At 60.7% G+C, this 57018-nt stretch carries 51 protein-coding genes (2 of these 51 only partly in view); 22 read left to right on the top strand and 29 right to left on the bottom strand.

Features of this window, described 5'->3' with window-relative positions:
- From JZX88_RS12045 to JZX88_RS12015, 7 genes are all read right to left on the bottom strand, one after another.
- On the bottom strand, positions 1-595 hold the 5' portion of the coding sequence (locus JZX88_RS12045) for an FGGY-family carbohydrate kinase (RefSeq protein WP_206913731.1). 788 nt of this gene lie to the left of the window's left edge; only the first 595 of its 1383 coding nucleotides appear in the window; it begins with the start codon at positions 593-595; its stop codon lies off the left edge, out of view.
- Entirely contained in the window at positions 592-915 is a 324-nt protein-coding gene (gene rhaM / locus JZX88_RS12040) for an L-rhamnose mutarotase (protein WP_065118072.1), read from the bottom strand. The genes JZX88_RS12045 and rhaM overlap by 4 nt, the downstream gene beginning before the upstream one ends.
- A 3-nt stretch (positions 916-918) precedes the next feature.
- The gene (locus JZX88_RS12035) at positions 919-1923 is read right to left on the bottom strand and encodes an ABC transporter permease (protein ID WP_206913730.1); all 1005 of its coding nucleotides are present in this window, start codon (positions 1921-1923) and stop codon (positions 919-921) included.
- Positions 1920-2921 carry an ABC transporter permease gene (locus JZX88_RS12030; protein WP_080820961.1) on the bottom strand — a complete coding sequence of 334 codons (1002 nt, stop codon included), beginning with the start codon at positions 2919-2921 and terminating at the stop codon, positions 1920-1922. The genes JZX88_RS12035 and JZX88_RS12030 overlap by 4 nt, the downstream gene beginning before the upstream one ends.
- A 13-nt stretch (positions 2922-2934) precedes the next feature.
- Positions 2935-4470 (bottom strand): sugar ABC transporter ATP-binding protein, encoded by a 1536-nt coding sequence (locus tag JZX88_RS12025; RefSeq protein WP_206913728.1) that lies wholly within the window; start codon positions 4468-4470, stop codon positions 2935-2937.
- Between the two features lie 210 nt (positions 4471-4680).
- A complete protein-coding gene (gene rhaS / locus JZX88_RS12020) occupies positions 4681-5691 on the bottom strand; it encodes a rhamnose ABC transporter substrate-binding protein (protein ID WP_065118075.1) in 1011 nt (336 codons plus the stop codon).
- Positions 5692-5738: 47 nt separating this feature from the next.
- On the bottom strand, positions 5739-6569 hold the full coding sequence (locus tag JZX88_RS12015) for a DeoR/GlpR family DNA-binding transcription regulator (protein ID WP_065118076.1): 831 nt from the start codon (positions 6567-6569) through the stop codon (positions 5739-5741).
- Positions 6570-6769: 200 nt separating this feature from the next.
- Here JZX88_RS12015 and JZX88_RS12010 point away from each other — a divergent pair, with 200 nt between their 5' ends.
- Together JZX88_RS12010 and rhaI are read left to right on the top strand one after the other, a co-directional pair.
- Entirely contained in the window at positions 6770-8866 is a 2097-nt protein-coding gene (locus JZX88_RS12010; protein WP_206913727.1) for a bifunctional rhamnulose-1-phosphate aldolase/short-chain dehydrogenase, read from the top strand.
- A 233-nt stretch (positions 8867-9099) separates the two neighbouring features.
- Positions 9100-10392, top strand: coding sequence for an L-rhamnose catabolism isomerase (rhaI, locus tag JZX88_RS12005; protein ID WP_206913726.1), 1293 nt, complete (start codon positions 9100-9102; stop codon positions 10390-10392).
- Positions 10393-10551: 159 nt separating this feature from the next.
- Here rhaI and panB read toward each other — a convergent pair whose 3' ends face one another.
- The 8 genes from panB to JZX88_RS11965 form a co-directional block, all read right to left on the bottom strand.
- Positions 10552-11391, bottom strand: coding sequence for a 3-methyl-2-oxobutanoate hydroxymethyltransferase (gene panB, locus JZX88_RS12000; RefSeq protein ID WP_206913725.1), 840 nt, complete (start codon positions 11389-11391; stop codon positions 10552-10554).
- Complete coding sequence (gene panC / locus JZX88_RS11995) at positions 11388-12266, bottom strand: pantoate--beta-alanine ligase (protein ID WP_206913724.1); 879 nt, start codon at positions 12264-12266, stop codon at positions 11388-11390. The genes panB and panC overlap by 4 nt, the downstream gene beginning before the upstream one ends.
- A 141-nt stretch (positions 12267-12407) precedes the next feature.
- Positions 12408-13184, bottom strand: a complete 777-nt coding sequence (locus tag JZX88_RS11990) for an enoyl-CoA hydratase-related protein (protein WP_206913723.1) — start codon at positions 13182-13184, stop codon at positions 12408-12410.
- Complete coding sequence (locus JZX88_RS11985; protein ID WP_206913722.1) at positions 13174-14100, bottom strand: hydroxymethylglutaryl-CoA lyase; 927 nt, start codon at positions 14098-14100, stop codon at positions 13174-13176. Before JZX88_RS11985 ends, JZX88_RS11990 begins: the two co-directional genes overlap by 11 nt.
- Position 14101: 1 nt before the next feature.
- Positions 14102-16099: an acetyl/propionyl/methylcrotonyl-CoA carboxylase subunit alpha gene (locus JZX88_RS11980; protein ID WP_206913721.1), complete on the bottom strand. Its 1998-nt coding sequence runs from the start codon at positions 16097-16099 to the stop codon at positions 14102-14104.
- Positions 16100-16106: 7 nt separating this feature from the next.
- Positions 16107-17708, bottom strand: coding sequence for a carboxyl transferase domain-containing protein (locus JZX88_RS11975; RefSeq protein ID WP_174033904.1), 1602 nt, complete (start codon positions 17706-17708; stop codon positions 16107-16109).
- Between the two features lie 7 nt (positions 17709-17715).
- On the bottom strand, positions 17716-18888 hold the full coding sequence (locus tag JZX88_RS11970; RefSeq protein WP_206913720.1) for an isovaleryl-CoA dehydrogenase: 1173 nt from the start codon (positions 18886-18888) through the stop codon (positions 17716-17718).
- 75 nt (positions 18889-18963) lie between these two features.
- Positions 18964-19437, bottom strand: coding sequence for an Lrp/AsnC family transcriptional regulator (locus JZX88_RS11965; protein ID WP_065118085.1), 474 nt, complete (start codon positions 19435-19437; stop codon positions 18964-18966).
- 183 nt (positions 19438-19620) lie between these two features.
- On the opposite strand from JZX88_RS11965, the gene JZX88_RS11960 reads away from it, so the two are divergent.
- The 6 genes from JZX88_RS11960 to gpmI all read left to right on the top strand — a co-directional run bounded on the left by JZX88_RS11960 (position 19621) and on the right by gpmI (position 27366).
- A complete protein-coding gene (locus JZX88_RS11960) occupies positions 19621-20784 on the top strand; it encodes an acetyl-CoA C-acyltransferase (protein ID WP_206913719.1) in 1164 nt (387 codons plus the stop codon).
- Between the two features lie 12 nt (positions 20785-20796).
- On the top strand, positions 20797-21924 hold the full coding sequence (locus JZX88_RS11955; protein ID WP_206913717.1) for an acyl-CoA dehydrogenase family protein: 1128 nt from the start codon (positions 20797-20799) through the stop codon (positions 21922-21924).
- A gap of 44 nt (positions 21925-21968) precedes the next feature.
- Complete coding sequence (locus JZX88_RS11950; protein ID WP_206913716.1) at positions 21969-23207, top strand: 3-methyl-2-oxobutanoate dehydrogenase (2-methylpropanoyl-transferring) subunit alpha; 1239 nt, start codon at positions 21969-21971, stop codon at positions 23205-23207.
- A 3-nt stretch (positions 23208-23210) separates the two neighbouring features.
- Positions 23211-24224: an alpha-ketoacid dehydrogenase subunit beta gene (locus JZX88_RS11945; protein WP_080829562.1), complete on the top strand. Its 1014-nt coding sequence runs from the start codon at positions 23211-23213 to the stop codon at positions 24222-24224.
- Between the two features lie 2 nt (positions 24225-24226).
- Positions 24227-25498 carry a dihydrolipoamide acetyltransferase family protein gene (locus JZX88_RS11940; protein WP_206913715.1) on the top strand — a complete coding sequence of 424 codons (1272 nt, stop codon included), beginning with the start codon at positions 24227-24229 and terminating at the stop codon, positions 25496-25498.
- 350 nt (positions 25499-25848) lie between these two features.
- Positions 25849-27366 (top strand): 2,3-bisphosphoglycerate-independent phosphoglycerate mutase, encoded by a 1518-nt coding sequence (gpmI, locus tag JZX88_RS11935; RefSeq protein ID WP_206913714.1) that lies wholly within the window; start codon positions 25849-25851, stop codon positions 27364-27366.
- A 75-nt stretch (positions 27367-27441) separates the two neighbouring features.
- Here the strand turns inward: gpmI and JZX88_RS11930 are convergent, their stop codons facing one another.
- The 4 genes from JZX88_RS11930 to blh are packed head-to-tail and all read right to left on the bottom strand — an operon-like array spanning position 27442 to position 29922.
- The gene (locus JZX88_RS11930) at positions 27442-27879 is read right to left on the bottom strand and encodes a YeeE/YedE family protein (protein ID WP_206913713.1); all 438 of its coding nucleotides are present in this window, start codon (positions 27877-27879) and stop codon (positions 27442-27444) included.
- On the bottom strand, positions 27876-28283 hold the full coding sequence (locus JZX88_RS11925; RefSeq protein ID WP_110757811.1) for a YeeE/YedE family protein: 408 nt from the start codon (positions 28281-28283) through the stop codon (positions 27876-27878). Before JZX88_RS11925 ends, JZX88_RS11930 begins: the two co-directional genes overlap by 4 nt.
- Positions 28280-28633: a sulfite-sensing transcriptional repressor BigR gene (gene bigR / locus JZX88_RS11920; protein WP_110757813.1), complete on the bottom strand. Its 354-nt coding sequence runs from the start codon at positions 28631-28633 to the stop codon at positions 28280-28282. Before bigR ends, JZX88_RS11925 begins: the two co-directional genes overlap by 4 nt.
- Entirely contained in the window at positions 28627-29922 is a 1296-nt protein-coding gene (gene blh / locus JZX88_RS11915) for a bifunctional sulfur transferase/dioxygenase Blh (protein ID WP_206913712.1), read from the bottom strand. The genes bigR and blh overlap by 7 nt, the downstream gene beginning before the upstream one ends.
- A 253-nt stretch (positions 29923-30175) precedes the next feature.
- On the opposite strand from blh, the gene JZX88_RS11910 reads away from it, so the two are divergent.
- The gene (locus JZX88_RS11910; protein ID WP_065118095.1) at positions 30176-30907 is read left to right on the top strand and encodes a FadR/GntR family transcriptional regulator; all 732 of its coding nucleotides are present in this window, start codon (positions 30176-30178) and stop codon (positions 30905-30907) included.
- 27 nt (positions 30908-30934) lie between these two features.
- On the opposite strand, the gene JZX88_RS11905 is transcribed toward JZX88_RS11910, so the two are convergent.
- Positions 30935-31570: a LysE family translocator gene (locus JZX88_RS11905; RefSeq protein WP_110757814.1), complete on the bottom strand. Its 636-nt coding sequence runs from the start codon at positions 31568-31570 to the stop codon at positions 30935-30937.
- 306 nt (positions 31571-31876) lie between these two features.
- On the opposite strand from JZX88_RS11905, the gene JZX88_RS11900 reads away from it, so the two are divergent.
- From JZX88_RS11900 to JZX88_RS11885, 4 genes are read left to right on the top strand one after another with little or no spacing between them, the layout of a single operon-like run.
- Positions 31877-32899, top strand: a complete 1023-nt coding sequence (locus JZX88_RS11900; RefSeq protein ID WP_006315059.1) for an ABC transporter permease — start codon at positions 31877-31879, stop codon at positions 32897-32899.
- Positions 32899-33786 carry an ABC transporter permease gene (locus JZX88_RS11895; protein ID WP_065118097.1) on the top strand — a complete coding sequence of 296 codons (888 nt, stop codon included), beginning with the start codon at positions 32899-32901 and terminating at the stop codon, positions 33784-33786. Before JZX88_RS11900 ends, JZX88_RS11895 begins: the two co-directional genes overlap by 1 nt.
- Before the next feature lie 4 nt (positions 33787-33790).
- Positions 33791-34627, top strand: coding sequence for an ABC transporter ATP-binding protein (locus JZX88_RS11890; protein WP_065118098.1), 837 nt, complete (start codon positions 33791-33793; stop codon positions 34625-34627).
- A complete protein-coding gene (locus tag JZX88_RS11885; RefSeq protein ID WP_206913710.1) occupies positions 34627-35385 on the top strand; it encodes an ABC transporter ATP-binding protein in 759 nt (252 codons plus the stop codon). Before JZX88_RS11890 ends, JZX88_RS11885 begins: the two co-directional genes overlap by 1 nt.
- Before the next feature lie 379 nt (positions 35386-35764).
- On the opposite strand, the gene JZX88_RS11880 is transcribed toward JZX88_RS11885, so the two are convergent.
- The 3 genes from JZX88_RS11880 to JZX88_RS11870 form a co-directional block, all read right to left on the bottom strand.
- Positions 35765-37363, bottom strand: a complete 1599-nt coding sequence (locus tag JZX88_RS11880; protein ID WP_206913708.1) for an ABC transporter substrate-binding protein — start codon at positions 37361-37363, stop codon at positions 35765-35767.
- Between the two features lie 81 nt (positions 37364-37444).
- On the bottom strand, positions 37445-38074 hold the full coding sequence (locus JZX88_RS11875) for an SGNH/GDSL hydrolase family protein (RefSeq protein WP_206913706.1): 630 nt from the start codon (positions 38072-38074) through the stop codon (positions 37445-37447).
- A gap of 6 nt (positions 38075-38080) precedes the next feature.
- Positions 38081-39229, bottom strand: a complete 1149-nt coding sequence (locus tag JZX88_RS11870; protein WP_206913704.1) for a mandelate racemase family protein — start codon at positions 39227-39229, stop codon at positions 38081-38083.
- A 420-nt stretch (positions 39230-39649) separates the two neighbouring features.
- On the opposite strand from JZX88_RS11870, the gene JZX88_RS11865 reads away from it, so the two are divergent.
- Positions 39650-40678, top strand: coding sequence for an LLM class flavin-dependent oxidoreductase (locus tag JZX88_RS11865; RefSeq protein ID WP_206913703.1), 1029 nt, complete (start codon positions 39650-39652; stop codon positions 40676-40678).
- 79 nt (positions 40679-40757) lie between these two features.
- Here JZX88_RS11865 and JZX88_RS11860 read toward each other — a convergent pair whose 3' ends face one another.
- Positions 40758-42065 (bottom strand): NtaA/DmoA family FMN-dependent monooxygenase, encoded by a 1308-nt coding sequence (locus JZX88_RS11860; protein WP_206913702.1) that lies wholly within the window; start codon positions 42063-42065, stop codon positions 40758-40760.
- A 354-nt stretch (positions 42066-42419) separates the two neighbouring features.
- Between JZX88_RS11860 and JZX88_RS11855 the strand changes: the two genes are divergently transcribed.
- The 8 genes from JZX88_RS11855 to JZX88_RS11820 all read left to right on the top strand — a co-directional run bounded on the left by JZX88_RS11855 (position 42420) and on the right by JZX88_RS11820 (position 52307).
- Positions 42420-43487: an ABC transporter substrate-binding protein gene (locus JZX88_RS11855; RefSeq protein ID WP_206913701.1), complete on the top strand. Its 1068-nt coding sequence runs from the start codon at positions 42420-42422 to the stop codon at positions 43485-43487.
- Positions 43488-43494: 7 nt separating this feature from the next.
- Positions 43495-44391: an NmrA family NAD(P)-binding protein gene (locus JZX88_RS11850; protein ID WP_206913700.1), complete on the top strand. Its 897-nt coding sequence runs from the start codon at positions 43495-43497 to the stop codon at positions 44389-44391.
- Positions 44382-45566: an LLM class flavin-dependent oxidoreductase gene (locus JZX88_RS11845; RefSeq protein ID WP_206913699.1), complete on the top strand. Its 1185-nt coding sequence runs from the start codon at positions 44382-44384 to the stop codon at positions 45564-45566. The genes JZX88_RS11850 and JZX88_RS11845 overlap by 10 nt, the downstream gene beginning before the upstream one ends.
- A gap of 93 nt (positions 45567-45659) precedes the next feature.
- Positions 45660-46859 (top strand): amidohydrolase, encoded by a 1200-nt coding sequence (locus JZX88_RS11840; protein ID WP_206913698.1) that lies wholly within the window; start codon positions 45660-45662, stop codon positions 46857-46859.
- Between the two features lie 34 nt (positions 46860-46893).
- Positions 46894-48483 carry an ABC transporter substrate-binding protein gene (locus JZX88_RS11835; RefSeq protein ID WP_206913697.1) on the top strand — a complete coding sequence of 530 codons (1590 nt, stop codon included), beginning with the start codon at positions 46894-46896 and terminating at the stop codon, positions 48481-48483.
- Between the two features lie 437 nt (positions 48484-48920).
- Positions 48921-49271 (top strand): DUF3088 domain-containing protein, encoded by a 351-nt coding sequence (locus tag JZX88_RS11830; RefSeq protein WP_206913696.1) that lies wholly within the window; start codon positions 48921-48923, stop codon positions 49269-49271.
- 39 nt (positions 49272-49310) lie between these two features.
- Positions 49311-50906, top strand: a complete 1596-nt coding sequence (locus tag JZX88_RS11825) for an ABC transporter substrate-binding protein (RefSeq protein ID WP_206913695.1) — start codon at positions 49311-49313, stop codon at positions 50904-50906.
- Between the two features lie 48 nt (positions 50907-50954).
- On the top strand, positions 50955-52307 hold the full coding sequence (locus tag JZX88_RS11820) for an LLM class flavin-dependent oxidoreductase (protein ID WP_206913694.1): 1353 nt from the start codon (positions 50955-50957) through the stop codon (positions 52305-52307).
- Between the two features lie 114 nt (positions 52308-52421).
- Here the strand turns inward: JZX88_RS11820 and JZX88_RS11815 are convergent, their stop codons facing one another.
- The 5 genes from JZX88_RS11815 to JZX88_RS11795 form a co-directional block, all read right to left on the bottom strand.
- A complete protein-coding gene (locus JZX88_RS11815; RefSeq protein ID WP_206913693.1) occupies positions 52422-53393 on the bottom strand; it encodes a LysR substrate-binding domain-containing protein in 972 nt (323 codons plus the stop codon).
- Positions 53394-53430: 37 nt separating this feature from the next.
- A complete protein-coding gene (locus JZX88_RS11810; protein ID WP_206913692.1) occupies positions 53431-54669 on the bottom strand; it encodes an acyl-CoA dehydrogenase family protein in 1239 nt (412 codons plus the stop codon).
- A 70-nt stretch (positions 54670-54739) separates the two neighbouring features.
- The gene (locus JZX88_RS11805; RefSeq protein ID WP_206913691.1) at positions 54740-55795 is read right to left on the bottom strand and encodes an aldo/keto reductase; all 1056 of its coding nucleotides are present in this window, start codon (positions 55793-55795) and stop codon (positions 54740-54742) included.
- A gap of 18 nt (positions 55796-55813) precedes the next feature.
- A complete protein-coding gene (locus JZX88_RS11800; RefSeq protein WP_065117475.1) occupies positions 55814-56749 on the bottom strand; it encodes an ABC transporter ATP-binding protein in 936 nt (311 codons plus the stop codon).
- Positions 56727-57018 carry the end of an ABC transporter ATP-binding protein gene (locus tag JZX88_RS11795; protein WP_065117476.1) on the bottom strand. The gene runs 707 nt beyond the window's last position, so the window shows 292 of its 999 coding nt (coding positions 708-999); its start codon lies beyond the right edge, outside the window; the stop codon is at positions 56727-56729. Before JZX88_RS11795 ends, JZX88_RS11800 begins: the two co-directional genes overlap by 23 nt.

The following is a 57018-nucleotide window of genomic DNA, read 5'->3' as shown; positions in this document are numbered from 1 at the left end:
CAAGGCGCTTGACCAGCGAGGAGAAGCCCTTCCGGCGCGGGTTCCACAGATCCGTATGGCACCCGAGCGAGGTTGTTTCCGTGGCCAAAACGCCGGTCAGCCGCCCCGCCCAATATTGCGGATAGGTGACGATGCTGCGCACTCTGGAGAAATCGTCCGGAAAGGCCTCTTTCTGGAAATGGATTTGCGCGCCAAGGTTCAGTCCGGCGGGAAGCTGCGGCGAGCCGGTCTCGGCGAAATCGGGCCTGATGCCGCGATAGGCCTCCTGAACTGGTTCGGGGTAGATATGCTCGTAATCGAGCACGGGCAAGGCAAGGTCGCCGTTTTCATCCAGAAGCGCCGCTGACGCGCCGTGGGTGGTGATGGAAATCGCATCGAAACCCGGCTTCTGGCCAAACCTCCAAAGCGCGGAAAGAATGAAGTCCCAGAGCATCTCCACATCGTAATGCGGGTAGGGGCCATTGCGAAGAACGGGGTTTGTCCGTTTCTCGCCGGCAATTTCCTCGCCGCTGCCGGTGTCGATGACGACGACCTTGGCGTTGGTTTTGCCGATATCGATGACCGCGACGCGGCCCGGTTTGATGCTCTCGCTCATGGCAGATGGAACACCGTCACCAGGTCTTTCGCGACGGGCGAGTTATCGGGATTGCTCTCCATGATATCGGCCATATGCGCCCACCATTTCTTCATCACGGGATGGTCGGGCAAGGCCGCCATGCCGTGGTTCTTCGGTCGCGTCAGCACGCCGAACAGGATGTTGGTTTCCGGGTCGAGATGAATGGAATAATCGCTCACACCCGCCTCGTGCAGCAGCGCCACCAGTTCCGGCCATATCTCGTCATGGCGTTTTTTATATTCCGCCTCTTTCCCGGGAAAGAGTTTCATCTTGAAGGCGTGTTTTTCAAGTTCAGGCATGGCTTAACTTCTCATGGCCCGAAGGCGGCGGACGACGATGGGGATGGCGATGGTGACGATCAAAAGCAGGCCGACGAAAATCGACATGACGATGCCGGGCACGTTCAGAAGACCGAGCCCGAAGGTGACAAGGCCCATGACGAAGGCGGCGATGACAACGCCTGCGATGGTGCCGGAGCCGCCGAGAATGGAAACGCCGCCCAGCACCACCATGGTCACCACCTCAAGCTCCCAGCCCTGAGCGATCGACGGGCGGGTGGAGCCGAGGCGCGAGGTGAGGCAGACGGCGGCAATGCCGCTCATCAGGCCGGTGAGCAGGAAGAGGATGAACTTCACCCGCTCGACGGGAATGCCGGAGAAGCGGGCGGCGAAGGGATTGGTGCCGATGACATAGACCTGCCGGCCGAAATTGGTGGCGTGCAGCAGAATGGCGAAGAGGACGGCCATGACGATGAACAGCACGAATTCGAAGGATATGACGGAGATCACGTAACCCTGGCCGAAATAGGCGAAATCTTCAGGATATTTGCCATAGGCCTGATCGCCCAGCACCATATAGGAGATGCCGCGAAACAGGCTCATCGTGCCGATGGTGACGACGATGGACGGCAGTTTCAGCCCGGCGACCAGAAAGCCGTTGAAAGCTCCGCATAAAAGCCCGGTGCCGATGCCGATGGCGACGAGGCCGGGTGTGCCGACGCCCATCTGCACTGCCGCGCCCATGGCGGTGGAGGCAAGCGCAATGATGGCGGCGACGGACAGATCGATTTCGCCGGCAATGATCAGCAGCGCCATGGCGAAGGCGATGATCGCCTTTTCGGTGAAGTTGAAGGTTGCGTCGGAGAGGTTCCAGGCATTGAGGAAATAGGGCGAGGCGAGCGAGTTGGCGATGAAGATCAGGATCGCAACGCCCAGCAGCAGCACTTCCCAGCTGGCCATGACACGGCGCAGCGGCGTACCGAGCTTGTCGGGGATGATGCGGTGTGTCTGTGTCGGTTGCGAGGTCATGCTGCGGCCTCCTTGGCCTGATCGGCTGCCGCCCGGTCGCGCAGGATGATGCGGCCTTTTCGCGCTTCGGCGCGGGCGTTGAAGACGACGGCAAGCACGATCACCACGCCTGATATCGCCATCTGCGCGAAGGGCGAGATGCCGATGACGGGCAGCGCGTTCTTGATGACGCCGAGGAACAGCGCGCCAAGCACGGCACCGGCCACTGAGCCGATGCCACCCGCAATCGAGATCCCACCGATTACGTTGGCCGCCACACTGTCCAGTTCGAAACCGGCGGCGATATCGACATAGGCAACGGCGTAACGCGAGACCCAGAGATAGCTGGCGAGACCGGCCAGAGCGCCTGACAGCACGAAGGCGAAGAAGCGCGTGCGGCCGACATCGATGCCCGCATAAACGGCTGCACTCGGATTACCGCCCGATGCATAGGCCGAACGGCCGAAGGAGGTGCGGCTGAGCACCAGCCAGGCCCCGGCGATGATGAGGATCGCCACCCATGAAAGAACCGGCATGCCGAGGATTACGGTGCGCGGTACATTGAGGAAGGTCGGCGAAAGCTGGTGCGCGTTCACCCAGCCACCGCCCGACAGCACGAAGGCCATGCCGCGATAGATGGTGAGCGTGCCGAGCGTGACAACGATGGGCGGAATGCCGAGCCACCAGACCAGTACGCCATTGAGCGAGCCGAGAAACGCACCGATGCCGACCGCCATGGCGATGAGAAGCGGCAGGGGAATACCCGGAAAGGCGGCGTTGGTCATCGCCACCGCCATGCCGGTAAAGGCGAGGTTGGCGGCGACGGAGAGATCAATGGATTTGGTGAGAATGACCGCCATCTGGCCAAGCGCCAGAATGATGAGGATGGAGGTATCGTTGAAGATATTGACGAGATTGCCGGGCCGGCTGAAACCGGGCGCGCGCAGCGCAAAACCGGCGATCATGACGATGATGATGCCCGCCAGCAGCCATTCGCGATTTTTGAGTAGACGTTGCATGTGGTTGCCCCTCTCAGGCATTGCCGGTGGCGGCGCGCACCAGCTTTTCCGGAGAAAAATCGGCGCGTTCGAACTGGCCCGCCATCAGGCCTTCGCGCATGACGATGGCGCGGTCGGACATGCCGAGGATTTCGGGAAGTTCGGATGAAATCATGATGATGGAAAGCCCTTCCGCCGCAAGCTCGCTGATGAAGCCATGCACGGCGGCCTTGGAGCCGATATCGATGCCTTTGGTCGGCTCGTCGAGAATGATGACCTTGGGCTGGGTGGCGAGCCACTTGCCGATTACCACCTTCTGCTGGTTGCCGCCCGAAAGCGTGCCAACAGGCACGGAGAGTGCAGCCGCACGTAGATCGAGACGGGACGCATATTTGCGCGCCAGCGCAAATTCATTGGCGGCGGCGAGAAACCCTTTGCGCGATGTACGCGTGAGAGAGGGCAGCGACATGTTCTGATAGATCGGCATTTCGAGCGCGAGCCCATGGCGGCCGCGCTCTTCCGGCACATAAACGATGCCGGCACGGATCGCGTCTTCCGGCGAACGAATGGTGAGCCGCTGGCCGTTCAGTGTCACCTCACCAGAGGCCGGCCGGGTGATGCCGAACAGCGACTGGCAAAGTTCGGAACGCCCGGCGCCGATCAGCCCGTAAAGGCCGAGAATCTCGCCTTTGCGCAGCTCGAGCGAAATATCGCGGAATTCCGTCTGGTGCGAGTAATCGCGAACCGACAACACCGTTGGCCCCAGCGTGACGGCCTGCTTGGGGAAGGCGTTCGTCACGTCGCGACCGACCATCAGGCGCACGATCTCATCCTGTGGCGTGGTGGCGAGTGTGCCGGCTCCGACCATTTTCCCGTCGCGGAACACGGCGTAATTCTCGGCGATTTCATAGACTTCATCGAACTTGTGGCTGATGAAGAGGATCGCCTTGCCCTGCCGTTTGAGGTTCCCGACGATGCGGAAGAGATCATCGATCTCCTTGCGGGAAAGCGCAGCCGTCGGTTCGTCCATGATCACGATGCGCGCCTCGACTGACAACGCACGGGCGATGGCCACCAGATGGCGCTGGGCAATCGACAGGTCTTTCAACCGGATGGTAGGATCGATGGTGCTTTCGAGCTGTTCCAGCAGAATTCTGGCTCGCTCATTGATGGTCTTCCAGTCGATCAGGCCGAAACGGCCTTTTGGCGCATGGCCGAGGAAGATGTTTTCACCGACCGAAAGTTCGTCGAACAGCACGGTTTCCTGATGAATGGCGGTGACGCCGGCATCGATGGCATCTTGCGCACCATGAAAGGTCACAGCCTTGCCATCCAGCAGGATTTCGCCCTCGTTCGGGCGGTAGATGCCGGTGAGGATTTTGACGAGCGTGGATTTGCCCGCGCCGTTCTCACCGATCAGCGCGGTGACCTTGCCGGGATAAAGCGCGATATCGACGCCATCCAGCGCTTTGACGCCGGGGAATATCTGGCTGATGCCGCGCATTTCGAGAATGGGCGTGGCGCTGGAAGTCGCTGGGATGTCTATGGTTTGGGTTTCAGCACGCATCATTCCGTCTTACCGGTCGGTTTTGAGTGGAGCGGCGAGGGGCACCCCCCTCTGTCCTGCCGGACATCTCCCCCTCAAGGGGGGAGATCGGCAAGCGGATAGCACCCTGCCTTATGGATCGAGCGGGTGCGGCATATCGATCTCCCCCCTTGAGGGGGAGATGCCCGGCAGGGCAGAGGGGGGTAGCCTCCGCACCGCCGGATATTATCAAGATCAGAAAATCTTCGAGAACTGATCGATATTCTTCGCGTCATAGATGAACGGATCAGCCATCGCCGCTTCGCTGTTTTCGCCAACCTTGATCTTGCCCATGCGGCCGGCTTCGATTTCCGAGCCCGGCTTGCCGTCGGCTTCGCCCTTCACAAGGCGATAGGCGATCTGGGTGGCGGAGTAACCGAGGTCGATCGGGTTCCAGATGGCGAATTCCTTGGTGGCGCCTGATTTGATGGCGCCGGCCATTTCCGACGGCAGGCCAAGGCCGGTCACGAAGACCTGACCTATCTTGCCTGCATCCTTCACGGCCTGCGAGGCAGCGAGAACGCCAACCGTCGTCGGCGCGACGATGACCTTCACATTCGGCTGCGAGGAGAGCAGGCCCTGCGCTTCGCGGTAGCTCTTGTCGGCAAGGTCGTCACCGTAAACGGTCGTGACGAGGTTGAGGCCGGGGAAATCCTTCAGCTGTTTCTTCATCTCATCGATCCAGATATTCTGGTTCGTGGAGGTGGTGGTGGCCGAAAGAATGGCGAAATCGCCCTTGCCGCCTTCCAGATGCGATGCGGCGAGCTGCAGGCACATTTTGCCGATCAGCGCGTTGGAAGAGGGATTAAGCTGGAGAATGCGGCCCTCGGGCGCCACGCCGGAATCCCAGGAAATGACCTTGATGCCGCGCTGTGCCGCCTTTTTCAGCGCCGGAACAACGGCGTCGGGGTCGTTGGCGGAAATGGCGATGGCATCGACGCCCTGCGCGATCAGCGAATTGATGACTTCGATCTGGCCTTCCGCCGTGGTGCTGGTCGGACCGGTATAGATGATCTCGACGCCGCCGAGATCCTTTGCGGCCTCCTGCGCGCCCTTGTTGGCGGCTTCGAAAAAGCCGTTGCCGAGTGACTTGACCACCAGCGCTATCTTGACGTCTGCTGCTTGGGCAACGCTGCCAAGCCCTGCGACGGAGAGCGCCGCGCTGAGTGCCAGTACGCTGGTCAATGTTCTGCGTGTAAGTTTCATGTCCCTTTTCCTCCCGTTTTGAACCTTGTTTTTCCCTCCAGCGCTCCTCAAGCGACTGAAGAAGAATTCTCCTCATCCGGCGGGCCGGCGGTTTTTCCCGCTGCCACCGCGCCGGCGATCAGCAATTCGACGCCGGCATCTTCCACCATCCTTGCCGCTTCGTCCGAAATCCCGTCATCGGTGATGATGGTCGTAACGTTTTCGAGCGGGCATAAAATCAGGCTGGATCGTTTTCTGAATTTCGAGGAATCGACCATCACGATCAGTTCTTCCGCCTGCCGCATCAGCTTCTGTTCGCTCTGGATGACCAGCGCGTCGGACTCCATGATGCCAAGCGCGCCCACGCCCTGCGCGCCGAGAAAAATCCGTCGCGCATAAAAATTGCGGATCGCATCATTCTCGAAGGGCGACAGGATAAGGCTTTGGTCGCGATAGATCGCGCCGCCCGGCACGCTGACACTGCATTTGGAATGCTTGACCAGATGCTCGGCAATCGCGAAGGAGTTGGTCATCACCTGCAGGCGCCGCGCCGCCATGTAATGCACCATCTGGAATGTCGTGGTGCCGCCATTCAGGATGATCGCGTCGCCATCATTGCAGAGGTCGACCGCCTTGCGCGCAATTGCGCGTTTCTTGTCGATATTGACCGATTCGGAAACACGGAAAGGGCGTGCGGCAAGATTGCCGAGCTGCGGCGGATGCACTGCTTCCGCTCCGCCGCGCACGCGCCGCAACTTGCCCTGAACGTGCAAAGACGCGATATCCCGGCGGATCGTCGCTTCCGACGCATCCGTGAGTTCAGCAATATCCTGCACCGTCACGACAGCTTTTTCCTGTGTGGCGCTCAAGATGATGCGATGGCGTTCGCGTTCGTGCATGGGGTCCTCCTGACCGTGATTATTCGCAATCTCTTTACGTTGTCAATCAAGAACGATCAAATTAATCAATATCGCGCTGCAACATGAAAATTTATGATCGTTTTTGATTGACATTGTGCTTTTGGATGCGCGATACCTGCCATCAAAGGAGGCGGGCCGATATCGGCTTCGCGAATGCAGACAGATACTGGGAGGAAGACATGACGGGAACATCCCGCCTTCTCGAAAGCCGTTGGGACGACGCTTACGCCAGGACGCTCGATGAGCCCGGCAAGCTGCTTTATCGCTCCAATCTGCTGGGTGCGGACAAGCGCATCACCAATTACGGCGGCGGTAATACCTCCGCGAAGGTGTTGGAAATCGATCCGCTGACCGGTGAAAAGGTACGCGTCATGTGGGTCAAAGGTTCCGGCGGTGATGTCGGCACCATCAAGCTCGATGGTTTTTCGACGCTTTATCTCGACAAGCTGGAAGCGCTGAAGGGCATTTATAAGGGCGTCGAAGACGAGGACCGCATGGTCGGCTTCCTGCCGCATTGCACCTTCAACCTCAATCCGCGCGCCGCCTCCATCGATACGCCGCTGCACGGTTTTGTGCCTTACGATCATGTCGACCACATGCATCCGGATGCAATCATCGCGATTGCCGCTTCGAAGAATTCAAAAGAACTGACGCAGCAGATCTTTGGCGATGACATCGGCTGGCTGCCATGGCGTCGTCCGGGTTTCCAGCTCGGTCTTGATCTCGAAGCTTTCGTCAAGGCCAACCCGAAGGCCAAGGGCGTCGTGCTGGAAAGTCACGGCCTGTTCACCTGGGATAATGACGCCAAGGCATGCTATGAACTGACGCTCGCCATCATCAACAAGGCGATCGAGTGGTTTGCGGGAAAGACCGAAGGCAAGGTGATCTTCGGCGGTGCCGTCGCCAAGAGCCTGCCTGAGGCTGAACGCCGCGCCATCGCCGCCCGGCTGATGCCGGAAATCCGTGGCCGTATTGGCCGCGAGGAGCGCAAGCTTGGCCATTTTGACGATCAGGATGCAGTTCTCGAATTCGTCAATTCCAGGGAGTTGAAGCCGCTCGGAAATCTCGGCACATCCTGCCCTGATCACTTCCTGCGTACCAAAATCCGCCCGCTGATCCTTGAGCTCGATACCGCGAACCCAGATGTAGATGCGCTGACGGCGGCTTTGGACAAAGCGCTTGAGGCTTACCGCGCCGATTACAGCCGCTATTACGAGGCTTGCCGCCACGACAATTCGCCCAAGATGCGCGATCCGAACCCGGTGATCTTCCTCATCCCCGGCGTCGGCATGTTGTCCTTCGCCAAGGACAAGGCCACGGCCCGCATTGCCGGCGAATTTTACGTCAATGCCATCAATGTCATGCGCGGCGCGTCCACCGTGTCCGAATATCAGGGCCTGCCCGAGCAGGAAGCCTTCGATATCGAGTATTGGCTGCTGGAAGAAGCAAAGCTGCAGCGCATGCCGAAGCCGAAAAGCCTTGCCGGCCGCGTGGCCTTCGTCACTGGCGGCGCCGGCGGCATTGGCCGGGCAACGGCGGAACGGCTGGCGGGCGAGGGTGCCTGCGTGGTTCTGGCCGATATTGACGAGACGGCGCTGGAAGCCGCCAAAGGCGATTTCGTCAAGCGTTACAGCGCCGACGCGGTCCGTACCGTCAAGCTTGATGTGACGCAGGAGGACGCGGTCATTTCGGCCTTTGCGCAAGCGAGCGTGGAATTCGGCGGTGTGGATATTCTCGTTTCCAATGCGGGCATTGCCTCTTCCGCACCCGTGGAAGATACGACGCTTGCCATGTGGAACAAGAATATCGACATTCTCGCCACCGGCTATTTCCTCGTCTCGCGAGAAGCATTCCGGCTGCTGCGGCGTCAGAATCTCGGCGGCAACGTCGTGTTCGTCGCCTCCAAGAATGGCCTTGCCTCTTCACCCAATGCGTCGGCCTATTGCACGGCGAAGGCCGCGGAAATCCATCTGGCCCGTTGCCTTGCGCTTGAAGGGGCGGAAGCGGGCATTCGCGTCAACACCGTCAATCCCGATGCCGTGTTGCGCGGCTCGAAAATCTGGAATGGTGAGTGGCGTGAGCAGCGTGCTGCTTCATCCAAGATCGAGGTGACCGATCTGGAGGAACATTACCGCAAACGCTCGATGCTGAAGCTCAACGTCTTCCCGGAAGACATCGCCGAGGCGATCTACTTCCTGGCGTCCGACGCCTCCGCCAAGTCCACCGGCAACATCATCAATGTTGATGCCGGCAATGCGCAGAGTTTTACGCGGTAGGGTGTCGGTGGATACCGACATATAAAAAGATAGGATGCTTTGAGAAGTGGCAAAAGTCCCACCTCCGTCATTCCGGCCTTGAGCCGGAATCCAGCAGCCGCGCGTCTGCGCGGCGAGAGAGTCTTCTCAGCCCAAAGACTTGGGCTGGCTGGATTCCGGCTCAAGGCCGGAATGACGGGGTGGTGGTGTCGCGGGTCGAAGCACCTGTTGTGTTCATCGCCCGGGAGGAAAACATGACCGAGACGAAAATCGCCGCCGATGTGATCGCGGCTGAAAACGAAAAGCGCGCCGGCGCACAGAAAGACGACTATCAGGCGCTGGGCAACCAGCTTGCGCGCCGTAACATCGATATCAATGCCGTTACGGCCAGGGTGGCGGAGTTTTTCGTCGCCGTGCCGTCCTGGGGCGTCGGCACCGGCGGCACACGTTTTGCCCGTTTTCCCGGCACGGGCGAGCCGCGCGGCATTTTCGACAAGCTGGATGATTGCGCCGTCATCAACCAGCTGACGCGCGCTACACCAAACGTCTCCCTGCATATTCCGTGGGACAAGGAAGACCCGAAGCGGCTGAAGGCCCATGCCGATGCGCTGGGTCTCGGTTTCGACGCCATGAACTCCAACACGTTTTCGGATGCGCCCGGTCAGAGCCATTCCTACAAATACGGCTCCCTCAGCCACACCGATGCCGCCACGCGCCGGCAGGCCGTGGAACACAACATCGAATGTATCGAGATCGGCAACGCCATCGGCTCCAAGGCGCTGACGGTGTGGGTGGGCGACGGCTCGAACTTCCCCGGCCAGAGCAATTTCACCAGAAGTTTCGAGCGGTATCTTGCCGGCATGGCCGATATCTACAAGGCGCTGCCGGATGACTGGCGCATCTTTTCCGAACATAAGATGTATGAGCCGGCCTTCTATTCCACCGTCGTGCAGGATTGGGGCACCAATTACCTGATCGCCAATACGCTCGGTGAAAAGGCCTTCTGTCTCGTCGACCTCGGCCATCATGCGCCGAACACCAATATCGAAATGATCGTCGCCCGGCTCATCCAGTTCGGCAAGCTCGGCGGTTTCCACTTCAACGACAGCAAATATGGCGATGACGATCTGGATGCCGGCTCAATCGAGCCATACCGCCTGTTCCTCGTTTTCAACGAGCTGGTGGATGCGGAATATCGCGGCGTGAAGGGTTTCCATCCCGCCCATATGATCGACCAGTCGCATAATGTGACGGACCCGATCGAAAGCCTGATCTCCAGCGCCAATGAAATCCGCCGCGCCTATGCGCAGGCGCTGCTGGTGGATCGCGCTGCCCTCGACGGCTATCAGCAGGATAATGATGCGCTGCTGGCTTCTGATACGTTGAAACGGGCTTACCGCACCGATGTCGAGCCGATCCTTGCGCAGGCCCGGCAATTGGCTGGTGGTGCAATCGACCCCGTCGCGACCTATCGGGCGAGCGGTTATCGCAAGCGTGTTGCGGCGGAACGGCCGGCTTCGGTTGGTGGCAGCGGCGGTATTGTCTAGGGACGTTGTTTTCTTGGGGGGACGTCCCCAACACCCGTCACCCCGGAGCTGATCCGGGGTCCAGCGCGATCAAGTCCTTGATCGCAAGAGACTCTTCTCACCGCGCAGACGCACCGTGGCTGGATGCCGGATCAAGTCCGGCATGACGGAAATATGGTGTTATTTCCCCGAAGGCGATTGCCGGCGCACCTGAAACGTATGCTCCGGCCCCGGAAATGCCCCCGAGCGAACTTCGTCGGCATAAGCAGCGGTTGCTTCCGAAACCGCCGCAGCAAGATCAGCAAAACGTTTGACGAATTTCGGTTTGAAATCGGAAAACAGGCCAAGCATGTCGTCGGAGACGAGCACCTGTCCGTCGCAGGCCGGAGATGCGCCGATGCCGATGGTCGGGGCGGCGAGTTTTTCGGTCAGTTCGCGAGCGAGCGGCTCGACGGTGCCTTCCACGACAATCGCGAAGACGCCAGCCTGATCGACGGCAATCGCGTCACGCCAGATTTTCTGGGTTTCCGCATCGGAATGGCCGAGCGAGCGGAAGCCGCCGGCGGTGTGGACGAGCTGCGGCATCAGCCCGACATGGCCGAAGACGGGAATGCCGCGCGCGACGAGAAAAGCGATGGTCTCGGCCATTTCCTCGCCGCCTTCCAGCTTCACGCCGTCACAGCCGGTTTCCTGCATCAGCCGCACCGCGTTGCGGAAGGCCTGTTCCTTCGATTCCTGATAGGTGCCGAAGGGAAGATCGACGATGACGCAGGCTCGGTTGACGCCGCGCATGACGGCGCGGCCATGGGCGATCATCATGTCCAGCGTCACGCCAACCGTCGTATCCATGCCGTAAAGCACCATGCCGAGTGAATCGCCCACCAGCAGCAGGTCGCAATGCGGATCGAGCAGGCGGGCAATCGGCGTCGTATAGGCGGTGAGGCAGACGATGCGTGCTTCACCTTTCATCTGGCGGATGGAGGCTGTCGTCAGCCGCTTCAGTTTTCCATGGGTGCTCATTGGGCAGCCTCTCTTTTTTCGGTTCTGTCGCGGCCGATGACGCGGTTGTCGAGGAGGCGCGTGCTGCCGAAGCGCACGAACAGCGCCACCAGCACGGGTCCCGCCTGCACGGAGGTAACCGGCGCCAGCGTATCGGGATCGCGCACCGCAACAACCTCCGGCGAAGCCAGTGGCTCAGAGGCGATAAATTTTTCTATCGCCGCTTCCAGGGCGGCCGGATCGTCGAGACCCTGGTCATAAAGCCGGTTAGCCTCTTCAAGCGCGCGCGGCACGATCACGGCGGCAGCGCGTTGCTCGGGGGTCAGATAGACATTGCGTGAGGAGCAGGCGAGACCATCCGCTTCACGCACCGTCGCGACCGGCACGACCCGCACCGGCTGGGCAAGGTCTTCCACCATGCGGCGGATCAGCGTTACCTGCTGATAGTCCTTTTCGCCGAAATAGGCGGCATCCGGCTGGACGAGGTTAAAGAGCTTGGTCACGACGGTGGTGACGCCGGCAAAATGCCCCGGCCGCACCGCGCCTTCCAGCTGGCTGCCCAGTTCCGGCACATCCACGACGGTGGACATCGGGCGCGGATACATCGCCGTCACCTCTGGCGCGAAGAGAATATCGACGCCCGCCTCTTCCAGCAGCGCGCTGTCGCGGGCGAGGTCACGCGGGTAACGCGCCAGATCTTCATTCGCACCAAATTGCAGCGGGTTGACGAAGATGGAAACCACCGTCACATCGTTTTCTGCCTTGGCTTGGGCAACGAGTGTGAGGTGGCCGATATGGAGAAAACCCATGGTCGGCACGAAGCCGACGGTCTTGCCCTCGCGGCGAAAGGCGGCAATCGCATTGCGCAATTCGGCGACGGTTTTTACAAGGCGCATGGGGTCTCCTCCGGCTGCCCGATCGCCATCCGGCGAAAGGTGCTGGATAGAACGCGATTTGCTGAACAGGGTCAACGCGGCGGCGTATATTATATCGATTAACGCCGCAGGAGGCGACGATTGCTGTGGAACGGGGGCGGTTCAGGCCTCCACGGCCCATCCGGGCAGTCGCTTTTCTGCAAAGGCCTGTCGTCCTTCACGTGCTTCATCGCTGCCGCTGATTGTTGCGATGACGCCTTCGGCAAAGGCCAGCCGCTCATCGGATGACATGTCGCGCATCGCCAGCAAGGCTGACTTTCCGGCTGCGATGGCGCCCGGCGCATTCTGTCGCAGCTTTGCGAGAACATCCCCGATCACGCCGTCGAGTTCGGCCGCAGGTGCGGTGCGATTGACGAGGCCAAGGCGTTTTGCCTCCGCAGCGCTGACCGGCTGGCCGAGATAGGCCATCTCCTGAAGTCCGCCCAACGGCATTTTCGCCAGAAGCTTCGCCGCCACCATGGCCGGGAAAAGCCCGACCCGCACTTCCGGCAGGCCGAATTCGGCGTGATCGGCTGCATAGGCAAGATCGCAGGCGGCAACGAGACCTAGCCCGCCAGCCAGGACCCGGCCATTGATGCGGGCAATGACGGGTTTTTCGCATCGCTCGATGGCACGCATCACATCAGCGATGGGGTTTGTTCCATCGCGCGAAAGGAACATGCCGCCGGCGCTTTCCTTGAGATCGGCTCCCGAACAGAAACTGCGATCCCCCGCTGCCGTTATCACCACGGCGCGCAGATTGCGGTCAACGGATGCAGCGCGGATGGCATCCGTGAGCGCATCGGTCATGGCGGCATTGAGGGCGTTGTGCACCTCCGGCCGGTTGAGCGTCAGCCACAGAACATCCTTGCGTGTTTCGCGTAACAACTCATCCGCCATGCAGGTCATCCTCCTGTTTTGCGGCAAGCAGCGCTTTTCCGGCGCGGGCCGCGTTTGGCCTGCCGAGATGCCGGCTGATCCAGTCACCGGTCTTCGCCACCGCCATCAGGTCGATACCGGTTTTGATACCAAGCCCCCGCAGCAGATAAACGACATCTTCGGTGGCGACATTGCCGCTCGCCCCCGGCGCAAAGGGGCAGCCACCCAGCCCGGCAACGGAACTGTCGAAAACGGCGATGCCTTCCTCAAGCGAGGCCAGCACATTGGCGACGCCCTGCCCATAGGTGTCATGGAAATGCATGGCGATTTTTTCACGCGGGATGTCGGTCGCCACCCGCTTGATGACACTGCGGATCTGGCCGGCCGTGCCGACGCCGATCGTATCGCCGAGCGAAATTTCGTAACACCCCATGGCGACAAGCGCGTCGGCCATTGCCGCCACCTCATCGGGCGCAACCGCGCCGTCATAGGGGCAGCCGGCAATGCAGGAAACGTAACCGCGCATGCGGATATTCTGGCTGGTCGCTACCTGCGCGACATCGTGTAGTCGCTCAAGGCTTTCCGAACGCGAACAGCCAATATTGTGCTGGCTGAAGCCTTCGGATGCGGAGACGAAAACGGCGATGTCCGTCACGCCGGCTTCAATGGCCGCCTCGAAACCTTTCATATTGGGAACGAGCGCCGGATAGGCTGTGCCGTGCCGCTGTCTTAGACCCTGAAACACCGCCGTCGAACCCGCCATCTGCGGAACTCTCTTGGGTGAAACGAAAGCGCCCGCCTCGACCGCCGGCAGGCCTGCTGCGGCGAGCCGCTCGATCAGTTCGATCTTGATGGCGACGGGAACTTCGGTGCTTTCGTTCTGCAGGCCGTCACGCGCGCCCACCTCGACGATTTTGACGGTTTCGGGCCAGCTCATGTCACGCGCCCTCCGGCTCGAAATTCACCAGCACCGCACCGGCTGCCACCATATCGCCTTCGGCACAGTTGATGGCGGCAACGATACCTTTCGCCGGGGCACGGATCGTGTGCTCCATTTTCATCGCCTCCATCACAACCAGCGCTTCGCCGGCTTCGACGAGCGCGCCTTTCTGGCTGAGCAGAGCACGGATAACGCCCGGCATGGGCGCCTCCAGACCACCGGTGTGGGTGGTGGCATCCGCCATATCGACGGGGTCTGGCTGGCTGATGCGATAATGCTCGCCGTCCAGAAAAAGCGTATGGCCGCTATCCTCCGCGAAGAAATAGCCCTGCCTCTGCCTGCCATCGATGACCGCACGCAGCCTGCCATTCTCCGCGAGATTACCGCCAATACGGATCGTCCCGCCGTCAATCTCCAGGGAAAACCCGTCCTCCTCATGGGTAACGGCAACTGTGAGCGGTTGGTGGTCGAGAGTGAAAATCAGGGTTTCCCGCGTCGGTGCATTCAGGCGGAAAGCGCTGGTGCTGTTCCATGGGCTATAGGGATCGGCCGATGGCAGAGAACTCGTCCTGGCCATTTTCTGTCGCGAAAGAAGAAGGCCAAGCGCGGCTATAGCGATCCCGCCCCCGCCGATGGCTGAGGAGGTGAATAGTGCCGCCTCGTTGCGGGCGATGAAGCCGGTATCGAGATCGGCCGCCGCGAAATTCTCGAGCCCCGCAAGCCGCGCCAGAAAGGCGACATTGCTGGTGACGCCACAGATCGCCAGTTTTTCCAGCGCCAGCCGCAGCCGCCGCACAGCGGCAGGTCGGTCTTGATCCCAGACGACCAGCTTGGCGATCATCGGATCGTAATGCACGGTGATGGCGTCGCCGGCGCGGATGCCGCTGTCGATCCGGAGGCGAGGGCCTTCATCGGGAAAAACGAGATGGCTGACCGTGCCAATCGACGGCAGAAAATCATGCGCCGGATCTTCGGCATAAATCCGCGCCTCTATGGCATGGCCGTTGATGCGGAGATCGGACCAGCCTTCCGGCAGGGTCTCTCCGTTGGCGACGCGGATCTGCCATTCGACCAGATCGAGACCGGTAATATATTCCGTCACCGGATGCTCGACCTGAAGCCTGGTGTTCATTTCCATGAAATAGAAGTCGCCGGAAGGGTCGAGCAGGAATTCCACGGTTCCCGCACCGCGATAATCGATGGCGCGGGCGGCGGCGGTTGCCGCATCATACATGCGTTGCCGCAAGGCATCGGGCAGGCCGGGGGCGGGGGCTTCTTCTATCACCTTCTGGTGCCGGCGCTGGATCGAGCAGTCGCGTTCGAACAGCGAAACACATTTGTCGTGGCTATCGGCAAAAACCTGCACCTCCACATGTCGTGGTCGTTCCAGGTATTTTTCGATCAGCATGCGGTCATTGCCGAAGGCGGCAAGCGCTTCGCGTTTCGCGCCGGCAAGCTCCGGGGCGAAGTCGCGCTTTTGCCTGACAACGCGCATGCCCTTGCCACCGCCGCCGGCCGAAGCCTTCAGCAGCACGGGATAACCGATCTTGTCCGCCTCGCTCGCCAGCCGTTTTTCGGCCTGCTCATCGCCGTGATAACCCGGAACGACGGGAACACCTGCCTCCGTCATCAGCGCCTTCGCCTCGCTTTTCCCGCCCATGGCGCGGATCGCCTGCGGCGGTGGGCCGATGAAAATGAGGCCGGCTGCGGCACAGGCTTCGGCGAAAGCGGCATTTTCGGAGAGAAAGCCGTAACCCGGATGGATCGCCTCCGCGCCGGTTGTTTTTGCAGCCGCGATGATTTTTTCTGCATCGAGATAGGAGGCGCGCGCCGGTGCGGAGCCGATGGCGATGGCCTCATCGGCCAGCGCCACATGCATGGCGTTGCGGTCGGCATCCGAATAGACCGCCACTGTGCGGATGCCCATGCGGTTGGCGGTGCGGATGATACGGCAGGCGATCTCGCCCCTGTTGGCGATCAGTATTTTCGAGAACATCGTCGCCTCACATCCTGAATATGCCAAAACGGGTGGGTTCAATCGGTGCGTTAAGCGCGGCCGACAGTCCGAGGCCAAGTACGAGGCGGGTATCCTTCGGATCGATGATGCCGTCGTCCCACAGCCTTGCACTGGCATAATAGGGATGGCCTTCCCGTTCGTATTTTTCCCGGATCGGCTGCTTGAACGCCTCTTCGCCTTCCTTCGACCAGTGGCGGCCGTCGGCCTCGATGCCGTCGCGGCGGATTTGCGCCAAGACGGACGCCGCCTGTTCGCCGCCCATCACCGAAATGCGGGCATTGGGCCACATCCACAAAAATCGCGGTGAATAGGCGCGGCCGCACATGCCATAATTGCCGGCCCCGAAGGAGCCGCCGATGATGACGGTGAATTTCGGCACTTTGGCTGAAGCGACCGCAGTCACGAGCTTTGCGCCATCCTTGGCGATACCACCGGCTTCATAGGCCTTGCCGACCATGAAGCCGGTGATGTTTTGCAGGAAAACCAGGGGGATGCCACGCTGGCAGCAGAGTTCGATGAAATGCGCGCCCTTCAGCGCCGATTCCGAAAACAGGATGCCGTTATTGGCGATGATGCCGACCGGATAGCCATGGATATGGGCGAAACCGCAGATCAGCGTCGTGCCGTAAAGCGCCTTGAACTCGTCAAATTCGGAACCATCCACCAGTCGGGCAATGATCTCGCGCACCTCGAAGGGTTTTCGCGTGTCGGCGGGAACGATGCCGTAAAGTTCATCCGCCGGATAAAGCGGTTCTGCGGGTTCGCGGATATCCAGCTCCACCTGCTTGCGGCGGTTGAGGGTGGAGACGATCCGCCGGGTCAGCGCCAGCGCATGGCGGTCGTCATGGGCATAATGATCGGTGACGCCGGATTGCCGGGAGTGCACATCCGCACCGCCGAGGTCCTCCGCACTTACCACCTCGCCGGTTGCGGCCTTCACCAGCGGCGGGCCGCCGAGAAAGATCGTGCCTTGATTTTTGACGATGACGGATTGGTCGCTCATGGCGGGCACATAGGCCCCGCCCGCCGTGCAGCTGCCCATCACCACGGCGATCTGGGCGATGCCCTGCGCCGACATATTGGCCTGATTGTAGAAGATGCGGCCGAAATGATCGCGGTCGGGAAACACCTCGTCCTGATTGGGCAGGTTCGCGCCGCCGGAATCCACGAGGTAGATGCAGGGCAGGCGGTTCTCCGTGGCGATTTCCTGCGCGCGCAGATGTTTCTTCACCGTCAGAGGATAATAGGTGCCGCCTTTTACCGTCGCGTCATTGGCGACGATCACACATTCGCGGCCCGAGACCCGGCCGATGCCGGTGACGATGCCGGCGGCGGGAACGGGTTCGTCATAGACCTCGTAAGCTGCAAATTGCGAAAATTCGAGGAATGGACTGCCGGGATCGAGAAGCGCTTCGATGCGGTCGCGCGCCAGCAATTTGCCGCGGGAAAGATGCCGTTCGCGGGCCTTTTCGCCGCCGCCTCTGGAGATTTTTTCGACGTGCTGGCGCAAGTCATCGACTAGGCCCGACATGAAATCGACATTGGCAGCGAAGGTGGGGTCGCGGTTCAGGCTGGATGTAAGCTTCATCGCGTTCTCACCCGTTGCCCTTGACCAGTTCGCGGCCGATCAGCATCCGGCGGATTTCGCTGGTGCCCGCGCCGATTTCATAGAGTTTAGCATCTCGCAGCAGCCGTCCAGCCGGGCTTTCATTGACATAGCCGGAACCACCGAGAAGCTGGATGGCATCCAAGGCCACCTGTGTCGCCCGCTCGGCGGCGAACAGGATTGCGCCCGCCGCGTCCTGCCTCGTGATGCGGCCATTGTCGCAGGCCCGGGCCACCGCATAGACATAGGCGCGGGATGCATTCATGGACGAGTAGATATCGGCGAGCTTTCCCTGCACCAGCTGGAATTCGCCGATCGGCTTGCCGAATTGCTTGCGCTCGCGGGCATAGGGCAGCACCAGATCGATGGCCGCCTGCATGATGCCAACAGGGCCGGCGGCCAGCACGGCGCGCTCGTAATCCAGCCCGCTCATCAGCACCGTCACGCCGTCATTGAGGCGGCCGAGAATGTTTTCTTCCGGAACCTCGCAATCCTCGAACACCAGTTCTGACGTGGGTGAGCCGCGCATGCCGAGCTTGTCGAGTTTCTGGGCCGGGCGAAACCCCTTGAAGCCTTTTTCGATCAGGAAAGCGGTGATGCCGCGCGGGCCGGCGGACATATCCGTCTTGGCGTAAACCACCAGCGTATCGGCCTCGTGACCATTGGTGATCCACATCTTCGCGCCGTTCAGCACATAGCGGTCACCCCTGCGTTCCGCCTTCAGCCGCATGGAGACGACATCCGAACCGGCCTCCGTCTCGCTCATGGCGAGAGAACCGACATGTTCACCGGAGACGAGTTTCGGCAGATATCTGTGCTTCTGCTCATCCGTTCCCCAGCGGTGAATCTGGTTGATGCAGAGGTTGGAATGGGCGCCGTAGGAAAGGCCGATGGAAGCGGAAGCCCGGCTTATCTCCTCCATCGCCACGCAATGGGCGAGATAGCCCATGTCGGCACCGCCGAACTCTTCCGAAACGGTAATGCCGTGCAGCCCGAGCTGGCCCATTTCCGGCCAGAGCTTGCGTGGAAAACGGTCGTCGCGGTCGATCTCCGCCGCCAGCGGGGCGATTTTATCGTCTGCGAATGCGCTTGCGCTGTCGCGCAATGCTGCGATTTCCGGGCCGAGATCGGCATCGAAAATGGCGGCGAGGTTCAAACTCATCGCGTCTCCTCCTCCGGACGGCAGGCCGTCCCTTTTGTCTGCAGCCGGCACCTCCTCCGCGCCGGCAGCCCTTGATTACGGCGTGTCTCCCCCGGTGAAGGCGGCGGAACGGCGCACGAATGTCTTGATGGCGAAATTGGACTGGATGCGCGACACGCCGGGAACCGTGGTCAGGAAATCCAGCAGCTCCTGATAATGCGGCAGGTCCCGCACCATGGCGTGGATCAGGTAATCGGAACTGCCGCTGGTCTGGTAACCGCCCACCACTTCGGGAATGGAAGCCACATGGTGTTCGAAGGTCGTCAGCGCTTCCTTGATCTGCCGCTCCAGCGTGACGGATATGAAGACGCCCATATTGCCGAGCAGCCGGTTCTCATCGAACACCGCGGTATAGCCGCGAATGATGCCTTCCTCTTCCAGCTTGCGCACGCGGCGCAGCGTCGGCGTGAAGGAAAGACCGATACGGGCCGCCAGATCCCGCCAGCTCACCCGCCCGTCATCGCCGAGCACATGCAGAATCTTCTGGTCGAAACTGTCGAGCTCAATCATGGATCATTTGCTCTATGATATGACTATTTGTTGGATCAAAGATATCGTCAATCAAAAAACTGTCAATCAAAATAGCTTTGAAATGAATTCGAGTTGGTGATAGCGTTCATGTCATTCGAGGTCTGGAGGAGATCGCGATGACGGTCGTTTTCTCAAGCGGGAGAATGGCCAAGGGAGGTGAATTTGGCTGTGCATGACCCTGTCGTGATCGTCGGGACCGCCCGTACTGCTATGGGTGGGTTCCAGGGCGAATTCAAATCGGTGGCAGCGCCCGATCTTGGGGCCGCGGCGATCCGTGCGGCCGTCGAACGGGCCGCTGTTCCGGTTTCTGATATTGACGATGTGCTGATGGGCTGTGTGCTGACGGCCGGGCAGGGGCAGGCGCCCGCCAGACAGGCAGCCATTGCCGCCGGCATTCCCAATTCGATTGGCGCAACGACCATCAACAAGATGTGCGGCTCGGGCATGAAGGCGATCATGCTGGGCCATGACCAGATCGCGGCGGGAAGCTCTTCCATCGTGCTGGCCGGCGGCATGGAAAGCATGAGCAATGCGCCCTATCTGCTGGATCGCGCCCGAAATGGCTATCGTCTCGGTCATGGCAAGGTCATCGACCATATGTTTCTCGACGGTCTCGAGGATGCCTATGACAAGGGCCGGCTGATGGGCACTTTCGCGGAAGATTGCGCTGAAACCTATCAATTTACCCGCGCCATGCAGGATGATTATGCGCTCGCCTCGCTGGAACGGGCGCGACGCGCCATAGCGGAGGGAGCCTTCGAAGCGGAAATGGCGCCTGTCGGCGATGTTGCCGTGGATGAGCAGCCGGGCAAGGCAAGGCCGGAAAAAATACCGCAGCTGAAGCCCGCCTTTCGCGATGGCGGAACGGTGACGGCGGCCAATTCCAGTTCTATCTCCGATGGTGCGGCCGCTCTCGTTCTCATGCGTCGCTCCGAAGCGGAAAGGCGGGGTCTTTCGCCGCTGGCGACCATTATCGGTCAGGCCTCCCATGCGGACGCACCCGCCGGATATCCAACGGCTCCCATCGGCGCGATGAAAAAGCTGTTTGCTAAGACCGGCTGGACGGCGAGGGATGTCGATCTGTTCGAAATCAACGAGGCCTTTGCCGTGGTGGCGATGGCGGCAATGCGCGATCTCGATCTGCCGCATGAGAAAGTGAATGTGCACGGCGGCGCCTGCGCGCTCGGCCATCCGATCGGCGCTTCCGGCGCGAGGATCGTTGTCACTCTGCTGGCCGCCCTGCAGCGTCACGGGCTGAAGCGCGGCGTGGCCGCAGTCTGCATTGGCGGCGGTGAAGCAACCGCGCTCGGCATCGAGCGGCATTAAGGGGAGGCGGCGATGATCCTGAACGAAGCCCAGCAGCAGATCAGGGACATGGCCCGCGATTTCGCCCGCGAGCGGCTCGCCCCCGGGGCTGCCGCGCGTGATCGGGAAAGCCGGTTCCCGAAAGACGAACTGAAGGAAATGGGAGACCTCGGTTTCCTCGGCATGCTGGTCTCGGAGGATTATGGCGGGTCGGAAACGGGTGCCGTCGCTTATGCCCTGGCGCTGGAGGAAATCGCCGCCGGTGACGGTGCCTGTTCCACCATCATGAGCGTGCATAATTCAGTCGGCTGCGTGCCGATCCTGAAATTCGGCACGGAAGACCAGAAACAGCGGTTCCTGCCGAAACTCGCGTCCGGCGAATGGATCGGCGGTTTTGCGCTGACAGAACCGCAGGCCGGTTCCGATGCTTCCAACCTGAAGACCCGCGCCCGGCGTGATGGCGACCGCTATATTCTTGATGGTGCAAAACAGTTCATAACGTCAGGCAAGAATGGTGATGTCGTCATCGTCTTCGCCGTCACCGATGCGGCGGCGGGCAAGAAGGGCATCACCGCCTTCATCGTGCCGACCGATACGCCGGGTTACGAGGTGATAAGGGTCGAAGAAAAGCTCGGCCTGCATTCGTCCGATACCTGCCAGATCGCCTTCACCGAGATGGCGGTCCCTGTCGAATTGCGGCTGGGCGAAGAGGGGCAGGGTTATCGCATCGCGCTCGCCAATCTGGAGGGTGGCCGCATCGGCATCGCCGCGCAGGCGGTCGGCATGGCGCAGTCGGCCTTCGAGGCGGCTCGGGACTATGCCCGCGAGCGCAAGGCTTTCGGACAGGCGATCATCGAACATCAGGCGGTGGCGTTTCGGTTGGCCGACATGGCAACGCGGATTACGGCGGCGCGGCAGCTGGTGCTGCATGCGGCGGCGCTGAAGGAGGCGGGCGAGCCCTGTCTTTCGGAGGCTTCGATGGCCAAGCTCTTCGCGTCCGAAATGGCCGAACGCGTCTGCTCGGACGCCATCCAGATTCACGGCGGTTACGGCTACATGGCGGATTATCCGGTGGAGCGGATTTATCGCGATGTACGCATCTGCCAGATTTACGAGGGGACCAGCGATGTCCAGCGCATGGTGATCGCAAGAAACCTTTGAGAGTTGTTTCGCGGTCTGGAGGAGACCGTGACGGGAGGAGTAGAATGGACATAACCGAAACGCCACATCTCAGCCTGCATGTTCCAGAGCCTGCGGTGCGGCCCGGCGGGGAGCCGGATTTCTCCAATGTGAAGATACCCAAGGCCGGCACCGTGCCGCGCCCGGAGGTGGACGCCGCACCGGAAAGCATGCGCGATCTCGCTTATTCGATCATCCGCGTTCTCAATCATCAGGGTGAGGCTGTCGGGCCGTGGGCGGGGCTGCTTTCGGACGAGGAATTGCTGGTTGGCCTCAAAAACATGATGCGGCTTCGGGCTTTCGATGCCCGCATGCTGATGGCGCAGCGGCAGGGAAAGACCTCGTTTTATATGCAGCATCTGGGGGAGGAGGCCGTCAGTTGCGCCTTCCGCAAGGCGCTTTCCAAAGGCGACATGAATTTCCCGACCTACCGGCAGGCCGGGCTATTGATCGCCGATGATTACCCGCTCGTCACCATGATGAACCAGATCTATTCCAACGAGCTCGACCCGCTGCACGGGCGGCAATTGCCGGTGCTCTATTCCTCGAAGGAGCACGGTTTCTTCACCGTCTCCGGCAACCTCGCCACACAATATGTGCAGGCGGTTGGCTGGGCGATGGCCTCGGCCATCAAGGGCGATACGAAGATCGCGGCTGCGTGGATCGGCGACGGTTCGACGGCGGAGTCGGATTTCCATTCCGCGCTGGTCTTCGCCTCCACCTACAAGGCCCCGGTCATCCTCAATATCGTCAACAATCAATGGGCGATTTCCACCTTTCAGGGCATCGCGCGCGGCGGCTCCGGCACATTTGCGGCGCGCGGGCTGGGCTTTGGCATTCCGGCGCTTCGGGTCGATGGCAATGATTATCTCGCCGTTTATGCCGTGGCGCGCTGGGCCGTTGAGCGGGCACGCCGCAATCTCGGCCCGACGCTGATCGAATATGTGACCTATCGCGTCGGCGCTCATTCCACCTCGGACGATCCGAGTGCCTATCGCCCCAAGACGGAATCCGATGCCTGGCCGCTGGGCGATCCGGTTCTGCGATTGAAGAAACATCTCATCCTGCGCGGCGTCTGGTCGGAGGAGCGGCACCGGCAGGCGGAGGCGGAAATCGCCGATGAAGTGCTTGAAGCGCAGCGCGAGGCGGAAAGCCACGGCACGCTGCATGAAGGCAAAAAACCGCCGAAGAAGGATATTTTCGAAGGCGTTTACGCCGAGATGCCGCCGCATCTTGTCCGCCAGCGCCAGAAGGCAGGGTGGTGATCCATGACCAGAATGACGATGATCGAAGCCGTCCGCAGCGCCATGGATGTCTCCATGGAACGCAGCGACGATGTCGTGGTGTTCGGCGAAGACGTGGGTTATTTCGGCGGCGTCTTCCGCGCCACGCAGGGGCTGCAGGGGAAATACGGCAAGACCCGCTGTTTCGATGCGCCGATCAGCGAATCCGGTATTGTCGGCACGGCAATCGGCATGGCCGCTTATGGCTTGCGGCCCTGCGTCGAAATCCAGTTCGCCGATTACATGTATCCCGCCTATGACCAGATCACCCAGGAGGCGGCGCGCATTCGCTATCGCTCCAATGGCGATTTCACCTGCCCCATCGTGCTGAGAATGCCGACCGGCGGGGGCATCTTTGGCGGGCAGACGCACAGCCAGAGCCCGGAAGCGCTTTTCACCCATGTCTGCGGGTTGAAGGTGGTGGTCCCTTCCAATCCCTATGATGCCAAGGGGTTGCTGATCGCATCCATCGAAGACCCCGACCCCGTGATGTTTCTGGAGCCGAAGCGGCTTTATAATGGCCCTTTCGACGGGCACCACGACCGGCCGGTGACGCCCTGGTCCAAACACGAGATGGGCGAGGTGCCAGAAGGCCATTACACCATTCCCATAGGCAAGGCCGAAATCCGCCGCCCCGGAAACGCTGTTACCGTCATCGCTTATGGCACCATGGTGCATGTGGCGCTGGCGGCGGCGGAAGAAACCGGTGTGGATGCCGAGATCATCGATCTTCGCAGCCTGCTGCCGCTCGATCTCGATACCATCGTGAAGTCCGTTTCCAAGACCGGCCGCTGCGTCATGGTGCATGAGGCGACGCTGACCTCCGGCTTCGGGGCCGAAGTCGTGTCACTGGTACAGGAACATTGTTTTTATCACCTTGAGGCTCCCGTCGTCCGCGTCGCCGGCTGGGATACGCCTTACCCGCATGCGCAGGAGTGGGACTATTTTCCGGGACCCGCCCGTGTCGGGCGCGCCCTTGTCGACGTCATGGAGGCCTGATTATGGCGGAATTTGTTCTTACCATGCCCGATGTCGGTGAAGGCGTGGCGGAAGCCGAACTGGTGGAATGGAATGTCAAGCCGGGCGATATCGTCCATGAGGACATGGTGCTGGCCGCGGTGATGACGGACAAGGCGACGGTGGAAATCCCGTCGCCGGTGGCGGGTGTCGTCACCTGGCTTGCCGTGACCGTCGGAAACACCGTGCCGGTGAAGGCGCCGCTGGTTCGCATCGAAACCGATGTCGCCGCCGCCGCTCCCAATGGCAGCGTGCCGGAAGTAGAAGCGGAAGCCCAGGCGGCGGAAGCGCCTGCCGATATGACGGAAACGCCGCCACCCGTTGAAACCCAGCCGCCAGCGCGCAAGACCGAGGAGGCACCGCCGGCACCCGCGATCGAGCTGCACCACAAACCGCTGGCATCTCCCGCCGTCCGCCAGCGCGCCGACGATCTCGATATTGATCTCACCAAGGTCAAGGGGACCGGGCCGGACGGGCATGTCACCCATGCCGATCTCGACGGGTTTTTAACCGGGCGGGGAAGGCCGGAACGCCCCGAGCCGATAGCGCCCCACGATAGCGCCGTCGAGGAAGTGAAGGTGACCGGGCTCAGGCGCAAGATTGCCGAGAAGATGGTGCTTTCCGCCTCCCGCATTCCGCATATCACCTACGTCGAAGAAGTCGACGTGACCGATCTGGAGGATTTGCGCGCGACCATGAACGGCAGCCGCCGTTCCGGGCAGCCGAAGCTGACGATCCTGCCGTTTTTGATGCGCGCGCTGGTGAAAGCCGTTGCCGATCATCCCGGCATGAATGCCACCTTTGACGACGACAAAGGTGTCGTCAGCCACTATGAAGCGGTTCATATCGGCATCGCCACACAGACGCCCTCGGGCCTCACCGTGCCGGTCGTTCGCCACACGGAAACGCTCGGCCTTTGGGAATGTGCGGACGAAGTCGCACGCGTCGCCGAAGCCGCCCGCACCGGCACGGCGCATCGGGAAGAACTGATGGGCTCCACCATCACCATCAGTTCGCTGGGAGCCTTGGGCGGTGTCGTTTCGACACCCATCATCAATCACCCCGAAGTGGCGATCATCGGCGTCAACAAGATCGTGACGCGGCCGGTCTGGGATGGAATTCGCTTTGTGCCGCGCAAGATGATGAACCTGTCTTCCAGCTTCGATCATCGCGTCGTCGATGGGTGGGATGCGGCGGTCTTCATCCAGGCCGTCAAGGCACTGCTGGAGAAGCCCGCGCTGATTTTCATCGAGTGAAGACGATCCGCGCTCCTTCATCCCTGTGCTTGGTTCACAGGGATCCAGCCAGCCCGGGTCCGTGGGCTGAAAGGGCTCTCCCCGCCGCGCGGATGCGCGTCGGGCTGGATTCCTGTGACGCGCACAGGAATGAGGGCGTGTGCGTATCATGACTGCATTTCCTAGCCCGCGTTTTCGACCTTCACGGAACTGTTTCGCTGTCGGTATAGGCTTGCGTTCGTCATCTTCGGGTATAGAAGAGAAGAACGAGAAGCATGTTTTCTCATCATGATCATAGTGGCGGACGAGGGCGCTCCGGGGCCCGGCGGTCCGCTGTCCGCCGGCAACCGAATGAAGAAGAAGGTCCTCCCATGCGCATTCCCAAACCCGTTGTCCTGACTATTCTCGATGGCTGGGGGCTGAGCGAGGATAAATCCAGCAACGCGCCGGCGCTGGCGAACACCCCCACCATGGACCGGCTTTTCGCCACCTGCCCGAATGCGACGCTGACCACCTTTGGCCCCAATGTCGGCCTGCCCACCGGGCAGATGGGCAATTCCGAAGTCGGCCACACCAATATCGGCGCCGGTCGCATCGTCGCCATGGATCTCGGCCAGATCGATCTGGCAATCGAGGATGGCAGCTTTTTCCGCAATGCGGCGATGCTTGAGTTCGCAGCAAAGGTAAAGGCCGCGGGCGGTGTGGCGCATCTGATGTGCGTGGTTTCCGATGGCGGCGTTCATGGCCATATCGTCCACGGCCAGGCGGCTGTGAAACTGATGATCTCGCAGGGTCTGAAGGTGGTGGTCCATGCCATTACCGATGGCCGCGATGTCGCGCCGCAATCGGCTGAAGGTTTTGTGGCGGCGCTGGTGGCAAGCCTGCCGGAAGGCGCCAGCATCGGCACGGTCATCGGCCGTTATTATGCGATGGATCGCGACAATCGCTGGGAGCGCGTCGAGAAAGCCTACGACGCCATGGTTCTCGGCAAGGGCGAACGCGCGCGGGATGCGGTGAGTGCCGTCGCCCAGAGCTACCAGAACAATGTCACGGACGAATTCATCCTGCCGACGGTGATCGATGGTTATGAGGGTTTCAAGGCCGGCGACGGCCTGTTCTGCCTGAATTTCCGCGCTGACCGTGCGCGCGAAATCCTGCTCGCCATCGGCGCCAATGATTTCGACGGTTTTCCGCGCGAAAAGCCCGTCCTTTCGGCGCTTCTGGGCATGGTGGAATATTCCACCCGCCACAATGATTTCATGACCACGGCTTATCCGAAGCGCGATATCGTCAACACGCTCGGCGCATGGGTGGCGAAGCAGGGGCTCACGCAGTTCCGCCTGGCCGAGACGGAAAAATATCCGCATGTCACCTTCTTCCTGAATGGCGGCAAGGAAGAGCCGGAAGTGGGCGAAGACCGCTTCATGCCGAAATCCCCGAAAGTTGCGACCTACGATCTGCAGCCGGAAATGAGCGCGCCCGAGGTGACCGAGAAATTCGTCGAGGCGATCGGTAAGGGTTACGATCTCATCGTCACCAATTATGCCAATCCGGATATGGTCGGCCACACGGGCGACCTGCAGGCCGCGATCAAGGCCTGCGAAGCTGTGGATCGCGGTCTGGGCGCAGTCGTTGCCGCGCTTGAGAAGGTCGGTGGCGCGATGCTTGTCATTGCCGATCACGGCAATTGCGAAACCATGGTCGACCCGGTCACCGGCGGTCCGCACACGGCGCACACCACCAATCCGGTGCCGGTGATCCTTTTTGGCGGCCCGGAAGGCGCCAAGGTGCATGACGGTATTCTGGCCGATGTCGCGCCGACGCTGCTGCAACTGATGAACGTGCCGCTGCCCCCGGAAATGACGGGCAAGAGCCTGATCGACCTGTAATCAGACACCGTCGCGCGGGCGTTTTGCGCCTGGGCGACTGTTTTCTTTCGTCGCCGAATAAGCGTCGGTGAAAGCCTAGGACTCTCTTGCGTAGAGACGGTCATGCACCAGCATGCCGGCGATCATGGCGCAGACGAAGAGGATGACCGGGGTGAGCCCGAGGGCGAACGCCGATAGTGCCGGGCCGGGGCAGAAACCGGCTAGCCCCCAGCCCAGACCGAAAATCGCCGATCCGAGGATAAGTGGCCGGTCGACACGGGTTTTGGCGGGAAGGCTGAAATTTTCGGCGAGGATCGGTCTGGCAAAAAAATTGCGCAGCAGCACACCCGGCACGGCAACCATGACCGCGCCGCCGAGAACGAACATCAGGCTCGGGTCCCAATCATCGCTCGCCACATCGAGAAAAGCTGAAACGCGGGCCGGATTGACCATGCCGGAGAGCGACAGGCCAAAACCGAACAGTGCTCCTGCAACCAATGCCAGCGCAACGCGCGCCACGGCGAAGTTTTTCATGACAGGGCCCCCGTTATCGTCGCGGCGCAAATGCCGGTGATCAGGAATGTCGCGGTTGCTGCGATGGAACGCCGGGAAAACCGCGCCAGCCCCATGATACCGTGGCCGGAGGTGCAGCCGGAGCCCATGCGTGTGCCGAAACCCACCAGCAGGCCGGCAATGATGATCAGCGGCCACGGTGCGATTATGGTTACTATGGGAAGCCCGCCGAAGGCGGCGGCGTAAAGATAGGGCCCGGCCAGCAGACCGGCGACAAATGCGAGATCGGCGAGACGCCTCTCCCTGCCGAGAACCCTGCCCATGATGCCGCTGATGCCAGCGATGCGGCCGTTGAACAGAAACAGCAGAATGCTTGCAAGACCCAGCATCATGCCGCCGAAAAGCGGGGGCCAATAAGGGCTCACGGGGTTTCCTCCGGTGCACAGAATATGGCGTAGAGGGCCTCGATAAGCTGGGCCGCTTTCGTCTCGCCCATCCGGTAGAATATCTGCTTGGCTTCGCGCCGGGTTTCGACCACGCCGGCTTCCCGCAGCACGCCGAGCTGCTGGGAAAGCGTGGGCTGGTGAATATCGAGCTTTGTTTCCAGCTCGCCGACGGAAAATTCCTCCTGTGCCAGCGTGCAGGCAAGCATCAGCCGGGCGGGATGGGCAAGCGTCTTCAAAAGCAGTGCAACTTCGACAGCGCGTTCTTCCATGGCGGGCAGGGGAATCTCGCTCATCCGCAGGGCCTGTTCTCCCAGGTCGTGCTTCACCATGTGCTGCCCTCCAGCCCATCGAGCGGGAATTTAAGATAGCGCTTGCCGTTTGCCTCCGGTTCCGGCAGGCGGCCGCCACGAATGTTGACCTGCAAGGCGTGCAGAATGAGCTTGGGCATCGGCAGGCCGCGGTCCCGCGCTTCGCGCAAGCGGATGAACCCCTCTTCCGTCATGTCGGCCAGATGCGGGTTGCTGCGTTTCTGTTCGCCGACCGTGCTCTCCCATTTCGGGGCGCGGCCGCCGGGCTGGTAGTCATGACCGGTGAAAAGCCGCGTTTCATCGGGAAGGGCGAGGATAGCTTGAATCGACGCCCAGAGTTCTCTGGCGCTGCCGCCCGGAAAATCGGCGCGCGCGGTGCCGGAATCCGGCATGAAAAGCGTATCGTGCACAAAGGCTGCGTCGCCCACCACATAGGTGACGGAGGCCAGTGTGTGGCCGGGGGAAAACAGCACGCGGGCATCGAGCGAGCCAATGGTGAACCGGTCACCTGCTTCGAACAGCCGGTCCCACTGGGACCCGTCGGTTTCCAGTTCAGGCCAGTTGTATTTCTCCTGCCAGAGTTTCTGTACGCCCGTCACTTTTGCGCCGATGGCTGTCTGGGCGCCGGTTTTCTGCTTCAGATAATGGGCTGCGGAAAAATGATCGGCATGTGGGTGCGTATCGAGAATCCATTCGACCGACAGGCCCTGACTTTCGACATAGGCCAGAATGGCATCGGCATTCATCGTGTCCGTCGCGCCGGACTTCTCATCGAAATCATAGACCGGGTCGATGATGGCGCAACGCCCGGTCGCGGGGTCGGAAACGACATATTGCACGCTCCATGTGCGCGGGTCGAAGAAGGCCTTGACCTGCGGCAATGCCGCCGCTCGTCGCTGCAGCCAGCGAACGGCGCCGGACAGGTCGAAACCATGCGTGGTGCCAAAAGCCTCGATTTGATCCTGCCCGATGCGCCCGTCCAGCGCTTCCCCCAGCACATAGAGCGTGAGTGCACGGGTGCCCCCCTTGCAATGGGCGAAAACGGGACCGTCCGCCTCCGCCATCGCCTGCTGGAAGGCGCGAATATCGGCTTCGGTCATGGTCGGGCCGGTAACCGGAATGAAGTTATACGCCAGACCAGCCGTGCCAGCGGCGCTTTTTTCCCGCATGTTGCCGGGTTGGTCGTGGTCTTCCCCGTCCGGCCGGGCGTTGATGATGCTTTTATACCCTTGAGCGGAGAGCGAGGAAAAATCGGCGATCTCCGGCTGGCCGGCCACGGTCAGGCGCCCATCGATCTTGACGGCATTCATCGGCATCTCCTGTTTTTCTCAATTAATATACGTTATAATATAATGTATATTGTCTGGCTGCAAGGGCGGAAGATTTCTTTTCGGAATGTCTGCTCCGTGTCGGCTGGCGTTAGATGCTGATTGGCCGAATGATGTTTGCTGCTACGGTTGCTGCCGGCAGGAGGCATGATAACCGGTCGCGAACACGCCCGGGCCTTGCAATGTGGCGGGTGTTTGCTAACATGCCAGACAAGTTTTAAACAGGTGGGCTGGAATGGACGTTGAGAGCAGCACGAAGCAGGGGGTATCGCTCGCGGCGAAAATCAGTTCGGCCCTGCGGCGGGATCTGTCGGAGGGTGTGTTCCGGCCCGGTGACCGTCTTCCGAGCGAAAGTGAGCTGACGCGCGAATATTCCGTCAGCCGAACCGTGGTGCGCGAGGCCATCGCCATTCTGCGCGCCGACGGCCTTGTTGAAGCCCGCAAGGGTGCGGGGGTCTTTGCCGTGGAGGTGAAGCCGGCCAAGGAAGTGCCTTTCAACGATCTGGCTGTCGGGCGGATTTCCTCGGTAATCGAATTGCTGGAATTGCGGACCGTCTTCGAAGTCGAATCCGCCGGGCTTGCGGCATCGCGCCGTTCCGCCGTGCAAGTGGAGGCGATCGTTGACGCGCATCGGCGGGTCGGGGACTGTCTCGCCGCCGGATTGCCGACGCGGGACGCTGATTTCGAGTTTCATCTGGCGATCGCGCAGGCGACGCAGAACAGGCGTTTTCCCGAGTTCCTTCAACTGATCCGCTCCGGCATCATTCCCCGCGGCGAATTGCAGGGCGCTGCGCCCGGATCGCGTCCGAAGGACTATAACCTTCATCTGCAGGAGGAGCACGCCAGGATCGTCGATGCCATTATAGAAGGCGATGCGGATGCCGCGCGCCAACATATGGCGGCGCATCTGCGGGGCAGCCTTGAACGCTATAAGGTGCTCCTGCGCTCCCGCACGGCGGCTGAATAAGACGGAAAGGGATTTCGTCCCAATGATTTATGCGCTGGCCCGCCGATAAAGGGCAAGAGAGGCGGCCAGCACCAGAAGCGCGCCACCGCATATCCGGTCAAGCCACAGGGCTCCGGATTGGCGCAACATCCTGACGGCCTGTGCGCCGAGCAGGGCATATGCGAACATCACGATGAAATCGATGCCGGCAAAGACCAGCGCAAGCGCCGTATATTGCGGCACCTGCGGCGCGAGAGCGTCGATGAATTGCGGCAGGAAAGCAGAAAAGAACAGATATCCCTTGGGATTGGTTGCCGCCACGAGAAAGCTCTTGAGGAAAATCGAACTTGCGGATGTGGCTTCACCCGTGTCTGCCGGCTGCATCGCGCTGTCGAGCGTGCCTCCGGAGCGCAAAAGCATGACGCCGAGAAAGGCAAGATAACAGGCGCCCGCCCATTTGACGATGCCGAACCAGAATTCCGAGGCGGCGAGCAAGGCTCCCAGCCCCAATGCGACAGCGCCGATCAAAACGAAATCGGAGAGAACAGCGCCGGCCATGCCGGTGAGGGCGCGCCTGACGCCGAACCTCGAACCGTTTGCGAGTGCCAGCAAAACGGTCGGGCCGGGCGTCGCTATGCCGATAAAAGCGACGGCGGCAAATGCCAGAAGTGTCATGTCCGCCATTTCACTCTCCCCCCGGAGGCTTGAGATGTTACCGGCAACGGCTTCAGACCCCGCATCTTTTCGAAGCGGAGAATACAGGCTTTTGCGGTTGCGGCAACGTGGGCGATTTATTTTCCGGCAAACGAAAAAAAGCCTGAGCCCGTGGTTGAAGTTTCCGCCCGTGCGACGTTTCGGGAGCCGTCGGCTCCATCGATTTTGCCGGCTCGCGCTTGACAGCTTTCAACACCTGTGACAACTTGCGAATAGTTGTCAGACAGGATTGTGCCTTCATCACTTGCGCAGTCGATCTCTGGCAAGGGAGGAATCATGTCAAAAAGACGCCTTTCGCTTTATGGCCTGTCCGGCCAGATCGGAAGTATTGCCGTTACGCTGCTTGGATTGCTGCTGCTGACCTTTTTTATCGGTCGCCTGATGCCCGCCGATCCGGTGCGGGCGATCGTCGGCGAGGATGCGACCCGCGAAACCTATGAACAGGTCTATCATGCGCTCGGCTTCGACCGACCGCTCTGGCAGCAGTTCATCTATTATCTCGGCGATGTGTTCACCGGCGATTTCGGGACCTCGATCCGCACCGGCCGACCGGTCATCGAGGATATCATCCGGGTCATGCCGGCGACGATGGAACTTGCGACCTTCGCGATCCTGATCGGTGCCGGCCTCGGCATTCCCATGGGCGTTTATGCCGCCGTCAACAAGGACCGCTGGCAGGATCATCTGGTGCGGGTGCTGAGCCTGTTCGGCCATTCCATGCCGATCTTCTGGACCGGCATGATCGCGCTGATCGTTTTTTACGCCCATCTCGGCCTTGTCGGCGGCGGTGGCCGCATGGACCAGTTCTATATCGGTCTGGTGGAGGAGCGGACGGGCTTCCTGCTCATCGACAGCCTGCTGGCCGGAGACATGGAGGTCTTCTGGTCGGCCATCAACCACCTCATCCTTCCCGCCGCCTTGCTCGGTTATTCTTCCTCGGCCTATATCACCCGCATGACGCGCAGCTTCATGCTGGATCAGTTAGGCCAGGAATATGTGACGACAGCCCGCGTCAAGGGCCTGTCGCAGCGGCAGACGGTGTGGCTGCATGCTTTCGGCAATATCCGCGTGCAGCTGGTCACCATCATTGCCCTTGCTTACGGCTCGCTGCTGGAAGGCGCGGTGCTTATCGAGACCGTCTTCGCCTGGCCGGGTTTCGGGCAATATCTCACCAGCAATCTTATCATCGGCGACATGAATGCCGTGATGACCTGCGTTTTGATCGTCGGCGTCATCTTCATCGGGCTCAATCTCCTGTCCGACATTCTCTACCGCTTTTTCGATCCGAGGACCCGCTGATGACGGCTCGTGCAGAAACCTCCTTCCGCCTTCCGGTGCCCTTGAACGCGCTGAAGAACATCATCGTCTTCCTGCTGAAAAGCCCGACTTCGGCCTTCGGCCTGGCTGTCCTGCTGCTCCTCGTCATCGCCGCGATTTTCGCGCCTTGGCTTGCGACGCACGACCCTTACGCGCAGGATCTCGCCAATACGCTGCAGGCGCCCGGCAACGGCCATGTCTTCGGCACGGATGAGCTGGGCCGCGATATCTACAGCCGCCTTCTCTGGGGCGCGCGCATCACGCTCACCATCATCTCGCTGGTATCGATCATCGTCGGTCCGGTCGGTCTTCTGGTCGGCACCGCGTCCGGTTATCTCGGCGGCAAGTTCGATACGGTGATGATGCGCATCACGGATATTTTCCTGTCGTTCCCCAGCCTCATCCTGTCGCTCGCCTTCGTCGCAGCACTCGGGCCGAGCCTCAACAATGCGATCATCGCGATTGCGCTCACCTCGTGGCCGCCGATTGCGCGTCTTGCCCGCGCCGAAGCTATGACGTTTCGGAAAGCGGATTATATCGCCGCCGCACGGCTTCAGGGCGCCTCGCCACTGCGCATCATCGTCAAGTCGATCATGCCCATGTGTCTTCCCTCGGTCCTCATCCGCCTGACGCTGAACATGGCGACCGTCATTCTCACCGCCGCCGGCCTCGGTTTCCTCGGTCTCGGTGCGCAGCCGCCGCTGCCGGAATGGGGGGCGATGATCGCCACGGGACGGCGCTACATGCTGGACAGCTGGTGGCTCGTCACCTTCCCCGGCATCGCGATCCTCTCCGTCAGCCTCGCCTTCAATCTTTTAGGCGATGGCCTGCGGGATGCGCTCGATCCGAAGCAGATGAACCGGAGATAAGACCATGGAAAAACCAATCCTTGACGTCGAAAATCTTCGCATCCGCTATGGCGGCTCGCCCACTGAAGCGGTGCGCGGCATCTCCTTTACCCTTGGCCGGGAACGGCTCGGCATTGTCGGCGAAAGCGGTTCGGGAAAATCCACCGTCGGCCGCGCGTTGCTGCGCCTTCTGCCATCGGCGACGATCACCGCCGACAGGCTGGATTTCGATGGTCTCGATCTTCTCTCCCTCGATGAGAAGGAGATGCTGAAGGTTCGCGGCCGGCGCATGTCGATGATCCTTCAGGACCCGAAATTTTCCCTCAACCCCATCCGCCGGGTCGGCGATCAGGTGACGGAGACCTATCTGCGCCACTTCAAGGCCTCGAAATCGGAGGCTCGGGAAAAGGCGCTCGCCATGCTGGATGCGGTGAAGATCCGCGATGCTGCGCGCGTCTATGAGCAATATCCGCATGAAATCTCGGGTGGCATGGGCCAGCGCGTCATGATCGCCATGATGCTGCTCGCCGATCCCGATCTCGTCATTGCCGACGAACCGACCTCGGCGCTTGATGTGACGGTGCGGTTGCAGGTCTTGAACATTCTCGACGGTCTGGTGCGTGATCGTGGCATCGGCCTCATCATGATCAGCCATGACCTCAACCTCGTGCGCAATTTCTGTGACCGGGTTCTCATCATGTATGCCGGCCGGGTGGTGGAAACGCTGGCCGCCCGTGATCTCGATCAGGCGCAGCATCCCTATACGCGCGGCCTTCTGGCGGCACAGCCACGCATCGGTGGCTCGCGCGCGCCGCTTGCGGTGCTGGATCGCCGTCCCGAATGGCTGGAGGAGAACGTATAATGGCCGTTTCCGTTGAAACCCGCGATCTTTCCATCACCTTCGGCAGCGGCCATACGGCACTGAAAGTGCTGCCCTCCGTCTCCTTCAAGGTGGAGCCTGGCGAATGTTTCGGGCTGGTCGGCGAAAGCGGTTCGGGCAAATCCACCGTGCTTCGTTGCGTTTCCATGCTCAACGATTTCTGGACCGGCGACATCCTCATCGACGGCAGGTCGGTACGTGACATGCCGCTGATCCAGCGGTGCCGCATGCTGCAAATGGTGTTTCAGGACCCCTACGGCTCGCTACATCCCCGCCAGTCGGTACGCACCGTGCTTTCGGAATCGCTTGCGATCCATAAGCTCGGTGACCGTGAAGAGCGCATGCGCAAGGTCATCACCGATGTCGGTCTGCCCGTCTCCTTTCTCGACCGCTTTCCGCATCAACTTTCCGGTGGCCAGCGGCAGCGCGTGGCGATTGCCCGTGCGCTGATCCTCGAACCGTCTCTGCTTCTGCTTGATGAGCCGACCTCGGCGCTCGATGTCTCGGTGCAGGCGGAAATCCTCAACCTGTTGCAGAGGCTGCGGCAAGAGCGGGGTTTCACCTATATCATGGTCACCCATGATCTCGCCGTGGTCGATCACATGTGCGACCGTTTCGCCGTGATGCTGCGCGGTGAAATCACCGAAATCCTGCCGCGCGAGGCCATCGCCGGCAATGGCGCGACGCATCCCTATGCCCGCGAATTGATCGGCGCCTCACTGGAATATGAAGGCGCGTGACGGCTCCCAAAACGTGACCGTCCTCCTCCGGGGCGTCACGGATAACAACATCCTCCTTCCTTGCCCGGCCTCCCTGCCGGGTATTTTTTTGGGGTGGCCGAAAATAGAAAAGACCGGTGGTGATCGGGTCTTGGGCTGCTGACAAACAGAGCCTCTCCTCCGTCATGCCGGACTTGATCCGGCATCCAGCTAGCCCAAGTCCTTGGGCTGAAAGGACTCTTTCCGCCGTGCAGACGCACGTCGGCTGGATTCCGGCTCAAGGCCGGAATGACGGAAGCGATATGTTTGCCCGTCGGAGCAGTTCCACGCGGTCTTGCCGCAAACAAAAAGGCGCGGGTGTTAGCCGCGCCTTTTCCTGATTAACCGCTGTGTCGGACGATTACCGCTCCTTGCTCACCTCTTCAAACCGCGAAAGCCAGGGGCTGACGATCATGCCCTTGATATCGCTGCGGAAGGCGGCGGTGTCGATGACTTCGGAGAAAGGCTGAATGGACATGACGATTTCATCCATATAGCCCTGCAGGTCCTCATAAAGCTTCGTCTGTTTCGCCACGTCACGCTCGACAAGCGCTTCCTCGATCATCTTGTTCAGCTTCTCATCGAAGAAGCTGGTGCGCCAGCTCTGGTAGTTGGTGAGCTTGGCGTCATCGGCATTGTTGGGGTTATAGGCGATGGAGCGCAGGTTGTTGTCGGGATGCGGCTGCTGGCCGCCGCCGCCGCGGCCGAGCAGCAGTTCGAAATTCCGCTCGCGCATGGCGCCATAGATCTGGTCGCCGGAGCCGCTGATCAGCTCGGCCTGAATACCGGCCTGCGCCAGTGTGTTCTGGATCGCCGTTGCCGCCTTCATGAAGGGGTCTTCCGAAAGCACGCGCAGCGTCGTTTTGAAACCGTTGGGATAACCGGCCTCAGCCAGAAGCACCTTGGCTTTTGCGATATCGAGCTTGTAGCCCTGATCCGGCAGCGCGCCCATGACACCGGTGCTGAGAGAACGCTGATGCAGTTTGCCGTAATAGGGCATGACCGCCTTGTCGAGACCGTCGTAATCGATCAGGTAACGCAGGGCCTCGCGCACCTTCTTGTTGGCGAATTTCTCATCCTTCATCGAAACGCTGAGGTAATAAAAACCGGAGCCGGGTGTGGATTCGATGGTAACGGCCTTGTCGGCCTCAAGCGATTTCAGATCGGGGGCCTGCAGGGAATAGGCAACGTCGATATCGCCTTTTTCCAGCATCAGGCGCTGCGACTGCGATTCCGGCAGATGACGCATCAGAATGCGCTTCATCTTGGCCTTCTCACCCCAATAATCGTCGTTGCGGGTGAGGATGATATATTCGTTGGATTTCCACTGCGTCAGCTTGAAGGGGCCGGAGCCGGCGGAATTCAGCGTCAGCCATGCGCCGCCCAGATCGCCGTCCTTTTCATTCTCAAGCGCCGTCTTGCTGTCGATGATCGAGCCGGGACCGTTCTGCGCAAGGATCATCAGAAGCAGGTTGGGGTCGTCAGGCTTCGGAATATTCAGTACGAAGGTCTGGTCGTTTTCGGCAACGAACAGCTTGTCGGCCTCTTCCAGTTTGAAACCACGGGTTTTCAGGAAGGACGATTGCGCCAGGTTGCGGGCAAGCAGGCGTTTCAGGCTCCACGCCACGTCCTTTGCCGTCACGGCATTGCCGGAGGCGAATTCGGCATCGGCGCGCAGATGGAAGCGGATCGATTTCCGGTCTTCGGCAATTTCCCAACGTTCGGCAAGGCGGGGCTGCACGCTGCGATCTTCAGGCGAAAGCACGACCAGCGTGTCATAGACGTTGTTCAGAACCTGCACGGTCTCGCGGCCGGTGATGGCGGCAGGATCGAGGGTCAGGATATTGCTCATGGTTGTGGCGACGATGAGCTGGTCTTTCGGCGTTTCAGCGAAAACACTGAGCGGCATGGCGCCGATCAGCAATGCGCCAAGCGCTGCGGTTGCAAGAAAATGTTTCATTTTTCCTCCCAATACGGCCGGTTCATACGGCCTTTCCACGTTTTGATCGGCGCGCCCGGTTCCTCCTCGGGCGTCGCAGGATCAGCCAAGAATCTCTCTGACGGGTGCTGCGAGCGCCCGCCCGATTGCCGCCGTTGCCGGCGCGTCCAGATGCACGCCATCCACCGGTGAAGCGCTGGCAACCGATCCGGCATCGAAGAAGGCATGACCGAGTTCGGCAGCGAGTTTGCGGTAAAGCGGCGCAAGCCTGAGCGACTGGCCGATGTCCCGCCCACCCGCGGGTTCTCCGCCGGGGCCTGCGACGCAGGGCGGCGGTGCGACGATCAGCAGTTTTGGTACGGCCTCGCGCGGCTTGTAGATAAAGGTTTCGACAATTTGGGCCAGCCGCCGCATGCCGGAAACTGCGGCTTCCGCCCGCCCGCCATGCACCGGCTTGATATCGTTGGTGCCGAGCATGATGATAACGAGATCAAGTGGCATGTGGCAGGACAGCGCGACTTCAAGCGCCCGCGCGCCATTGCGGCAGGCGGGGCCGGCATGGTCGTCGTAGCAGGTGGTGCGCCCGCCAAGCCCTTCCGGGTGAACCTTCACCTTTCCGGCAAACTCGGCCTCCAGAACCTCCGGCCAGCGGTGTTCGTCCGCGTGCCGCAGACCCGTTGCCGGGTCGGCGCCCCAGGTGATGCTGTCTCCGAAGGCGAGCACCGTCTTCATCGCCCGTTACCTCACCCGGTTATTGTCGATGAAGGTGAAATCGATGTCTTCGCCAAGGCCCGGCCGGTCAGGGACATGCACGAAGCCGTCGCGATCCATCGGGTCGGACAACGATTTCAGATAATCGTGGCCGTCATCATATTCGAGGAAGGGGTGCAACAGGCCGCGCTCATACCAGCGGCAATTCTTGGTGGCGGCGACAACATGCAGGTTCATGGCCGTATTGCCATGCACCTCGCATTCCATGCCGAAGGCTTCGGCCAGATGCATGGTCTTCAGCGCCGGGGTGATGCCGCCAACATCATTGACGCCGGTGCGCAGAATATCGCAGGCGCCGGCCTTGATCCATTCGGCGCGATGCCAATGCTTGCCGGCCGCACTTTCCGGGCCGACGACCGGAATATCGAGATTGTCGGAAAGCCATTTGTAGGAGGACAGCGACTGTTCATCCATCGGCTCTTCGATCCAGTCGAAACCGAGTTTTTCAAGGCCACGGCCCAGCGCCAGCGCATCGGTGCGGGAGTACCAGTGGAAGGCGTCGATCATCAGGCGAATATCGGGGCCGACCGCCTCACGCACGGCCGCACAGGCCTTGAGGTCCATTTTCACATCCGGCGCCCAGCTGACTGGTGGCATCCAGGTGTGCAGCTTGATGCCCTTGTAACCGCGCTTCACCAGCGTTTCGGCAAAGCGGCCGTAATCTTCCGGCGTCGCCAGCCCGCCTTCCAGCTCGTCACCGCACATGATCGAGCCATAGGCCAGCACCTTGCCGCGATAACCGCCGATCAACTTGTATACAGGTTGGTTGAGCGAGCGCCCGGCAAGGTCCCACAATGCGCAGTCCACCACCGCCAGCGTGCGGTCGGTCAGCTGCGCGGCCGAGCCGCGCTGCCAGTGAGCAAGGTCCTGCCACAGCCGTTCCCGGTCGCGATGGTCCTCGCCGATCAGGACTTTCTTGACGAATTTTTCGATGACATGCGGGCGAACGATCTCCGGCGCGGTGAAGGAATGGCCTTCCTGCCCATCTTCGGTGCGGATGGTCAGCATGGCCTGTTCCACCTGATGCGCCGGACCCGGATGTGCATGACCCGCACTGTCCGAGTGCCGACGGGTCGTCGTGCGGAAAACACGGACCTCGACGTCGGTGATGATCATAATTCCTCCCTCATGCAGGTGTCTCGGCGTTTGTGAATGCCGCAATGTCATACATGTATACGTTATTTGTCAACATGTATGATAATCTGTATTACATGTTTGCGGATAAAATCAAGATCATTTGCCGGAAAGAGGAGGATGGCTTGTGGACCTGACGGGAGCTGGAGTGGAGTAGTGGCTGCCCGTGCGGAAAAGGAAAGGAGAGCAGGCAGTGGCGGATCGATGAAAAAATCTATAATTTTAGTAGACTATTAAATCGCGCAACGTTCTTTCAACAATCGCCGGGACTATAAAAGAACATGCCGTGCCAGCTGCGGCCGTCATCGTGCATTCTTCGGGACTATGTGGTGCAGAACGGATAGCCGCAACCGCGCCGCCTGAGCCTCGTCTGTCGTCAACCGTCATTTCCGGATGCACACCATGCCCGTTTCGCATATTTCCCATTTCGCCTTCCTTGTCCCCGGTAATTACCGGGATGATGATCCCTTTCAGGGCGTGGAAGAAACGTTGCAGCTTTTCGAAGCCGGCGAGGCGCTGGGTTATCACAGCGCCTGGGTTCGACAGCGCCATCTGGAAAGGGGCGTTTCCTCGGCGGCCACTTTTCTTGCGGCGGCATCGCAGCGCACGAGGCGGATCGGGCTAGGCACCGCCGTCATTCAGCTTGGTTACGAAAATCCGTTCAGGCTGGCTGAAGATCTCGCCACGGTGGATGTGCTCTCGCGTGGGCGGTTGAATGTCGGGGTTTCCGTGGGCGCACCGCCCTTCGCCCACCTTATTTCGGATTATGTCGATCAGGCTCCCGATGCGGATTACAGCCACGCCCGCGCGGAGAAGCTCGCGAGAGCGTTGCGATCGGAGCCGTTGTCCAGCGAGACGGAGGCGGGCAATGCGGCCGGTCAGCAGGTGCCGCGCCTTCGGCCTGTCGCCGAGGGGCTGACGGACCGGTTATGGTATGGCGGGGGATCGCAGAATTCCGCCCGCTGGGCTGGCAAGGCAGGCTTCAATCTTCTGACGGGTAATATCGTCAGCGGTGAAAATACCAATGATTTTCTGACCGCGCAGGCGGCACTGGTCAGCCACTTCCGGCAGGAATGGGCGCATGAGCGCCAGCCGCGTGTCGCTCTTGGCCGCGTGATTCTGCCGACGGATAGCGCCAGCCCCGCGACCCGCCGCCGTTATCAGGAATTCGCCGCCGAGCGCGATAAACGCACGCATGCACCGCATGGCGCGCGCCGCACGCTTTTCCTGCCCGATATCGTCGGCACGGCGGACGAAATTCTGGAGAAACTGTCGCGCGATCCCGTTCTGCCGCTCGTCTCGGAATTCCGTCTCGAACTGCCTTATGAATTCCAGCCGGAAGATTATCGCCAGATCGTCACGGATTTCGCCTCCGTCCTGCCGCAGCTTTCCGGCGGGCGGCCCGTTTTGAAAGTGGCGATGGGCCAATAATATGTCCCGTTCCCGTCGTTCCCGCTTCACGCGGGAAACGGCGGGAGATCGACATTTGCGACAGCGCGACCGCTGCTATTCAATCTGGATAAGGCAGGCCATAGCGGTCGCGGATCGTCGTACCCTCATATTCGCGCGGGTAAACACCGCGATCCTGCAGCACCGGCACGACCTTTTCAACGAATTCGGCAATATCGTCTGGCGCCCGCGGTGGCTGGAGGGTGTAGCCATCTACCGTGCCATCCTGCCAGAGATCGATGATGCCATCCGCCACCTCTTCCGGCGTGCCGAGCAGCAGCCGGTGGTGTCCTTCCGAGCGGCGCACGGCTTCGCGGGCGGTGAGTTTTTCATGGGTCAGCAGGTCGGAAAGGCCAAGCCCCATGCCCACCGCCCATTGCCGGTTCTGATCCGGGATGAAGCGCTCGGCATCGAGCTTTGTATCGGGGTCGAAATCGCGGGGATCGATGCCGTTTTCTTTTGCGAAACGCGCCAGAAGGCCGTCTTCCGAGCCGGTTCCGCTGAAGAGTTCATGCTTTCGCAGCGCTTCCGCGCGGGTCTCGCTGAGAATGACGACAAGGCCGGGAACGATGCGGATGCCGGCGGGATCGCGGCCGAGGGAGACGGCGCGGTCGCGGACCTTTTTGCCGAAGGCCTGACCCGCCGGGCGTGACAGGATGTTGCAATAGATGATCTCGCCGTGGCGTGCCGCCAGATCGATGCCACCTTCGGAGGCGCCGGCCTGCGCGATGACAGGATGCCCCTGCGGACCGCGTGGAACGTTGAGCGGGCCTTTCACCTGGAAATATTGCCCCTCATGATCGATGGTCTCGGCCGTCGCCGCATCCCAGAAACGGTCTTCCGGTACTTCGCCCTCACGGCGCGGGTCCCAGCTCGACCAGAGCTTTTTCGCGACATCGAGGAATTCGGTGGCCTTGGCATATCTCTCGCTGCGTGGTGGCAGGGGATCATTGCCGAAATTGGCCGCGACATTGGGATTGAAGGAGGAGACGATATTGACGATCAGCCGGCCGCCGGTGACGACGTCGATAGACTGCGTCCGTCGCGCAAAATTATAGGGCGAATTATAGGTGGAGGATATCGTCGCCACAAAGCCGATATCCGGCACCTGCGCGGCGAGTGATGTCGAGAGGATGAGCGGATCGATGGTGTGAAACGGGCGGCTTGCCGGGTCGGTCAGCAATGCCGGGTGGTCGGACAAAAAAACGGCGTCGAACCGGCCCTTACGGGCCAGTTCCGTCAGTCGCCGGTAATAGCCGATATCGTTGATATCGTGCCGGTCTCCGCTTCTGTATTTCCAGGCATTGGGAAGATATCCCGTTGTATTAATGCCGACATTGAGATTGAGCCGGCGTTTGGTGTTGCTCATGCTTTTATTTTTCCGTCTGTGTGGGATTTCCAGCCTGTGGCGGGTGCAATTGTCCGAAAGCGTAACAGCCGCGATTTCGGTCGCGAGTTAAAAATCCTTGCCGTTCCGGAAAGAAAAACTTTCATTCGTCGCCAACCTGATGCTTGGTCAAATCGGGAGAGGCGATTTGGTGCGCGGGCAGCTATCCGACCCAGGAGCCGGCTATTGCCGAAAGGATATTCCGTCATCTCGTTGGCATTGTCGGAGAATGGAAATGAATTTCCTCAATCGCATCTCAAATAGTACACTTTATCTATAGAAAATATTTTATTGTGTGTAGCGTATTGCCTGATCGCAATTTCGAGGACGAACGCCATGGCTGATGCCGCCCTTCGCCAGATAACCCAACCCGTGACCCTGTGGTATACACGCTGCCCGGCGCCCACGCCGCTTTCCATCGCGGTGCAACTTGGCTGGATTGAGGAGCGTTTCGCCGCCCATGGCATTTCCGTTTCCTCCATTCGCGATGCGGCCGATCCCGCCATTCGCCAAAGCCATTTCGATCATCGTCTGGACTGGTCATTCCGTCAGGGCGGCAATATTCCGCCGATCTGGGCGAAGGCGGGTGGCCGAAAAACCCGGCTGGTGGGGTTGACGCGAACCGATGAATTTCAGGCTGTCATCGCCTTGCCCGCAAGCGGAATAAGCAAGGGCGGCGATTTGAAGGGGCGGCGCATCGGCCTGCCGAAACGGCCGAATGAAACCATCGATTTCCAGCGGGCGACATCGCTCAAGGGCATCGTGTCGGCGCTTACCGTCTCCGGCCTTTCCGTTGCGGATGTCGAACTGGTGGATTTGACCGCCCGGGAGCCGGTGCTGCTTGGTCCAACGGATGAACGGTTCCATGGCCTGCGCCGGCGGCTTCCCTATGGCGAGGAAATCGTAGCACTGCACCGCGGCCAGATCGATGCATTTTTCGTCAAGGGTGCGGAAGGTGTCACCATCGCCAATCTCATCGGAGCGCAGGTCGTCGTATCGACAGGGTTTCACCCCGATCCGAAAATCCGCATCAACAATGGCACGCCTCGCCCTTTGACGGTGGACGCGACCTTTGCAGACGAGCGGCCCGATCTTGTGGCGGAACTGGTGGCCACCGTTCAGCGGGTTGCCGATTGGGCGAACGACAATCCGGCGGAAGCCGTGCGTTTCATCGCGCGTGAAATCGGTGTCAGCGAGGAGGCGGTTCTGGCCGCGAATGGCGGGGATGTACACCGCAATCTGAGGCTCGATCTCGATCCGGCCGAACTCGATGCGCTCAGCCATTTCAAGGATTTCCTGCTGGAGTGGAAATTCATTCCTGACGATTTCGATGTGCGGGAGTGGGCCGATCCAAGGGCCCTTTCTTCACTCCAAGATGCCGTGCAGCGCGATGCGGGAAAGTGAGGGTGTCATGGCAGCCACCATTCTTGTAACGGGTGCAACCGGCAAGCTCGGCCAGCGTGTCGTCAGCCGTCTTTTGCAAAAACAGGCGAGAGTTCGCGTGCTGACCCGCAGGCGCGAGGATGCGCTGAAACTGTGGGGTGACAGGGTCGATATTGCGGAAGGAAACTTTTCCGATCCGGCCAGTCTGAAAGAAGCCGCGCGGGGAACAGACAGGGTCTTCCTGCTTTCCCCCATTGGAGAGACGCTGGCGGCAGACCAGAAGGCGGTCATAGATGCTTCCCTTGCCGCCGGTGCGTCGCGGATCGTGAAAATATCCGGTTCCGATTGGACCATTGAAAATGCCGCCCGCTCCATCTCGGGTGCGGCCCATGCTGAGGTGGAAGCGTATCTCGCCAGAACCGGCATAGCGCATACGGTGCTGCGGCCGAATGCCTGGATGCAGGTGGCGCTGGAGCCCGTTGTCGCCGCGCTGCGTAATGGCGAGGATGTGCCCGCCCGTTTCGGTCATGCGGCCGTCTCCTTCATCGATGCCGACGATATCGCCGATGTGGCGGTTCACGCGCTGACTGCCGACGCAGCGCTTGCCGGCCCCCTGGTGCTGACCGGCGGCGAAGCCCTGACGGGGCTGGAGATCGCCCGCATCGCGGCCCGTATCCTGCATCGGCCTGTCGGCGTTTCGCATAATGCTGCCTCCGTCTTCCCGCCGCATATCGGTGCCTTCGAACAGAAAGCGATCAGCGAATTCGGACAGCTCATCGGCGACGGTCTCGCGGCATCCGTCACCGATACCATCGACCATATTACCGGTCGTCAGCCCCGCAGCGTGGAAGGCTACCTGCGCGCCCGGCTGGCCGCAGCCGCCCCGCAGGGCGATCATTCCGAGGAAGAAAAGACATGGCGCTGACTGTTCCCTTGCCCGATGGTTCGGAGCTGAAAGGTCTTGAACTGAAAAGTCCCGCCGATTTCGAAGACAGCCCGCTGAGCCGAGCGGTGAAGCAGCCGTTGATGCTCGGCCTGTTCCTCAATCTGCAGGATATCAATTTCTCCAGCCTGCCGACCAGCAACAGCTGGACCTTCGATTACAATGTCGAGCTGGTGAAGCGCGCGGAGGAACTTGGTTTCGAAATCGCCTTCAGCCGCACCCAATGGCTGCCCAAGGGCGGATATGACGGCGAATCCTCACTCGACAGCTTCATCGCGCTCGGCGCCATGGCGGCGGTGACGAAGAGCATTCTGCTGATCTCCACCATCCATGTGCTTTATGGCCCCCTGCATCCGCTGCATCTCGCCAAATATGGCGCGACGCTGGATCATATCGCCAAGGGGCGCTGGGGCATCAACATCGTCACCGGCCACCGCGCCATCGAGCACGAAATGTTCGGCTGGCAGCGGATCGACCATGACAGGCGTTACGATATGGCCGGTGAATTGTTCGATGTGCTTCACCGGCTATGGGGCGAAACCGAGAACTTCTCCTATGAAGGCAAACTAAACCCGTGGGCGATCAACAATGGCTGGATCACGCCGAAGCCGGCCTTCGGTCGCCCGCCGCTGGTGACGGCGACGGGTTCGCCCGCTGGTATCGATTTTGCCGCCCGCCATTCCGATCTGGTTTTCGTCACCTCACCCGGCGGAGCGCATATAGACAGCGCGCTGGAAACGCTGCCCGATCATGTCGCGACCATCAAGAACCGCGCCAAAGCCTATGGCCGGCAGGTGAAGACGCTCATCAATCCGATCATCGTCAGCCGCGACACGGAAAAGGAGGCGATCGCTTATGCCGATGCCATCGAGGCTGGAAAACCGCAGGCCGGCACGCGCGCCTTCGCCACCAATAATTACGACAGCGACGCCCATGCCTGGCGCGGCCGCGGCGATGCGCACCACAAGCAGGGGCGCAATCTCGGCGGCAATATCGAAATCATCGGTTCGCCGGAACAGGTGGTCGAGCAGCTTGTCGGTTTAAAAAAGGCCGGGATCGATGGGGTTCAGCTGAATTTCTACGATTTCCGTGAAGACCTTGATTACTTCGCCGAGCGCATTCTGCCCTTGATGAAGGAGGCTGGCCTAAGGCTCTGACGCCTTTCCAGCCCTGATTTTCCAGTTCCGAAGCTAACCCCCTTCGCAATCGCCCGATTGCGAAAACGATATTTTTTGCCCTGAGGAGATACCGTGAATATCGCCGTCGATCCCGTCAAAACATCAGCACCGAAAATTCTGGACCGGATCGGGACCTATGTTCCCGAACTCGTCTCCATCCGCCACGATCTGCACCAGCATCCGGAAATCGGCTTCGAGGAGGTAAGGACCTCGGGCATCGTCGCTGAAAAGCTCGCCTCCTGGGGCATCGAGGTGCATCGCGGTTATGGCAAGACCGGCGTGGTCGGCGTGCTGCGCGGCCGCCATGCGGGTAACCGGTCCATCGGGCTCAGGGCCGATATGGACGCCCTGCCGATGCCGGAGCAAACCGGACTGCCCTATTCGTCGGTCTATCCCGGCAAGTTCCACGGTTGCGGACATGATGTGCACACTACCATCCTGCTCGGCACCGCCCGTTATCTGGCGGAAACCCGCGATTTCGCCGGCACGGTGGTGTTCATTTTCCAGCCCGCCGAGGAAGGTCTTGGCGGCGCGCGCGCCATGATTGCCGACGGGCTGTTCAAGAATTTCCCTGTCGACGAGATTTATGGCCTGCATAATTCCACCCATGCCGCGCCCAATCATCTCAAGGTTTCGCCCGGCACCATTCTGGCAGGAGCGGATTTCTTCGATATCCGACTGAAGGGCAGGGGCGCCCACGCCGCCCATCCCGATGTCTCGCGCGATCCGGTGCCGGCGACGGGCGAACTCATTCAGGCCTTGCAGACGATCGTTAGCCGCAACGTGTCGCCGACCGATCCCGCCGTGCTGTCGATCACGCGCATCGAGGCGGGGTCGGCGTATAATGTCATTCCCGAAACGGCCTCGATTGCCGGAACTGTGCGGGCTTTTTCCGACAGCGTGCGCGAAACCATCCGGGAGCGCATCCGCACGATTTCCGACCACCTTGCCGCCGCCCATGGCCTGACCGCCGAGGTGGATATTCGCGACATATTCTCGGTTCTCACCAATGACGATGCGTCCGTGGAGATCGTTGCCGGCGTGGCCCGCGAGGTTTTGGGAGACGAGCGCGTTTCCACTGAGCCGGGCCGCTTCATGGGCAGCGAGGATTTCGCCGATCTCCTGAAACATGCGCCCGGCGCATTTTTCACCCTTGGCCATTCCGGCACCGTGCCTGCCCACAATCCCGGTTTCATCGTCGATGACGCCATCCTGCCGGTTGGCGCCACGCTGTTTGCCCGCCTGGTGGAGACGCGGCTGAAGGCTGCCTGAACATTTGAAAACAATTTCACAAAGGGAAACATCCATGAATATTACAAGACGTAAGACATTGCTTCTGAGTGCCGCGCTTGCCGGGGCCATGCTGTTGCCGTCCTTGCCCGCATTGGCGGCAGAAACGCCGAAAAAGGGCGGGATCGTTACTCTTGCGGGTCTCGGCGAGCCGACGACGCTGGTGCCGCTTTCCGATTCCAATACGCGCACCCGCGCCATTTCCACGAAAATCCTTGAAGGGCTGGTGCGGTTCGACAGCGAGTTCAAACCGCACCCGGTTCTCGCCGAAAGCTGGGAAACATCGGCAGACGGGCTGCGTCACACGTTCAAACTGCGCAAGGGCGTAAAATGGCATGATGGCAAGGATTTCACCGCGCAGGATGTTAAATTTTCGCTGCTTGCCTTCAAGAAGGTCGGCCCGCGCGGACGCATCACCTTTGCCAATATTGCCGATATCGAAACGCCCGATCCGCTGACGGCGGTGGTGGTGCTTTCCAAACCCGCACCCTACCTTCTGCGGGCGCTGACGGGCGGCGAAACACCCATACTGCCGGCCCATGCCTATGCTTCGGAAAACTACAATGAAAGTCCGAACGGCAATGCGCCCATCGGCACCGGCCCCTTCGTGTTCGAGGAATGGAAACGCGGCAGCTATGTGAAGCTGAAGAAGAACCCGCATTACTGGCAGGCCGATCTGCCTTATCTCGATGGTTTCGTGGCGCGCTTCGTTGCGGATGCGGCCTCCACCACCATCTCCGTGGAAACGGGGGAGGCGGATTACACCGCTGACGTTTCCTACAGCGATCTCGAGCGTCTGCGGCAAAATCCGAAGCTTGCGGTGGAGGTCTATACGGACGCCTATCTCAACAATGCCGCCATCTTCGAGTTCAATCTGGAAAATCCGATCCTCGCCAAAAAGGAAGTCCGGCACGCCTTGGCCCATGCCATCGACCGCGATTTCATCAACGACGCCATCTTCTTCGGAACGGCCAAACCGGCCGGGTCGAACATCCCGGCCGTCTTCACCGCCTATAATGATGAAAAGCCTTTCACTTATCCCTTCGATCTCGCCAAAGCGAACGAATTGCTGGACAAGGCTGGTTACCCGAGAGGTGCTGATGGCACCCGTTTTTCGCTGCGACTCGCCTTCCTGCCATCCGACGTCTTCCGCAAAACAGCAGAATATCTGCGCTCTTCCTTCGGCAAACTCGGCGTGAAGGTAGACATCGTCGAAGGCGATCTCGCCACCTTCATCAAGCGCGTTTACACCGAGCGCGGTTTTGACCTGACGGTGAACGGCATCAGCCGGCTGTTCGATCCGACGGCGGGCGTGCAGCGTCTCTACTGGTCCGATGGCATCAAGAACCCGGCGCCTTACGTCAATGCCGCCCACTACAATAACCCCAAGGTGGATGATCTTTTCCGTGCGGCCGCCATCGAGGTGGATGAAACGAAGCGGGCGGCGCAATTCCACGACATCCAGAAAATCGCCGGCGACGACCTGCCGAATTTCTCCATCGTCGCTTTGCCGACCGTCATTCTGCGCAATACCAGTCTGAAGTCGCTCGTCACGACCATCGACATTGCCTATGGGGATTTGTCGACGGCCTGGAAAAGCGAGTAAGCGTTTTGAAATGTGAGTTCATCCCCACTCCGTCACCCCGGACTTGATCCGGGGTCCAGCGTGATCAAGTCCTTGATCGCGAGAGAGTCCTCTCACGGCGCAGACGCGCCGTGGCTGGATGCCGGATCAAGCCCGGCATGACGGTAGAGCGGTCTACGATCTTCCTCATCAACTCTAGCCCGGCAATTCTGTCGGGTTTTTTATTGCTGAAAATTGCTGTCCGGCCTTTTTTCGCTGTCGCGTGATAACGGTATTTTCGGGAAAAACATTGCTTTTGGAACAGGCCGGCAGGAACAGGGATGCCGGCATTTGAAATTTCAAAAAAATCAATTTTATCAATAATTTAGCGCAAAGCAATTCTTCGTTTCAAAGCAAGAATTGCTTTCTGGACCCACGCTTTGGCTGCCTGCACTGTGAACTGGAAATCTCACCCTCACATGATGGATGCCATGGCCAAGGACACACTTTTTCTGATCGCCCCCGGTTTTGAAGACCCCAAGCACCCGGGTGTCCGCTTCGTCTGCCCGCATTGTAACCAGATCGAGGGTCTGCTTGCCGCCTTTCCAGACCTTGCGGGGCAGATCGATATCCGCCGCGTCGGTTTTCAGCGCCCGCGTGAGGCGGTCATCGCCGCCGTGGGTGAAGAAAATCAGTCGCTGCCGCTGTTCGTCTTTGCCGGCCAGGCGCCCGCTGACGCCGCGGCAAAGGGCGATACGCACTTCATTCAGGACACCAAACGCATTTTGCAAATTCTCGCCGAGCGCCACGGGTTCCCGCAGCTGCATTGAGCTGCCGCTCCCGCGCATCGGATTTTTTCGGAGACAGACATGACCATTTCCAGACGCCAGTTTCATAAGATTGCACTTGCCGCCGGCGCTTTCGTGGCGCTTCCGGGCGGTTCTTTCGCCGCTGCCGAAGAGCCTGTTTCGGGCGGCACGCTGAAGATCGTATATTTCCCTGAGCCAACCCAGCTCGTGGCCATCAATACCAGTGCGGGCGGCCCGCAGTTCATCGGTTCGAAAATTTATGACGGGCTTTTGACCTATGATTACGAGCTGTCGCCCCAGCCAAGTCTTGCGAAGGAATGGAGCGTTTCGGCCGACGGGCTGGAATATGTCTTCCATCTGCAGCCGAATGCGAAATTCCATGACGGCAAACCGGTGACATCGGCGGATGTGGAATTTTCCATCCTTCGGCTGAAAGAGGCGCATCCGCGCGGCCGGGCGACGTTCTCGAACGTCGAAAGCGTCGATATATCAGATCCGCTGGTTGCGAAGGTGAAGCTTTCCAAGCCCGCCCCGGGCCTGATTACTGCGCTCGCCTCGTCGGAATCGCCAATCGTGCCGAAGCATATCTTCGAGACCTTCAAGCCGACAGATAATCCGAAGCCCGCCCAGATCATCGGCAGCGGTCCCTTCGTGCTGAAGGAATGGGTGCCGGGCAGTCATATCCTGCTGGAGAAAAATGCCGATTATTGGGATGCGCCGCGCCCTCATCTCGACCGCGTCATCATCCGCCTGATCAACGATGCGGGTGCCCGTGCTGCCGCACTGGAAACCGGCGAAGGGGATATTGGCCCCAACCCGGTCGCGCTTGCCGATCTGGAACGGCTGAAATCCATTCCGACGCTGAAGGTGGATGACCGCATCTATGCCTATGCCGGCCAGCAGAACCAGCTGGTGATCAACCTTGAGAACGAATATCTTAGGGAATTGAAGGTCAGGCAGGCCATCGCCCATGCCATCGATGTTCCGGCGCTCATCGATACCGTGCTTTATGGTTATGCCGTGCCGTCGCCGACGCCGATTAGCCCCGGCCTTGCGAAATTCCACAATGCCGATATCGGTTTTGCCAAGTTCGACGTCGCGCAGGCGGAGAAATTGCTGGATGAGGCCGGTTTCCCGCGCAAGGACGGCGGCAAGCGCTTCAAGCTCCGCGTCACCACCAACCCGTTCAATCCGCAGACCTATTCGGATTTCATCGCGCAGGCGCTGTCGAAAATCGGCATCGAGGCGGATATCCAGAAATTCGATTTCGGCACCTATGTGAAGGTTGTCTATACCGACCGCGCCTGGGACCTTTCGGTGGAATCCCTCTCCAACACCTTCGATCCCACAGCCGGTGTGCAGCGCGTCTACTGGAGCAAGAACTTCAAGATCGGCCTGCCGTTCTCCAATGCCAGCCATTACGCCAATCCGGAAGTGGACCGGCTGCTGGAAGCGGCGGCAGTGGAGCCGGATATCGAAAAGCGCGCGGCCTTCTTCAAGGAATTTCAGGCCGTTGTCGCCAGGGATCTTCCCGTCATCAATCTCGTCTCTCCCATCCAGCCAGTCGTCGGCAGCGTGCGCATCAAGGACTATGCGACCGGCGCAGAGGGGCTGAGCGGCAATCTCGCCAAAGCCTGGGTGACGAAGGAGGCGTGAGCCTCCTTCGGTTTTAACCCGCATCAGAGCGAATAAGAGGTTACTTCCATGAGCAGAAAATCCGAAAAGCTGGTTCTCAATGCCTTCATCTATCCGGGCGGACATCATGAGGCGGCATGGCGGCATCCGGATTCGGAGCCGCATCGCGTCACCGATATAAAGCTCTATCAGGATATCGCCCGCAAGGCCGAAGCGGCGAAACTGGATGCCATTTTCTTTGCCGATGCGCCGGTGCTGGATGCCAATATCCGCTATGCCGCCCGCCACCGGCTGGAGCCGATCACCATGCTGGCGGCCCTCGCTGCCGTCACCGAAAAGATCGGTTTCATCGCCACGGCCTCCACCACCTATTACGAGCCCTACAATCTCGCGCGGCTGTTTGCTTCCGTCGATCATATCAGCGGCGGCCGGGTTGGCTGGAACATCGTCACGACTTCGGCGGATGCGGCGGCCGGCAACTTCAATCTCCAGAAGCATCCACCGCATGCCGACCGTTACCGTCAGGCCATCGAGTTCGTCGATGTGGTGACGAAGCTCTGGGACAGCTGGGAAGACGATGCCATCGTCGCCGACAAGGAAAATGGTCTGTTTGCCGACACAGACCGCATCCACCCCGCCAATCACGATGGCGAATTTTATCGGGTGCGGGGCGCGCTCAACGTGCCGCGTTCACCCCAGGGCCGGCCGGTCTATGTGCAGGCAGGCTCCTCGGAGGAGGGCCGTGGTTTCGCGGCTCACTATGCTGAGGCAATCTTTACCGCGCATCAGACTCTGGAGAGTGCGCGGTCTTTTTATTCTGACATCAAGAGACGTGTTGCGGCTGCAGGTCGCAATCCCGCCCATGTTAAAATCCTGCCTGGCATCAGCCCCTTTATTGCACCAACCGAGGAGGAGGCGCGCAAACTTGAGGCCTCCTTCAACGATCTCATCCAGCCGGCCTTTTCGCTCGGGCAATTGCAGCGCATCACAGGCATAGACCTGTCATCGGCCGATCTTGACCAGCCGCTGCCAATAGAGGCCGTCGAAGCGACACGCGCGCAGGCGGATAGCAGCCGCCATCAGCTGGTCCTCGATGTCATAGACCGGGAAAACCCGACGATCCGGCAATTGCTGCACCGGCTTGCCGGCGGGCGCGGCCACAAGGTGATTTCCGGAACACCGGAGCAGGTGGCGGACTGGATAGAGACCTGGTTCCGCGAGGGCGCCGCCGATGGTTTCAACATCATGCCGCCATGGCTGAATGGCGGGTTCGATATCTTCGTGGATGAGGTGGTGCCGATCCTGAAACGCCGTGGCCTGTTCCGTGAGGATTACGAAGGCGATACGCTGCGCGACCATTATGGCCTGCCACGGCCGGACAATATCTACACGGCCAGAGAGTTGCAAAGGGAACGCGCCTGAGGCGGGACGGGCGTGTTAGAGCATTTCCAGTAAAAGTGCGTAGCGGTTTTACGTCCGGAAAATGCGGAAAAAGAGGTAAAGCGGTTTCGCGTTTCGGAGAAAAGCGGAAATGCTTTACGCGGCGGCTTCGAGGGAGCGTATATCCTCGCGCAACAAAGCGAGTAGAGATGCGACCTCAGGCAGCCGCCGCCTGTCAGGACTGGTCAGCAGGTGGTAACGGCTCGCAGTCGGCTGCGGTGATCCAAAGGGGGCGATCAGGCGGCCGTTTTTCAGCTCTTCCGAAATCAGCGAGTGGCGCGCGAGGCCGATGCCATGGCCGGATAAGATTGCTTCTATCAGCGCCGTCTGGCGTGAAAAACGTGGGCCGGTCGCCGAAAGTCGGAGTGGAATGCGGCAGGCGCGCAGCCAGTTCGCCCATTCGAAGGCGGCGTCCAGGCCATTGCCACGCAACATCGCGAAACCGAGATCCCGCAACTGCTCCGGTCCGTCTGCAAGCTCATGGCGGGCTGCGAACTCGGGAGTGCAGACAGCGCTAACGGTATCGGCGAAAAGCGGCTCGTGAAGAAAGCCCGGAATTTGCGCGTGGGTGGCGACGATGGCGCAATCGGCATCAAAATGGGTGAGATCGACGGTTTCACCCTCGATGGATTCGATCGAAAGCTCGACGTCTCCAAGCGCCGGAACGATGCTGCCCAGCCGCGGCGCCAGCCAGCGGGCGGCAAAGCAACCCTCCGCCAGAACCTTCAACTGCGGTCGGGCGTTCGAAACCATAAGGTCGGAAAGACTGCCGATCATGGTCTCGAAAGCATCGGCAAGGCCGGGATAAAGCGCGCTGCCGGCATCCGTCAGCAGCAATTCGCCGCGCTGGCGGCTGAAAAGCGGCTGGCCGAGATGGGTTTCGAGAATACGGACCTGTTGGCCGATGGCGGCGGTGGAGACATGCAGTTCCTCCGCCGCCCGCGAGAAGCTCGCATGGCGGGCGGCCACGACAAAGGCGCGCAAGGCGGTCAGCGGCGGCAGCCTGGAAAGTGTGGGCAGGCGAAAAGCTGCCCGGCTCGCGGCGGGAGCGACAAACTCCGTTCTCATTGCTGTTCCTCCTTTGCCGCCTGCATCTTCCGCATGATCAGAACACCCGGCCTTCCCTGAGATGCGTTGTGGTGCCATTGAGGTAATAGTCACCAATCACCCGCGCCTTATGGGCAAGCGGATTGTGATTGTAGACCGTGCGGATGTTGCGCCAGTGGCGGTCGAAATTGCGGTCGCTCGATGTCGCCGAGCCGCCGCCGAGCTCATAGAGGTTGGTGGCGACGGTCAGCGAAAGCTGCGAGGCGATGATCTGGGTGCGGGCGGTGGCAAGCGAGCCTTCCAGCAGGGCTGCCTCAATGGCCTCTTCGTCACCATTCGCGAAGGCGGCAGCCGTTCGGTCGAGCGTTCTGGCCGCTTCGCGGATGAGTGTCTTGACGGCGAAAGCGCCGGCACTGATTTCACCCAGCATCTTCTGCACGAAGGGATCCTGATTGGCGGTTTCCGCAGTGCTGTGAAGTGTGGTGCGCGCCTGGCGCAGAACATATTCCACACCATCGTTGAGCGCCCCCTGAACCGCGCCGGCGGCCGATGCGGCGAGATGCAACTGCCGCATGGCCGAGCTGTGGCGGCCGATCTGGGTGCCGAGCTTGCGGGTCGTCAGCTCATGCGGCAGCACCTCGACATTTTCAAGCAGCACACCGCCGCTTGCCGTCATGCGCTGGCCCATGCTGTCCCAGTCGTCGAGAATGGTGATGCCGGTACGATCAAGCGGAATGAGCACGCCGATCGGCTGCTCGTCATCGCCAATGGCGCTGAAGGTGCCGAAATCGGCAAAGGCGGTGCCGGTCGCATACCATTTGCGGCCGTTCAGCCGGTAGCGATCGCCATCGGCACTCAGCCGCGTGGTGATTTCGCCGGGGCGTTTGGTGCCCTGCTCGGTGCTGGCGCCCGCAAAGAGCTTGCCGGCAAGGACCTGTTCAAGATGCCGCCGGTCCTCCAGCTCGATGGGTGCAAGGGCGAGATTTTCGGTGAAATTGAAATGGCTGCGAAGCGCGTGCGGAATATTGCTGTCGGCTTCGCCGAGGATCATCAGCACTTCGATATAGTCGGCAATCGAGCCGCCCGGTCCGCCCTTGGCTTCGGGGACACGCAGCGTGCCGATCTTTGCCTCCTTGATAAGGGCGAAGATATCGAAGGGCAGTTCCCGCTGGCGCTCGCGGCGGGCGGCATCCCGGCCCGCGATAGCCGCAATGTCCTTTGCCCGGGCCAGGATTTCGTCACGGCTCGGCACGCCGGAATTATTGGTGGTGGTTGTCTGTGGTTTCGGATTGGACATTGCGGTTTTCCCGTGAGCGGATGTGATAGCCTGCGGCACAATCGCGCCGCAGGCATGTTCGTCTGGGCGATCAGGCGACCGCGCGCGGCTTGAGCGCCGGGCGGTGTGCGGCCTCGAGATTGCGCGGCACGCGGCCTTCGACGGGATGGCTCGGATCGTTGAAACCGGGTGTCGAGGGATGGCCTGTCGTCACAAGGCTGTCGACCAGTGCTTCATCTTCGGCATCGATTTTCACATCGAGGGCGCGGATATAGCCATTCCAGTGCTCTTCGGTGCGCGGGCCGGTGATGGCGGCGGTGATGAACTTGTTGTTCAGCACCCAGGCGAGTGCGAAATCCGCCGCCGAAACGCCCTTTGAAGCGGCATGGGCCGCGACCTTCTGGGCGATTTCAACCGATTCCGGACGCCATTCCGTTTCCAGAACGCGCTTGTCGCCCCGGCCAACGCGGGTATCGGCACCCGGCTGTTCGCCCGGCTGATATTTGCCGGTCAGTACGCCGCGTGCGAGCGGCGAATAGGAGACGACACCAAGGCCATAATGATTGGCCGCCGGCAGCTGCTCGGCTTCGGCCGTGCGGTTGACGATGTTGTAGAGCGGCTGGCTGGCAACCGGCCGGTCGATGCCAAGCTGATCGGCCAGATGCGAAATTTCAGCGATGCGCCAGCCGCGGAAGTTCGACACGCCGAAATAGCGCAGCTTGCCGGCGCGGATGAGATCGGCGATGGCGCGCACCGGCTCCTCCAGCGGCGCATCGAAGACGGCGCGGTGGAAATAGAGGATGTCGATATAGTCAGTGTTGAGGCGGCGCAGCGAATTCTCGACGGTCTCGATCACCCATTTGCGAGAATGGCCGCCAACGTTCGGGCCCTTGGTATGGGAATTGACGAATTTCGTCGCCAGAACCCAGTGATCGCGCGTGGACTTGATGCCGCGGCCAACGACCTCTTCCGACTTGCCGTCGTGATAGACATCGGCGGTGTCGATGAAGTTGATGCCCTGTTCGCGTGCCTTGTCGATGATGCGGAAGGCCACGTCATCCGGTGTCGGGCCTCCGAACATCATCGTGCCGAGGCTCAGCGGTGAAACTTTCAGCGCGCTGCGTCCGAGATAGCGATAGTCGACCATTATGGTTGCTCCTTTAAGTTATTGGGCATGGTGGCAGGCCACGGCGTGGTTTTTGCCGAAAAGGGTGTAATCCGGCGCTTTTTCGCGACAGAGATCGGTGGCGAGCGGGCAGCGTGTGTGAAACCGGCAGCCGGATGGCGGATCGTGCGGGCTCGGCAGATCGCCGGAAATCGGTGCCGCCTGCTTGCGGCGGGCGGGATCGGGAACGGCAGCGAGAAGGGCGCGAGTATAAGGATGCTTCGGAGAAGCCCAGAGTTCCGATGTCGGGGCGCTTTCGACGATCTTGCCGAGATACATGACCAGCACGCGGTCGGAGAAATAACGCACCACGGAAAGATCGTGGGAGACGAAGAGATAGGACAGCGAAAGCCGCTTTTTCATCTCCACCAGAAGATTGAGGATCTGCGCCTGTATCGAAAGATCGAGCGCCGAGACCGGCTCGTCGCAGACCACCAGTTCCGGTTCCAGAACCAGTGCGCGGGCAATGCCGATGCGCTGGCGCTGACCGCCGGAAAATTCATGCGGATAACGGTCGAGCGAATCCGTGGGCAGGCCGACCTGCGCGACGATGGCTTCAACAATCTCCCGCTGGCGCGTCCGGTCGCCGATGCCGTGCACTTTCAGCGGCCCGGTAAGGATGGTGCGCACCGTCTGTCGCGGATTGAGCGAGGCGAAAGGATCCTGAAAGATCATCTGGATGCGGCGGCGTATGCCGCGCAGCTGCGAAGGCGTCATTGCCGTCACATCGGCGCCCTTGAAGGTGATCCTGCCGGAAGACGGCTCGACCAGACGCATCAGAGACTTGCCGAGCGAGGATTTGCCACAGCCGGATTCGCCCACCAATGCCACGGTTTCGCCCGCCTCGATATCGAGCGAGACGTCATCGACGGCGCGCACGGTGCCGCGTCCGCCGGTATAGTGGGTGGAAAGACTATGCACTGACAAGAGCGTCATCGGACACCTCCTGGGATGTGGGAGCAACGAAGGGGCAGGCGGCGTAGCGGCCTTCCGAAATCGGCCTTAGCGGCGGCACGAACTGCCCGCAGAAACCACGGGCGCTCGGACAGCGCGGCCGGAAGGCGCAACCGCGTTCCCCCGTGGCGGAAACGATGGAGCCGGGAATCTCGATGAGCGGCCCGTCGCGATAATGCTGGCCGTCTTCCGCGCGCGGCGAGGCGGCAAGCAGGCCGCGCGTATAGGGATGGTAGGGGTTGGAGAAAACC

Origin of the sequence: Agrobacterium sp. OT33 (assembly GCF_017313365.1) — a bacterium.
GTDB classification, from domain to species: Bacteria; Pseudomonadota; Alphaproteobacteria; order Rhizobiales; family Rhizobiaceae; genus Agrobacterium; species Agrobacterium rhizogenes_A.
The sequence above is the reverse complement of the archived record's forward strand: the minus strand, read 5'-3'. Positions and strand labels throughout refer to the sequence as shown.

What these genes read in the sequence shown, in the direction of transcription:
- panC (WP_206913724.1), bottom strand. Translation starts at nt 12,266, where the DNA reads ATGCGCCTTGTAAAAACCGTCGCCGAATTGCGCAATGCGATTGCCGCC.
- JZX88_RS11860 (WP_206913702.1), bottom strand. Translation starts at nt 42,065, where the DNA reads ATGAGCAACACCAAACGCCGGCTCAATCTCAATGTCGGCATTAATACA.
- JZX88_RS12035 (WP_206913730.1), bottom strand. Translation starts at nt 1,923, where the DNA reads ATGACCTCGCAACCGACACAGACACACCGCATCATCCCCGACAAGCTC.
- JZX88_RS11950 (WP_206913716.1), top strand. Translation starts at nt 21,969, where the DNA reads ATGGACATAACCGAAACGCCACATCTCAGCCTGCATGTTCCAGAGCCT.
- panB (WP_206913725.1), bottom strand. Translation starts at nt 11,391, where the DNA reads ATGAGCACCCATGGAAAACTGAAGCGGCTGACGACAGCCTCCATCCGC.
- JZX88_RS11910 (WP_065118095.1), top strand. Translation starts at nt 30,176, where the DNA reads ATGGACGTTGAGAGCAGCACGAAGCAGGGGGTATCGCTCGCGGCGAAA.
- JZX88_RS11800 (WP_065117475.1), bottom strand. Translation starts at nt 56,749, where the DNA reads ATGACGCTCTTGTCAGTGCATAGTCTTTCCACCCACTATACCGGCGGA.
- JZX88_RS11990 (WP_206913723.1), bottom strand. Translation starts at nt 13,184, where the DNA reads ATGGCGGATGAGTTGTTACGCGAAACACGCAAGGATGTTCTGTGGCTG.
- JZX88_RS11970 (WP_206913720.1), bottom strand. Translation starts at nt 18,888, where the DNA reads ATGAGTTTGAACCTCGCCGCCATTTTCGATGCCGATCTCGGCCCGGAA.
- JZX88_RS11835 (WP_206913697.1), top strand. Translation starts at nt 46,894, where the DNA reads ATGAATATTACAAGACGTAAGACATTGCTTCTGAGTGCCGCGCTTGCC.
- JZX88_RS11945 (WP_080829562.1), top strand. Translation starts at nt 23,211, where the DNA reads ATGACCAGAATGACGATGATCGAAGCCGTCCGCAGCGCCATGGATGTC.
- JZX88_RS12025 (WP_206913728.1), bottom strand. Translation starts at nt 4,470, where the DNA reads ATGATGCGTGCTGAAACCCAAACCATAGACATCCCAGCGACTTCCAGC.
- JZX88_RS12030 (WP_080820961.1), bottom strand. Translation starts at nt 2,921, where the DNA reads ATGCAACGTCTACTCAAAAATCGCGAATGGCTGCTGGCGGGCATCATC.
- rhaM (WP_065118072.1), bottom strand. Translation starts at nt 915, where the DNA reads ATGCCTGAACTTGAAAAACACGCCTTCAAGATGAAACTCTTTCCCGGG.
- JZX88_RS12015 (WP_065118076.1), bottom strand. Translation starts at nt 6,569, where the DNA reads ATGCACGAACGCGAACGCCATCGCATCATCTTGAGCGCCACACAGGAA.
- JZX88_RS11905 (WP_110757814.1), bottom strand. Translation starts at nt 31,570, where the DNA reads ATGGCGGACATGACACTTCTGGCATTTGCCGCCGTCGCTTTTATCGGC.
- JZX88_RS11940 (WP_206913715.1), top strand. Translation starts at nt 24,227, where the DNA reads ATGGCGGAATTTGTTCTTACCATGCCCGATGTCGGTGAAGGCGTGGCG.
- JZX88_RS11975 (WP_174033904.1), bottom strand. Translation starts at nt 17,708, where the DNA reads ATGAAGCTTACATCCAGCCTGAACCGCGACCCCACCTTCGCTGCCAAT.
- JZX88_RS11855 (WP_206913701.1), top strand. Translation starts at nt 42,420, where the DNA reads ATGGCTGATGCCGCCCTTCGCCAGATAACCCAACCCGTGACCCTGTGG.
- JZX88_RS11985 (WP_206913722.1), bottom strand. Translation starts at nt 14,100, where the DNA reads ATGAGCTGGCCCGAAACCGTCAAAATCGTCGAGGTGGGCGCGCGTGAC.
- rhaI (WP_206913726.1), top strand. Translation starts at nt 9,100, where the DNA reads ATGACCGAGACGAAAATCGCCGCCGATGTGATCGCGGCTGAAAACGAA.
- JZX88_RS11820 (WP_206913694.1), top strand. Translation starts at nt 50,955, where the DNA reads ATGAGCAGAAAATCCGAAAAGCTGGTTCTCAATGCCTTCATCTATCCG.
- gpmI (WP_206913714.1), top strand. Translation starts at nt 25,849, where the DNA reads ATGCGCATTCCCAAACCCGTTGTCCTGACTATTCTCGATGGCTGGGGG.
- JZX88_RS11830 (WP_206913696.1), top strand. Translation starts at nt 48,921, where the DNA reads ATGATGGATGCCATGGCCAAGGACACACTTTTTCTGATCGCCCCCGGT.
- rhaS (WP_065118075.1), bottom strand. Translation starts at nt 5,691, where the DNA reads ATGAAACTTACACGCAGAACATTGACCAGCGTACTGGCACTCAGCGCG.
- JZX88_RS11965 (WP_065118085.1), bottom strand. Translation starts at nt 19,437, where the DNA reads ATGATTGAGCTCGACAGTTTCGACCAGAAGATTCTGCATGTGCTCGGC.
- JZX88_RS11980 (WP_206913721.1), bottom strand. Translation starts at nt 16,099, where the DNA reads ATGTTCTCGAAAATACTGATCGCCAACAGGGGCGAGATCGCCTGCCGT.
- JZX88_RS11930 (WP_206913713.1), bottom strand. Translation starts at nt 27,879, where the DNA reads ATGAAAAACTTCGCCGTGGCGCGCGTTGCGCTGGCATTGGTTGCAGGA.
- JZX88_RS11805 (WP_206913691.1), bottom strand. Translation starts at nt 55,795, where the DNA reads ATGGTCGACTATCGCTATCTCGGACGCAGCGCGCTGAAAGTTTCACCG.
- JZX88_RS11825 (WP_206913695.1), top strand. Translation starts at nt 49,311, where the DNA reads ATGACCATTTCCAGACGCCAGTTTCATAAGATTGCACTTGCCGCCGGC.
- JZX88_RS11845 (WP_206913699.1), top strand. Translation starts at nt 44,382, where the DNA reads ATGGCGCTGACTGTTCCCTTGCCCGATGGTTCGGAGCTGAAAGGTCTT.
- JZX88_RS11850 (WP_206913700.1), top strand. Translation starts at nt 43,495, where the DNA reads ATGGCAGCCACCATTCTTGTAACGGGTGCAACCGGCAAGCTCGGCCAG.
- JZX88_RS11880 (WP_206913708.1), bottom strand. Translation starts at nt 37,363, where the DNA reads ATGAAACATTTTCTTGCAACCGCAGCGCTTGGCGCATTGCTGATCGGC.
- JZX88_RS11815 (WP_206913693.1), bottom strand. Translation starts at nt 53,393, where the DNA reads ATGAGAACGGAGTTTGTCGCTCCCGCCGCGAGCCGGGCAGCTTTTCGC.
- bigR (WP_110757813.1), bottom strand. Translation starts at nt 28,633, where the DNA reads ATGGTGAAGCACGACCTGGGAGAACAGGCCCTGCGGATGAGCGAGATT.
- JZX88_RS11870 (WP_206913704.1), bottom strand. Translation starts at nt 39,229, where the DNA reads ATGATCATCACCGACGTCGAGGTCCGTGTTTTCCGCACGACGACCCGT.
- JZX88_RS12010 (WP_206913727.1), top strand. Translation starts at nt 6,770, where the DNA reads ATGACGGGAACATCCCGCCTTCTCGAAAGCCGTTGGGACGACGCTTAC.
- JZX88_RS11895 (WP_065118097.1), top strand. Translation starts at nt 32,899, where the DNA reads ATGACGGCTCGTGCAGAAACCTCCTTCCGCCTTCCGGTGCCCTTGAAC.
- JZX88_RS11875 (WP_206913706.1), bottom strand. Translation starts at nt 38,074, where the DNA reads ATGAAGACGGTGCTCGCCTTCGGAGACAGCATCACCTGGGGCGCCGAC.
- blh (WP_206913712.1), bottom strand. Translation starts at nt 29,922, where the DNA reads ATGAATGCCGTCAAGATCGATGGGCGCCTGACCGTGGCCGGCCAGCCG.
- JZX88_RS11885 (WP_206913710.1), top strand. Translation starts at nt 34,627, where the DNA reads ATGGCCGTTTCCGTTGAAACCCGCGATCTTTCCATCACCTTCGGCAGC.
- JZX88_RS11890 (WP_065118098.1), top strand. Translation starts at nt 33,791, where the DNA reads ATGGAAAAACCAATCCTTGACGTCGAAAATCTTCGCATCCGCTATGGC.
- JZX88_RS11900 (WP_006315059.1), top strand. Translation starts at nt 31,877, where the DNA reads ATGTCAAAAAGACGCCTTTCGCTTTATGGCCTGTCCGGCCAGATCGGA.
- JZX88_RS11810 (WP_206913692.1), bottom strand. Translation starts at nt 54,669, where the DNA reads ATGTCCAATCCGAAACCACAGACAACCACCACCAATAATTCCGGCGTG.
- JZX88_RS11865 (WP_206913703.1), top strand. Translation starts at nt 39,650, where the DNA reads ATGCCCGTTTCGCATATTTCCCATTTCGCCTTCCTTGTCCCCGGTAAT.
- JZX88_RS11955 (WP_206913717.1), top strand. Translation starts at nt 20,797, where the DNA reads ATGATCCTGAACGAAGCCCAGCAGCAGATCAGGGACATGGCCCGCGAT.